Origin of the sequence: Klebsiella sp. P1927, from assembly GCF_018204675.1 — a bacterium.
GTDB lineage: Bacteria > Pseudomonadota > Gammaproteobacteria > Enterobacterales > Enterobacteriaceae > Klebsiella > Klebsiella pneumoniae.
In genome coordinates, this window is record NZ_CP073377.1 from 1,120,322 (window position 1) to 1,176,046 (window position 55,725).

Annotated in this window: 57 protein-coding genes and 6 tRNA genes (2 of these 63 only partly in view); 40 read left to right on the plus strand and 23 right to left on the minus strand. The window is 58.1% G+C overall.

Features of this window, described 5'->3' with window-relative positions; translation table 11 throughout:
- From maeB to eutR, 18 genes are all read left to right on the plus strand, one after another.
- Positions 1-766: the 3' portion of an NADP-dependent oxaloacetate-decarboxylating malate dehydrogenase gene (gene maeB, locus KB892_RS05760; RefSeq protein ID WP_002913731.1), read on the plus strand. The gene continues 1,514 nt to the left of window position 1, outside the view; only the last 766 of its 2,280 coding nucleotides appear in the window; its start codon lies off the left edge, out of view; it ends in the stop codon at positions 764-766.
- Between the two features lie 218 nt (positions 767-984).
- Positions 985-1,320, plus strand: a complete 336-nt coding sequence (gene eutS, locus KB892_RS05765; RefSeq protein ID WP_002913729.1) for an ethanolamine utilization microcompartment protein EutS — start codon at positions 985-987, stop codon at positions 1,318-1,320.
- A 12-nt stretch (positions 1,321-1,332) separates the two neighbouring features.
- On the plus strand, positions 1,333-1,812 hold the full coding sequence (eutP, locus tag KB892_RS05770; RefSeq protein ID WP_002913727.1) for an ethanolamine utilization acetate kinase EutP: 480 nt from the start codon (positions 1,333-1,335) through the stop codon (positions 1,810-1,812).
- Positions 1,790-2,479: an ethanolamine utilization acetate kinase EutQ gene (eutQ, locus tag KB892_RS05775; protein ID WP_002913725.1), complete on the plus strand. Its 690-nt coding sequence runs from the start codon at positions 1,790-1,792 to the stop codon at positions 2,477-2,479. Before eutP ends, eutQ begins: the two co-directional genes overlap by 23 nt.
- Entirely contained in the window at positions 2,476-3,282 is an 807-nt protein-coding gene (gene eutT / locus KB892_RS05780; RefSeq protein ID WP_002913723.1) for an ethanolamine utilization cob(I)yrinic acid a,c-diamide adenosyltransferase EutT, read from the plus strand. Before eutQ ends, eutT begins: the two co-directional genes overlap by 4 nt.
- Entirely contained in the window at positions 3,272-4,288 is a 1,017-nt protein-coding gene (gene pta, locus KB892_RS05785) for a phosphate acetyltransferase (RefSeq protein ID WP_002913722.1), read from the plus strand. The genes eutT and pta overlap by 11 nt, the downstream gene beginning before the upstream one ends.
- A 38-nt stretch (positions 4,289-4,326) precedes the next feature.
- On the plus strand, positions 4,327-4,617 hold the full coding sequence (gene eutM / locus KB892_RS05790) for an ethanolamine utilization microcompartment protein EutM (protein ID WP_000387720.1): 291 nt from the start codon (positions 4,327-4,329) through the stop codon (positions 4,615-4,617).
- Between the two features lie 128 nt (positions 4,618-4,745).
- Entirely contained in the window at positions 4,746-5,033 is a 288-nt protein-coding gene (gene eutN, locus KB892_RS05795; protein WP_002913719.1) for an ethanolamine utilization microcompartment protein EutN, read from the plus strand.
- Between the two features lie 11 nt (positions 5,034-5,044).
- On the plus strand, positions 5,045-6,448 hold the full coding sequence (locus KB892_RS05800; RefSeq protein ID WP_004152003.1) for an aldehyde dehydrogenase family protein: 1,404 nt from the start codon (positions 5,045-5,047) through the stop codon (positions 6,446-6,448).
- Between the two features lie 9 nt (positions 6,449-6,457).
- Positions 6,458-7,297: an ethanolamine utilization protein EutJ gene (eutJ, locus tag KB892_RS05805; RefSeq protein ID WP_002913690.1), complete on the plus strand. Its 840-nt coding sequence runs from the start codon at positions 6,458-6,460 to the stop codon at positions 7,295-7,297.
- Positions 7,287-8,474 (plus strand): ethanolamine utilization ethanol dehydrogenase EutG, encoded by a 1,188-nt coding sequence (gene eutG / locus KB892_RS05810; protein ID WP_002913689.1) that lies wholly within the window; start codon positions 7,287-7,289, stop codon positions 8,472-8,474. The genes eutJ and eutG overlap by 11 nt, the downstream gene beginning before the upstream one ends.
- A 199-nt stretch (positions 8,475-8,673) precedes the next feature.
- Positions 8,674-9,906, plus strand: a complete 1,233-nt coding sequence (gene eutH, locus KB892_RS05815) for an ethanolamine utilization protein EutH (protein ID WP_002913688.1) — start codon at positions 8,674-8,676, stop codon at positions 9,904-9,906.
- On the plus strand, positions 9,903-11,306 hold the full coding sequence (gene eutA / locus KB892_RS05820) for an ethanolamine ammonia-lyase reactivating factor EutA (protein ID WP_004152002.1): 1,404 nt from the start codon (positions 9,903-9,905) through the stop codon (positions 11,304-11,306). Before eutH ends, eutA begins: the two co-directional genes overlap by 4 nt.
- An 11-nt stretch (positions 11,307-11,317) precedes the next feature.
- The gene (eutB, locus tag KB892_RS05825; RefSeq protein ID WP_004152001.1) at positions 11,318-12,679 is read left to right on the plus strand and encodes an ethanolamine ammonia-lyase subunit alpha; all 1,362 of its coding nucleotides are present in this window, start codon (positions 11,318-11,320) and stop codon (positions 12,677-12,679) included.
- Between the two features lie 20 nt (positions 12,680-12,699).
- Positions 12,700-13,599, plus strand: a complete 900-nt coding sequence (gene eutC / locus KB892_RS05830) for an ethanolamine ammonia-lyase subunit EutC (protein WP_002913683.1) — start codon at positions 12,700-12,702, stop codon at positions 13,597-13,599.
- A 9-nt stretch (positions 13,600-13,608) separates the two neighbouring features.
- Positions 13,609-14,268, plus strand: coding sequence for an ethanolamine utilization microcompartment protein EutL (eutL, locus tag KB892_RS05835; RefSeq protein ID WP_004151999.1), 660 nt, complete (start codon positions 13,609-13,611; stop codon positions 14,266-14,268).
- A gap of 11 nt (positions 14,269-14,279) precedes the next feature.
- A complete protein-coding gene (eutK, locus tag KB892_RS05840; protein ID WP_004151997.1) occupies positions 14,280-14,765 on the plus strand; it encodes an ethanolamine utilization microcompartment protein EutK in 486 nt (161 codons plus the stop codon).
- Between the two features lie 45 nt (positions 14,766-14,810).
- The gene (gene eutR, locus KB892_RS05845) at positions 14,811-15,863 is read left to right on the plus strand and encodes an HTH-type transcriptional regulator EutR (protein ID WP_002913642.1); all 1,053 of its coding nucleotides are present in this window, start codon (positions 14,811-14,813) and stop codon (positions 15,861-15,863) included.
- A gap of 43 nt (positions 15,864-15,906) precedes the next feature.
- On the opposite strand, the gene hemF is transcribed toward eutR, so the two are convergent.
- Together hemF and amiA are read right to left on the minus strand one after the other, a co-directional pair.
- Positions 15,907-16,806, minus strand: a complete 900-nt coding sequence (hemF, locus tag KB892_RS05850; RefSeq protein WP_002913641.1) for an oxygen-dependent coproporphyrinogen oxidase — start codon at positions 16,804-16,806, stop codon at positions 15,907-15,909.
- Positions 16,806-17,678 (minus strand): N-acetylmuramoyl-L-alanine amidase AmiA, encoded by an 873-nt coding sequence (amiA, locus tag KB892_RS05855; protein WP_002913639.1) that lies wholly within the window; start codon positions 17,676-17,678, stop codon positions 16,806-16,808. The genes hemF and amiA overlap by 1 nt, the downstream gene beginning before the upstream one ends.
- Positions 17,679-17,889: 211 nt before the next feature.
- Between amiA and KB892_RS05860 the strand changes: the two genes are divergently transcribed.
- From KB892_RS05860 to KB892_RS05875, 4 genes are all read left to right on the plus strand, one after another.
- Positions 17,890-18,315, plus strand: coding sequence for a GNAT family acetyltransferase (locus KB892_RS05860; RefSeq protein WP_002913637.1), 426 nt, complete (start codon positions 17,890-17,892; stop codon positions 18,313-18,315).
- Entirely contained in the window at positions 18,302-18,751 is a 450-nt protein-coding gene (locus tag KB892_RS05865; protein ID WP_002913635.1) for a DUF2919 domain-containing protein, read from the plus strand. Before KB892_RS05860 ends, KB892_RS05865 begins: the two co-directional genes overlap by 14 nt.
- 61 nt (positions 18,752-18,812) lie before the next feature.
- A complete protein-coding gene (locus KB892_RS05870) occupies positions 18,813-19,388 on the plus strand; it encodes an RpoE-regulated lipoprotein (RefSeq protein WP_002913630.1) in 576 nt (191 codons plus the stop codon).
- Positions 19,389-19,482: 94 nt separating this feature from the next.
- Entirely contained in the window at positions 19,483-20,400 is a 918-nt protein-coding gene (locus KB892_RS05875) for a Dyp-type peroxidase (protein ID WP_083049550.1), read from the plus strand.
- A 136-nt stretch (positions 20,401-20,536) separates the two neighbouring features.
- Here the strand turns inward: KB892_RS05875 and KB892_RS31625 are convergent, their stop codons facing one another.
- Positions 20,537-20,746, minus strand: a complete 210-nt coding sequence (locus KB892_RS31625) for an endonuclease domain-containing protein (RefSeq protein WP_338858069.1) — start codon at positions 20,744-20,746, stop codon at positions 20,537-20,539.
- Positions 20,747-21,021: 275 nt separating this feature from the next.
- Here KB892_RS31625 and cysP point away from each other — a divergent pair, with 275 nt between their 5' ends.
- From cysP to cysM, 5 genes are all read left to right on the plus strand, one after another.
- Positions 21,022-22,038, plus strand: a complete 1,017-nt coding sequence (gene cysP / locus KB892_RS05885; protein WP_002913628.1) for a thiosulfate/sulfate ABC transporter substrate-binding protein CysP — start codon at positions 21,022-21,024, stop codon at positions 22,036-22,038.
- The gene (cysT, locus tag KB892_RS05890; RefSeq protein ID WP_002913626.1) at positions 22,038-22,871 is read left to right on the plus strand and encodes a sulfate/thiosulfate ABC transporter permease CysT; all 834 of its coding nucleotides are present in this window, start codon (positions 22,038-22,040) and stop codon (positions 22,869-22,871) included. Before cysP ends, cysT begins: the two co-directional genes overlap by 1 nt.
- Positions 22,871-23,746, plus strand: a complete 876-nt coding sequence (gene cysW, locus KB892_RS05895; RefSeq protein WP_002913625.1) for a sulfate/thiosulfate ABC transporter permease CysW — start codon at positions 22,871-22,873, stop codon at positions 23,744-23,746. The genes cysT and cysW overlap by 1 nt, the downstream gene beginning before the upstream one ends.
- Positions 23,736-24,830 carry a sulfate/thiosulfate ABC transporter ATP-binding protein CysA gene (gene cysA / locus KB892_RS05900; protein WP_002913623.1) on the plus strand — a complete coding sequence of 365 codons (1,095 nt, stop codon included), beginning with the start codon at positions 23,736-23,738 and terminating at the stop codon, positions 24,828-24,830. Before cysW ends, cysA begins: the two co-directional genes overlap by 11 nt.
- A gap of 118 nt (positions 24,831-24,948) precedes the next feature.
- A complete protein-coding gene (gene cysM, locus KB892_RS05905) occupies positions 24,949-25,860 on the plus strand; it encodes a cysteine synthase CysM (protein WP_002913621.1) in 912 nt (303 codons plus the stop codon).
- Here the strand turns inward: cysM and KB892_RS05910 are convergent.
- Positions 25,857-26,252, minus strand: a complete 396-nt coding sequence (locus tag KB892_RS05910; RefSeq protein ID WP_002913619.1) for a YybH family protein — start codon at positions 26,250-26,252, stop codon at positions 25,857-25,859. The two genes, cysM and KB892_RS05910, sit on opposite strands and share 4 nt — an antisense overlap.
- A 140-nt stretch (positions 26,253-26,392) precedes the next feature.
- On the minus strand, positions 26,393-27,691 hold the full coding sequence (ptsJ, locus tag KB892_RS05915) for a MocR-like B6 salvage transcription factor PtsJ (RefSeq protein ID WP_002913617.1): 1,299 nt from the start codon (positions 27,689-27,691) through the stop codon (positions 26,393-26,395).
- 82 nt (positions 27,692-27,773) lie between these two features.
- On the opposite strand from ptsJ, the gene pdxK reads away from it, so the two are divergent.
- Both pdxK and KB892_RS05925 read left to right on the plus strand, forming a co-directional pair.
- The gene (gene pdxK / locus KB892_RS05920; RefSeq protein WP_002913613.1) at positions 27,774-28,640 is read left to right on the plus strand and encodes a pyridoxine/pyridoxal/pyridoxamine kinase; all 867 of its coding nucleotides are present in this window, start codon (positions 27,774-27,776) and stop codon (positions 28,638-28,640) included.
- Positions 28,637-28,876, plus strand: coding sequence for a hypothetical protein (locus tag KB892_RS05925; RefSeq protein ID WP_002913605.1), 240 nt, complete (start codon positions 28,637-28,639; stop codon positions 28,874-28,876). Before pdxK ends, KB892_RS05925 begins: the two co-directional genes overlap by 4 nt.
- 40 nt (positions 28,877-28,916) lie before the next feature.
- Here KB892_RS05925 and crr read toward each other — a convergent pair whose 3' ends face one another.
- From crr to cysZ, 5 genes are all read right to left on the minus strand, one after another.
- Entirely contained in the window at positions 28,917-29,426 is a 510-nt protein-coding gene (gene crr / locus KB892_RS05930; RefSeq protein WP_000522253.1) for a PTS glucose transporter subunit IIA, read from the minus strand.
- A gap of 42 nt (positions 29,427-29,468) precedes the next feature.
- Positions 29,469-31,196, minus strand: a complete 1,728-nt coding sequence (gene ptsI / locus KB892_RS05935; RefSeq protein WP_002913506.1) for a phosphoenolpyruvate-protein phosphotransferase PtsI — start codon at positions 31,194-31,196, stop codon at positions 29,469-29,471.
- Between the two features lie 44 nt (positions 31,197-31,240).
- Positions 31,241-31,498 (minus strand): phosphocarrier protein Hpr, encoded by a 258-nt coding sequence (gene ptsH / locus KB892_RS05940; protein WP_002913505.1) that lies wholly within the window; start codon positions 31,496-31,498, stop codon positions 31,241-31,243.
- 380 nt (positions 31,499-31,878) lie between these two features.
- A complete protein-coding gene (gene cysK, locus KB892_RS05945) occupies positions 31,879-32,850 on the minus strand; it encodes a cysteine synthase A (protein ID WP_002913498.1) in 972 nt (323 codons plus the stop codon).
- 176 nt (positions 32,851-33,026) lie between these two features.
- A complete protein-coding gene (cysZ, locus tag KB892_RS05950) occupies positions 33,027-33,788 on the minus strand; it encodes a sulfate transporter CysZ (protein ID WP_002913495.1) in 762 nt (253 codons plus the stop codon).
- 230 nt (positions 33,789-34,018) lie between these two features.
- Between cysZ and zipA the strand changes: the two genes are divergently transcribed.
- The 3 genes from zipA (at position 34,019) to KB892_RS05965 (ending at position 37,385) form a co-directional block, all read left to right on the plus strand.
- A complete protein-coding gene (gene zipA, locus KB892_RS05955) occupies positions 34,019-35,080 on the plus strand; it encodes a cell division protein ZipA (RefSeq protein ID WP_004151995.1) in 1,062 nt (353 codons plus the stop codon).
- Between the two features lie 69 nt (positions 35,081-35,149).
- On the plus strand, positions 35,150-37,165 hold the full coding sequence (gene ligA / locus KB892_RS05960; protein WP_002913442.1) for an NAD-dependent DNA ligase LigA: 2,016 nt from the start codon (positions 35,150-35,152) through the stop codon (positions 37,163-37,165).
- A gap of 1 nt (position 37,166) precedes the next feature.
- On the plus strand, positions 37,167-37,385 hold the full coding sequence (locus KB892_RS05965; protein WP_002913440.1) for a DUF3820 family protein: 219 nt from the start codon (positions 37,167-37,169) through the stop codon (positions 37,383-37,385).
- Here the strand turns inward: KB892_RS05965 and KB892_RS05970 are convergent.
- Positions 37,382-38,380, minus strand: coding sequence for a bile acid:sodium symporter family protein (locus tag KB892_RS05970; protein WP_002913439.1), 999 nt, complete (start codon positions 38,378-38,380; stop codon positions 37,382-37,384). The genes KB892_RS05965 and KB892_RS05970 overlap by 4 nt on opposite strands.
- An 88-nt stretch (positions 38,381-38,468) precedes the next feature.
- Between KB892_RS05970 and KB892_RS05975 the strand changes: the two genes are divergently transcribed.
- Entirely contained in the window at positions 38,469-39,395 is a 927-nt protein-coding gene (locus KB892_RS05975) for a LysR family transcriptional regulator (protein ID WP_002913438.1), read from the plus strand.
- Between the two features lie 84 nt (positions 39,396-39,479).
- Here KB892_RS05975 and KB892_RS05980 read toward each other — a convergent pair.
- From KB892_RS05980 to KB892_RS05995, 4 genes are all read right to left on the minus strand, one after another.
- Positions 39,480-39,555 (minus strand) — tRNA-Lys (locus tag KB892_RS05980).
- Between the two features lie 4 nt (positions 39,556-39,559).
- A tRNA-Val gene (locus KB892_RS05985) sits at positions 39,560-39,635 on the minus strand.
- A gap of 46 nt (positions 39,636-39,681) precedes the next feature.
- A tRNA-Val gene (locus KB892_RS05990) sits at positions 39,682-39,757 on the minus strand.
- A gap of 45 nt (positions 39,758-39,802) precedes the next feature.
- Positions 39,803-39,878, minus strand: a tRNA-Val gene (locus KB892_RS05995).
- Positions 39,879-40,137: 259 nt separating this feature from the next.
- On the opposite strand from KB892_RS05995, the gene gltX reads away from it, so the two are divergent.
- On the plus strand, positions 40,138-41,556 hold the full coding sequence (gene gltX / locus KB892_RS06000; RefSeq protein ID WP_002913437.1) for a glutamate--tRNA ligase: 1,419 nt from the start codon (positions 40,138-40,140) through the stop codon (positions 41,554-41,556).
- 51 nt (positions 41,557-41,607) lie between these two features.
- Here the strand turns inward: gltX and KB892_RS06005 are convergent, their stop codons facing one another.
- Together KB892_RS06005 and KB892_RS06010 are read right to left on the minus strand one after the other, a co-directional pair.
- Positions 41,608-42,000, minus strand: a complete 393-nt coding sequence (locus tag KB892_RS06005) for a MerR family transcriptional regulator (RefSeq protein WP_002913435.1) — start codon at positions 41,998-42,000, stop codon at positions 41,608-41,610.
- Between the two features lie 3 nt (positions 42,001-42,003).
- The gene (locus tag KB892_RS06010) at positions 42,004-42,357 is read right to left on the minus strand and encodes a MerR family transcriptional regulator (protein ID WP_002913434.1); all 354 of its coding nucleotides are present in this window, start codon (positions 42,355-42,357) and stop codon (positions 42,004-42,006) included.
- A gap of 219 nt (positions 42,358-42,576) precedes the next feature.
- Here KB892_RS06010 and KB892_RS06015 point away from each other — a divergent pair.
- The 3 genes from KB892_RS06015 to KB892_RS06025 all read left to right on the plus strand — a co-directional run bounded on the left by KB892_RS06015 (position 42,577) and on the right by KB892_RS06025 (position 45,150).
- Positions 42,577-42,652, plus strand: a tRNA-Ala gene (locus tag KB892_RS06015).
- 41 nt (positions 42,653-42,693) lie between these two features.
- Positions 42,694-42,769 (plus strand) — tRNA-Ala (locus KB892_RS06020).
- A 209-nt stretch (positions 42,770-42,978) separates the two neighbouring features.
- Positions 42,979-45,150: an EAL domain-containing protein gene (locus tag KB892_RS06025; protein ID WP_004151096.1), complete on the plus strand. Its 2,172-nt coding sequence runs from the start codon at positions 42,979-42,981 to the stop codon at positions 45,148-45,150.
- Between the two features lie 48 nt (positions 45,151-45,198).
- Here KB892_RS06025 and nupC read toward each other — a convergent pair whose 3' ends face one another.
- Entirely contained in the window at positions 45,199-46,401 is a 1,203-nt protein-coding gene (gene nupC / locus KB892_RS06030) for a nucleoside permease NupC (protein WP_002913423.1), read from the minus strand.
- A gap of 346 nt (positions 46,402-46,747) precedes the next feature.
- On the opposite strand from nupC, the gene KB892_RS06035 reads away from it, so the two are divergent.
- Positions 46,748-47,989 (plus strand): Nramp family divalent metal transporter, encoded by a 1,242-nt coding sequence (locus KB892_RS06035; protein WP_002913421.1) that lies wholly within the window; start codon positions 46,748-46,750, stop codon positions 47,987-47,989.
- A gap of 57 nt (positions 47,990-48,046) precedes the next feature.
- Here KB892_RS06035 and KB892_RS06040 read toward each other — a convergent pair whose 3' ends face one another.
- Positions 48,047-48,406, minus strand: a complete 360-nt coding sequence (locus KB892_RS06040; RefSeq protein WP_002913419.1) for a DUF2502 domain-containing protein — start codon at positions 48,404-48,406, stop codon at positions 48,047-48,049.
- A 130-nt stretch (positions 48,407-48,536) separates the two neighbouring features.
- Positions 48,537-49,529: an L-glyceraldehyde 3-phosphate reductase gene (gene mgrA, locus KB892_RS06045; protein ID WP_002913417.1), complete on the minus strand. Its 993-nt coding sequence runs from the start codon at positions 49,527-49,529 to the stop codon at positions 48,537-48,539.
- Between the two features lie 180 nt (positions 49,530-49,709).
- Between mgrA and KB892_RS06050 the strand changes: the two genes are divergently transcribed.
- Positions 49,710-51,371, plus strand: coding sequence for an alpha-keto acid decarboxylase family protein (locus KB892_RS06050; protein WP_004159719.1), 1,662 nt, complete (start codon positions 49,710-49,712; stop codon positions 51,369-51,371).
- Here the strand turns inward: KB892_RS06050 and KB892_RS06055 are convergent.
- A complete protein-coding gene (locus KB892_RS06055; RefSeq protein WP_004154521.1) occupies positions 51,368-52,603 on the minus strand; it encodes an ion channel protein in 1,236 nt (411 codons plus the stop codon). The two genes, KB892_RS06050 and KB892_RS06055, sit on opposite strands and share 4 nt — an antisense overlap.
- Positions 52,604-52,866: 263 nt before the next feature.
- Here KB892_RS06055 and glk point away from each other — a divergent pair, with 263 nt between their 5' ends.
- Positions 52,867-53,832 carry a glucokinase gene (glk, locus tag KB892_RS06060; RefSeq protein WP_002913377.1) on the plus strand — a complete coding sequence of 322 codons (966 nt, stop codon included), beginning with the start codon at positions 52,867-52,869 and terminating at the stop codon, positions 53,830-53,832.
- A gap of 53 nt (positions 53,833-53,885) precedes the next feature.
- Here the strand turns inward: glk and KB892_RS06065 are convergent, their stop codons facing one another.
- Positions 53,886-54,623, minus strand: coding sequence for a LytR/AlgR family response regulator transcription factor (locus KB892_RS06065; RefSeq protein WP_002913374.1), 738 nt, complete (start codon positions 54,621-54,623; stop codon positions 53,886-53,888).
- A gap of 11 nt (positions 54,624-54,634) precedes the next feature.
- Positions 54,635-55,725: the 3' portion of a sensor histidine kinase gene (locus KB892_RS06070; RefSeq protein WP_004149230.1), read on the minus strand. It continues 607 nt past the right edge of the window; only the last 1,091 of its 1,698 coding nucleotides appear in the window; the start codon falls outside the window, past its right edge; its stop codon occupies positions 54,635-54,637.

The window sequence follows — 55,725 nt, forward strand, 5'->3', positions numbered from 1 at the left end:
GCGGTTTAAAGAGTACTGGAGCGAGTACTACCAGCTGATGAAGCGCCGCGGCATTACCCAGGAGCAGGCGCAGCGGGCGGTGATTAGCAACACCACGGTGATTGGCGCCATCATGGTGCATCGCGGTGAAGCGGATGCGATGATCTGCGGGACTATTGGCGAGTACCACGATCACTACCGCGTGGTGCAGCCGCTGTTTGGCTATCGCGACGGCGTCAGCACCGCCGGGGCGATGAATGCGCTGCTGCTGCCGAGCGGCAACACCTTTATCGCCGATACCTATGTCAATCACGATCCGTCGCCGGAAGAGCTGGCGGAGATCACCCTGATGGCGGCGGAAAGCGTGCGACGCTTTGGTATTGAACCGCGCGTGGCGTTGCTGTCGCACTCCAACTTTGGCTCTGCCGACTGTCCGTCAGCCAGCAAAATGCGTAAAACCCTGGAGCTGGTGAAGGCCCGCGCCCCGGAGCTGATGATCGATGGCGAAATGCATGGCGACGCCGCGCTGGTGGAAAGCATCCGCAACGATCGCATGCCGGACAGCCCGCTGAAGGGGGCGGCCAATATTCTGGTGATGCCGAATATGGAAGCCGCCCGGATCAGCTATAACCTGCTGCGCGTCTCCAGTTCGGAAGGGGTGACCGTCGGGCCGGTGCTGATGGGGGTGGCGAAGCCGGTGCATATCCTGACGCCGATCGCCTCCGTACGTCGGATCGTTAATATGGTGGCGCTGGCGGTTGTTGAAGCGCAAACCGAACCGCTGTAATTTTCTATTTCCCCCGTTAACGCGCGGATCCGTTTCCGCGCGCAATATCAGGCAGGCCGGTGAGTAAAAAACGCTGAGCCTGCCTTTTTAATTCCACCGCAATATTATTTTCTCTCCTGAGTGATCCACTTCACCTTTTAACCCCACTTGCCGAAATTTGTTATTTGCCGCGCTGAAATGTCGTCACCATGAGGACAGATTTCAGGGGGCAATCAGTCATGGATAAAGAACGCATTATTCAGGAATTCGTACCAGGCAAACAGGTCACGCTGGCGCATCTGATTGCCCACCCGGGAGCGGAGCTGGCGAAAAAGATCGGCGTACCCGAATCCGGCGCGATCGGCATTATGACGCTGACGCCGGGAGAAACGGCGATGATCGCCGGCGATCTGGCGATGAAGGCCGCCGACGTGCACATCGGTTTTCTCGACCGGTTTAGCGGCGCGCTGGTGATCTACGGCTCGGTCGGCGCGGTGGAGGAGGCGCTTCTGCAGACCATCGGCGGATTAGGCCGCTTATTAAATTATACCTTGTGCGAATTAACGAAAAGTTAATTGAGAGCGACCATGAAGCGTATTGCGATTGTCGGCGCCGTCGGTGCAGGAAAAACCACGTTATTTAATGCCCTGCAAGGGAATTATTCCCTCGCCAGAAAAACGCAGGCGCTGGAATTTAACGATCGTGGCGACATCGATACACCCGGGGAATATTTCAGCCATCCGCGCTGGTATCACGCCTTAATTACCACCTTGCAGGATGTGGACACCCTGATTTATGTCCATGCGGCCAATGATACCGAAAGTCGCCTGCCACCCGGGTTGCTGGATATTGGCAGCCGAAAGCACCTTATCGTGGCGATCAGCAAAACGGATCTGCCGGATGCCAATGTCGCCGCGGTGCGGCAGCTGCTGGACGGGATGGGGTTTCAGGCGCCGGTTTTCGCCCTCAACGGTTGCGATCCGCAAAGCGTTGCGCCGCTGGAAAATTACTTGAGTGAGCTCAGCCAAAAGGAGGAAGGGCCAGGTGAAGAAACTCATTACCGCTAACGATATTCGTGCCGCCCACGCGCGCGGCGAACAGGCGATGTCAGTAGTTCTGCGCGCCAGCATTATCACCCCGGAAGCGCGCGAAGTCGCCGAGCTGCTGGGATTCACTATCACCGAAGACGATGGCGCCGCGCCGGCGGCGACAGCGGCGGACAGCGACAAAACGGAAAGCCAGCGGATCCGGGAAACCATCCTGGCGCAGCTGCCGGAAGGCCAGTTTACCGAAAGCCTGGTGGCGCAGCTGATGGAAAAGGTGATGAAGGAGAAGCAGTCCCTGGAGCAGGAGGCGATGCAGCCGGGATTTGACTCCGTGACCGGCAAAGGCGGCATCAAAGTGATCGACGGCAGCAGCGTGAAGTTTGGCCGCTTCGACGGCGCCCAGCCGCACTGCGTTGGCTTAACGGACCTGGTGACTGACCAGGATGGCAGCAGCATGGCGGCCGGATTTATGCAGTGGGAGAACGCCTTCTTCCCGTGGACGCTGAACTACGACGAAATCGATATGGTGCTGGAGGGCGAGCTGCATGTGCGCCATCAGGGGGAAACGCTGGTCGCCAAAGCGGGGGACGTCATGTTCATCCCGAAAGGCTCCAGCATCGAATTCGGTACCCCGTCGACGGTGCGCTTCCTGTACGTCGCCTGGCCGGCAAACTGGCAATCGCTATGAACGATTTCATTACCGAAGCGTGGCTCAGAGCGAATCATACGCTCAGCGAAGGCGGTGAAATCCATCTTCCTGCCGATGCCCGCCTGACGCCCTCGGCGAGGGAACTGCTGGAAAGTCGGCATCTGCGGGTCAAATTTCTCGACCGCCAGGGGCGCCTGTTTGTCGAGGATGACGAACAGACGCCGCAGCCGGTGCATGTCCTGACCAGCAGCGACCATCCGCCCCAGGCCTGCTGCGAGCTTTGTCACCAGCCGGTGGGCAAAAAGCCGGACACCTTAACTCATCTGACGGCCGATACCCTGGTGGCGAAAAACGATCCGCGGCTGGCCTTCCGCGCGGTGCTGGACAGCACCATCGCCCTGACGGTGTGGCTGCAAATTGAACTGGCGGAGCCCTGGCAGCCGTGGCTGACGGATATCCGTTCGCGGCTGGGCAACATCATGCGCGCCGATGCGCTGGAGGAACCGCTGGCGGCGCAGTCGATAGCCGGATTCAGCGAGGCGCAGCTGCATCGTCTGTCCCATCAGCCGCTGCGTTACCTGGGTCACGATCACCTGGTGCCGGAGGCCCGCCATGGGCGCGATGTCGCGCTGCTTAATTTGCTGCGCGGCAAAGTGCGCGAGGCGGAGGTGACCGCGGCGCAGGTGTTTATTACGCCGCAATTTGCGGTCCAGCGTGCCGATATTCTACAGGCGCTCAACCGCCTCTCCAGCGCGGTCTACGTGATGATGATCCTGGGCGTGACGGACGCGCCGCCGGCGCTCAGCCAACTGCAGCAGCTGGGAGGTGAAGATGATCATTGACCAGTGTCGCAAACTGGCGCTGCGCGCCCCCGCCAGGGTGGTGTTCCCGGATGCGCTGGACGTCCGCGTGTTGAAGGCGGCGCATTATCTGCAGCAGCAGGGCCTGGCGCATCCGATCCTCGTCGCCAGCCCCTTCGCGCTGCGGCAGTTCGCCCTTGGCGAACGTCTGCCGCTGACCGGGGTGCAGGTCATCGATCCGCACAGCAACCTGGCGATGCGCGAGACGTTTGCCGCCGCCTGGCAGGCGCGCGCCGGCGATAAAGCGCCCGCTGACGCGGTCGACAAGCTGGCCGACCCGCTGATGTTCGCCGCGGCGATGGTCAGCGCCGGGCAGGCCGAGGTGTGTATCGCCGGAAATCTCTCGTCAACCGCCAGCGTGCTGCGCGCTGGTCTGCGCCTTATCGGCCTGCAGCCGGGGTGTAAAACGCTCTCTTCGCTGTTTCTGATGCTGCCGCAGTATACCGGACAGCCGCTGGGGTTTGCCGACTGCAGCGTGGTGCCGCAGCCGACCGCGGCGCAGCTGGCGGATATCGCGATTGCCAGCGCTGAGACCTGGCAAGCGATCGCTGGCGAAGCGCCGCGGGTGGCAATGCTGTCCTTCTCGACACACGGCAGCGCCCGGCATCCCTGTGTGGCTAACGTCCAGCAGGCCACGGAGATCGTGCGTCAGCGGGCGCCGCAGCTGATGGTCGATGGCGAGCTGCAGTTTGACGCCGCCTTTGTACCGGACGTCGCTGCGCACAAAGCGCCCGGCAGCCCGCTGCAGGGCCGGGCCAATGTGCTGGTCTTCCCGTCGCTGGAGGCGGGCAACATCGGCTACAAAATCGCCCAGCGGCTGGGCGGATATCGCGCCATCGGGCCGCTGATCCAGGGCCTGGCCGCCCCGCTTCACGACCTCTCGCGAGGCTGTAGCGTAGAGGAAATTATCGAACTGGCGCTGGTGGCGTCGGTACCGCGCCAGACGGACGCAAGCCGGATCCCCGACTCGTCCACGCTGGTTGAATGAATGGTCCCCTTCAGGACCCCTTATGAGAGGAAAACACAATGGAAGCATTAGGAATGATTGAAACCCGGGGCCTGGTTGCACTGATTGAGGCCTCCGACGCCATGGTCAAAGCGGCCCGCGTCAAGCTGGTGGGAGTGAAACAGATCGGCGGGGGCCTGGTGACCGCCATGGTGCGCGGCGATGTCGCGGCGTGCAAAGCCGCGACGGATGCCGGGGCGGCGGCGGCTCAGCGTATCGGTGAGCTGGTCTCTGTACATGTCATCCCGCGCCCGCATGGCGATCTGGAAGAGGTCTTCCCGATTAGCTTCAAGGGCGACAGTAACATCTAACGGGGGAGGGGGTGCCGGAAAGTTCTGGCCGGATAAGACGCCAGCGCGTCGCTATCCGGCCATGAAAAGGCATGAATGCCGGATGGCGTTGCGCTTTTCCGGCCTGCACATCACACGCGGAGACGGACATGAAGCTGGCTGTGGTAACCGGATATGTGGTCTGCACCGTACGCCATGAAGGTCTGGCCCACGACAAACTGCTGATGGTGGAGATGCTCAATGCCCGCGGCGAGCCCGACGGGCAATGCGCGGTCGCCATCGACAGCATCGGCGCGGGATGCGGAGAGTGGGTACTGCTGGTCAGCGGCAGCTCGGCGCGACAGGCGCACGCACACGGCGCCTCTCCGGTCGATCTGTGCGTGATTGGTATCGTGGATGAGGCCGCGGCCGATGGTCAGGTGCTCTTCCATAAGTAGGGTGAAAAATCATGAATCAACAGGACATTGAACAGGTAGTGAAAGCGGTACTGCTGAAAATGAAAGACAGCAGCCAGCCTGCCGGCACCGTTCATGATATGGGCGTTTTTGCCTCACTGGATGACGCTGTCGCGGCGGCAACGGTGGCCCAGCAGGGATTAAAGCGGGTGGCGATGCGTCAGCAGGTGATTCAGGCCATTCGTGAGGCGGGTGAAAAGTATGCCCGTGAACTGGCGGAGCTTGCGGTGACGGAGACCGGCATGGGACGCGTTGAAGATAAGTTTGCCAAAAACGTGGCGCAGGCGCGCGGCACGCCGGGCGTGGAGTGTCTGACTCCGCAGGTGCTCACCGGCGATAACGGCCTGACGCTGATTGAAAATGCGCCCTGGGGCGTGGTGGCCTCGGTGACGCCGTCCACCAATCCGGCGGCGACGGTGATCAACAACGCCATTAGCCTGATAGCCGCCGGCAACAGCGTGGTCTTCGCCCCCCATCCGGCGGCGAAAAAGGTCTCGCAAAGGGCAATTACCCTGCTTAACCAGGCGGTAGTGGCCGCCGGCGGCCCGGCCAACCTGCTGGTGACCGTGGCGAACCCGGATATCGACACCGCCCAGCGGCTGTTTAAGTACCCTGGCATCGGCCTGCTGGTGGTGACCGGCGGCGAAGCGGTGGTCGAGGCGGCGCGCAAACATACCAACAAACGCCTGATCGCCGCCGGGGCCGGCAACCCGCCGGTGGTGGTGGATGAGACCGCCGATCTGCCGCGCGCCGCGCAGGCGATCGTCAAAGGCGCCTCGTTTGATAACAACATTATCTGCGCCGACGAGAAGGTGCTGATCGTGGTCGATAGCGTCGCCGACGAACTGATGCGCCTGATGGAAGGCCAGCAGGCGGTGAAACTCACGGCGGCGCAGGCCGAACAGCTCCAGCCGCTGCTGCTGAAAAATATCGACGAGCGCGGCAAAGGCACGGTCAGCCGCGACTGGGTCGGCCGCGATGCGGGCAAAATCGCCGCGGCGATTGGCCTGCAGGTGCCGGCGCAAACCCGTCTGCTGTTCGTGGAAACCCCCGCCAGCCATCCGTTTGCGGTGACTGAACTGATGATGCCGGTGCTGCCGGTGGTGCGGGTGGCGAACGTCGAGGAGGCCATCGCCCTGGCGGTGCAACTGGAAGGCGGCTGCCACCATACGGCGGCGATGCACTCGCGCAATATCGACAACATGAACCAGATGGCGAACGCCATCGACACCAGCATCTTCGTCAAAAACGGGCCGTGCATCGCCGGGCTTGGGCTGGGTGGCGAGGGCTGGACCACCATGACCATCACCACCCCAACCGGGGAAGGGGTGACCAGCGCGCGGACCTTCGTTCGTCTGCGCCGCTGCGTGCTGGTGGATGCGTTTCGAATCGTATAAGGGATGAACATGGCGCACGACGAACAACGCTGGCTTTCGCCGAGACTGCAAAAAGCCGCTGCCCTGTGTAACCAGGAGCCCGCCGCCAGCGAGTCGCCGCTGTGGCTGGGCATCGATTTGGGCACCTGCGACGTGGTGTCGATGGTGGTTGACCGTGACGGCCAGCCGGTTGCGGTATGCCTTGACTGGGCCGACGTGGTGCGCGACGGCATCGTCTGGGATTTCTTTGGCGCCGTCACCCTCGTGCGCCGACATCTTGCGACTCTCGAGCAGCAGCTGGGCTGCCGCTTCACCCATGCGGCGACCTCGTTTCCGCCCGGCACCGATCCGCGCATTTCGATCAATGTCCTGGAGTCCGCCGGGCTGGAGATCAGTCATGTGCTGGATGAGCCTACCGCGGTGGCCGATCTGCTGCAGCTCGATAACGCCGGGGTGGTGGATATCGGCGGCGGCACCACCGGGATCGCCATCGTTAAACAGGGCAGGGTGACGTATTCGGCGGATGAAGCCACCGGCGGCCACCATATCTCCCTGACTCTGGCCGGGAATCGCGGCATCGGGCTTGAGGAGGCGGAGCAGTACAAGCGCAGCCACGCCGGGGAGATCTGGCCGGTGGTTAAGCCGGTGTACGAGAAGATGGCCGAAATTGTCGCCCGACATATTGCCGGACAAGGGATTGTCGATTTGTGGCTGGCAGGCGGCGCCTGTATGCAGCCGGGTGTGCATGAGCTGTTTCGTCAGCGCTTCCCGGCATTACCGGTGCATTTGCCGCAGCACAGCCTGTTTATGACCCCGCTGGCAATCGCCAACAGCGGGAGGGAAAAAGCGGAGGGGATGTATGCAAGCTGAACTGCAGACGGCGCTGTTCCATGCCTTTGATACGCTGAATCTTCAGCAAATGAAAAGCTTCAACGTTCCGCCGGTGACGCTGCACGGCGTCGGCGCGCTGGCGGCCTGCGGTCCGCAAGCGCAGTCCCGAGGCCTTAGGCATCTGTTTGTCATGGTTGACAGTTTTCTCCATCAGGCGGGAATGACCGCCGGGCTGGAGCGTAGCCTGGCGATGAAAGGGATTGCTATGACTCTCTGGCCCTGTCCCGCCGGCGAACCCTGCGTCACCGATGTCTGCGCCGCCGTCGCCCAGCTGCGGGACGCGCGCTGCGACGGCGTGGTGGCCTTTGGCGGTGGATCGGTACTGGATGCGGCGAAGGCGGTGGCGCTGCTGGTCGCCAATCCTGAGCAGACGCTGGGGGAGATGACGGAGCACAGCGAGTTGCGTCCACGTCTGCCGCTAATCGCGGTGCCGACCACCGCTGGTACCGGGTCTGAAACCACCAATGTGACGGTGATTATCGATGCGGTGAGTGGACGCAAACAGGTGCTGGCGCATGCCTCGCTGATGCCGGATGTGGCGATCCTCGACGCCGCGCTGACCGAGGGCGTCCCGCCGCATATCACGGCAATGACCGGGATTGATGCGCTGACCCACGCCGTCGAGGCCTACAGCGCCCGCCACGCCACGCCGTTTACCGACAGTCTGGCGATGGGGGCGATAGCCATGATCGGCGAGGCGCTGCCGAAAGCGGTGGGCTGCGGTCAGGATCTGGCGGCGCGGGAGAATATGCTGCTGGCTTCCTGCATGGCGGGGATGGCGTTTTCCAGCGCCGGGCTGGGGCTATGCCATGCCATGGCGCATCAGCCGGGGGCGGCGCTGCATATTCCGCACGGTCTGGCCAACGCCATGCTGCTGCCAACGGTGATGGAGTTTAACCGCATGGTACGCCGGGCGCGCTTCAGCCAGATCGGCCGGGCGTTAACCGGCAAGAAAACCGATGACCGCGAGGCTATCGCCGCCGTGCGCGAGCTGATCGCCGAGGTCGGTCTGACGATGCGGCTGACGGAGGCTGGCGCGACGTCCGCGCACTACGACGCCTGGGCGCAAGCGGCGCAGGAGGACATCTGTTTGCGCACCAATCCACGCACCGCCAGCCGGGAGCAGATTATCGAGCTGTACGCGGCGGCGCGATAAATGCCGATTTTCCCGGAGGCGTGTGGCTGTGGCTTTCCCGGCTCGTGCTGCGCTTAGCCGGGCTACAGGATCACAGCCGTCTGCTATGCCGTAGCCCGGGTAAGGCGTTCACGCCGCGGCCCGGGAAAGTCGCCTGAGTGCGGCTAATGTCCCGGTATTCACAGTATCTACAAATCATAAATGACAGGGAGTAAGGGCTATGGGAATTAACGAAATCATCATGTACATCATGATGTTCTTTATGCTGATTGCCGCCGTGGACAGGATCCTGTCGCAGTTCGGCGGCTCGGCGCGCTTTCTCGGCAAACTGGGGAAAAGCATTGAGGGATCCGGCGGTCAGTTTGAAGAAGGGTTTATGGCGATGGGCGCGCTGGGCCTGGCGATGGTCGGGATGACCGCCCTGGCGCCAGTGCTGGCTCATCTGCTTGGTCCGGTGATTATTCCGCTGTATGAGATGCTCGGCGCCAACCCGTCGATGTTCGCCGGCACGCTGCTGGCGTGCGACATGGGCGGTTTCTTCCTCGCTAAAGAACTCGCGGGCGGCGACGTGGCGGCCTGGATGTACTCAGGCCTGATCCTCGGCTCTATGATGGGTCCGACCATTGTGTTCTCCATTCCGGTGGCGCTCGGCATTATCGAACCTGCCGATCGCCGCTGGCTGGCGCTCGGCGTGCTGGCGGGCATTGTCACCATTCCCATCGGCTGTATCGCCGGCGGTCTGGTGGCGATGTATTCCGGGGTGGAGATCAACGGCCAGCCGGTAGAGTTTACCTTCGCGCTGATCCTGATGAATATGATCCCGGTGATCATCGTCGCCGTGCTGGTGGCGCTGGGGCTGAAGTTTATTCCGGAAAAAATGATCAACGGCTTCCAGATCTTCGCCAAATTCCTCGTGGCGCTGATCACCATCGGCCTGGCGGCGGCGGTGATCAAGTTCCTGCTCGGCTGGGAGCTGATCCCGGGGCTCGATCCGATCTTTATGGCGCCTGGCGACCAGCCCGGCGAGGTGATGCGCGCCATCGAAGTCATTGGCTCTATCTCCTGCGTGCTGCTCGGCGCTTACCCGATGGTGCTCCTGCTGACCCGCTGGTTTGAAAAGCCGCTGATGCGCGTTGGTAATCTGTTAAAAATCAACAATATGGCTGCCGGCGGCATGGTCGCTACCCTGGCGAACAATATCCCGATGTTCGGCATGATGAAGCAGATGGATACCCGCGGAAAAGTGATCAACTGCGCCTTCTCGGTGTCAGCGGCGTTCGCCCTCGGCGACCATCTCGGTTTTGCGGCGGCCAATATGAACGCCATGATCTTTCCGATGATTGTCGGCAAGCTGGTCGGCGGCGTTACCGCGATTGGCGTGGCGATGCTGCTGGTGCCAAAAGATGAAAACGTACCGGCGCCTGCCAACAACGAAGCGGAGGCGCACTCGTGAACACGCGCCAGCTGTTGAGCGTCGGTATTGATATCGGCACCACCACCACGCAAGTGATCTTCTCGCGCCTCGAGCTGGTGAACCGCGCGGCGGTTTCCCAGGTGCCGCGCTACGAATTCATCAAACGCGACATTAGCTGGCAAAGCCCGGTCTTCTTTACGCCGGTTGATAAACAGGGAGAACTGAAAGAGGCCGAGCTTGAGGCGCTGATTCTGGCTCAGTACCGGGCCGCAGGGATCGCTCCACAAGCGGTGGATTCCGGGGCGATCATCATCACCGGCGAAAGCGCGAAAACCCGCAATGCCCGCCCGGCGGTGATGGCGCTCTCGCAGTCGCTAGGCGATTTTGTCGTCGCCAGCGCCGGGCCGCATCTGGAGTCGGTCATTGCCGGACACGGCGCCGGGGCGCAGACCCTGTCCCGGCAGCGGATGTGCCGGGTGCTCAATATCGATATTGGCGGCGGTACCTCGAACTATGCCCTGTTTGACGCCGGAAACGTCAGCGCCACCGCCTGCCTCAACGTCGGCGGCCGCCTGCTGGAAACCGACGCTCAGGGGCGCGTGGTCCACGCGCATCCGCCGGGGCAGCGGATTGTCGATGCGCTGTTTGGCGCCGGCACTAACGCCCAGGCGCTGACCGCCGGGCAGCTGGCGCAGGTGGCGCGCCGGATGGCGGCGCTGATCGTCGAGGTGATCGAGGGCACCCTCTCACCGCTGGCGCAGGGGCTGATGCAAACCGAAGTACTGCCTGCGGGTGTTCAGCCGGAGGTGATTACCCTTTCCGGCGGAGTGGGGGAGTGCTACCGCCATCAGCCCGCCGATCCTTTCTGCTTTTCCGATATCGGGCCGCTGCTGGCCACGGCCCTGCACGAGCATCCGCGCCTGCGTGAGATGAACGTGCAGTTCCCGGCGCAAACCGTGCGCGCCACGGTGATTGGCGCCGGGGCGCATACGCTGTCCCTGTCCGGGAGCACCATCTGGCTGGAGGGGGTTCCATTGCCGCTGCGCAATCTGCCGGTGGCTATCCCGCAGGATGCCGCCGATCTGCCGAACGCCTGGCTCCAGGCGCTAACGCAGCTCGATCTGGCCCCCGAGGCGGACGCTTACGTGCTGGCGCTTCCCGCTTCACTTCCGGTGCGCTACGCCACCTTACTGACCGTAATTGACGCCCTGCTGGCGTTTGTCGCCCGCTTTCCCAATCCCCGTCCGCTGCTGCTGGTGGCCGAGCAGGATTTTGGCAAAGCGCTGGGCATGCTGCTGCGGCCACAGCTTCCACACCTTCCGCTGGCGGTCATCGATGAGGTGAGCATCCGGGCGGGAGACTATATCGACATTGGTACGCCTCTTTTTGGCGGATCGGTTGTGCCGGTGACGGTGAAATCACTCGCATTTCCTTCCTGAGGGAACGACTTATGAAACTAAAGACCACATTGTTCGGCAATGTTTATCAGTTTAAGGATGTAAAAGAGGTGCTGGCGAAAGCCAACGAACTGCGTTCGGGGGATGTGCTGGCGGGGGTAGCGGCGGAGAGTTCGCAGCAGCGCGTGGCCGCCAAGCAGGTGCTCTCCGATATGACGGTGGCCGATATCCGTAATAACCCGGTGATCCCGTATGAGGAGGACTGCGTTACGCGCCTGATCCAGGATGACGTGAACGAAACCGCCTATCAGCGGATTAAACACTGGACCATCAGCGACCTGCGGGAATACGTGCTCAACGACGAGGTCACCAGCGACGATATCGCCTTTGTCCGCAAAGGGCTGACCTCCGAGGTGGTGGCTGCGGTGGCCAAGATCTGCTCCAACGCCGATCTGATCTACGGCGGTAAAAAAATGCCGGTGATCAAAAAAGCCAATACCACCATCGGTCTGCCGGGGACCTTTAGCTGCCGCCTGCAGCCGAACGATACCCGCGACGATGTGCAGAGTATTGCCGCGCAAATCTATGAAGGGCTCTCCTTCGGCGCGGGCGACGCGGTGATTGGCGTCAACCCGGTCACTGACGACGTGGAGAACCTGAGCCGGGTGCTGGATACGGTGTACGGGGTGATCGACAAGTTTAACATCCCGACCCAGGGCTGCGTGCTGGCGCACGTCACCACCCAGATTGAAGCCATCCGCCGCGGCGCGCCGGGGGGGCTTATCTTCCAGAGCATCTGCGGCAGTGAAAAAGGGCTTAAAGAGTTCGGCGTCGAGCTGGCGATGCTCGATGAAGCGCGGGCGGTGGGGGCGGAGTTTAACCGCATCGCCGGGGAGAACTGTCTTTACTTTGAAACCGGGCAGGGCTCGGCGCTTTCCGCTGGCGCTAACTTCGGCGCCGACCAGGTGACCATGGAAGCGCGTAACTATGGCCTGGCGCGGCACTACGATCCGTTCCTCGTCAACACCGTGGTGGGCTTTATCGGGCCGGAGTATCTCTATAACGACCGGCAAATCATTCGCGCCGGACTGGAAGACCACTTTATGGGCAAGCTGAGCGGCATCTCAATGGGCTGCGACTGCTGCTATACCAACCATGCCGATGCCGACCAGAACCTCAACGAAAACCTGATGATCCTGCTGGCGACCGCAGGCTGCAACTACATCATGGGCATGCCGCTCGGCGACGACATCATGCTCAACTACCAGACCACCGCCTTCCACGATACCGCGACCGTGCGCCAGCTGCTGGGCCTGCGGCCGTCGCCGGAGTTTGAACGCTGGCTGGAAACGATGGGCATTATGGCAAATGGTCGCCTGACCAAACGGGCGGGCGATCCGTCACTGTTCTTCTGATGACGCGGGGATGACACATCATGGATCAAAAACAGATTGAAGACATTGTACGCAGCGTAATGGCATCAATGGGACAACCACAGTCGCAGCCGCAGGCCCCCGCAGCGTCGACTCCGGCCTGCCATGCCGCCTGCGCCAGCGAAGCGGTGGTGGAAAGCTGCACGCTGGACCTGGGCTCAGCGGAAGCGAAAGCCTGGATTGGGGTACAACATCCGCACCGCGCCGAAGTACTGACTGAACTGAAACGCAGTACCGCGGCGCGCGTTTGCACCGGCCGCGCCGGCCCGCGTCCGCGCACTCAGGCGCTGCTGCGCTTCCTGGCCGATCACTCGCGCTCGAAAGACACGGTGCTCAAAGAGGTGCCGGAAGCGTGGGTGAAAGCGCAGGGGCTGCTGGAAGTGCGTTCCGAGATTAGCGATAAGAACCTCTACCTGACGCGTCCGGATATGGGCCGTCGCCTCAGTCCGGAAGCGATTGATGCGCTGAAGGCGCAGTGCGTGATGGATCCGGATGTGCAGGTGGTGGTGTCCGATGGCCTGTCGACGGATGCCATCACCGCCAACTACGAAGAGATCCTGCCGCCGCTGCTTACCGGCCTGAAACAGGCGGGTCTGAAGGTCGGGACGCCGTTCTTCGTGCGCTATGGCCGCGTCAAGATTGAAGATCAGATCGGCGAGATCCTCGGCGCGAAGGTGGTGATCCTGCTGGTTGGCGAGCGCCCGGGGCTCGGCCAGTCGGAGAGCCTCTCCTGCTACGCGGTGTACTCCCCGCGGGTGGCGACCACCGTCGAGGCCGACCGAACCTGTATCTCCAATATCCACCAGGGCGGCACCCCGCCGGTAGAAGCCGCCGCGGTGATCGTGGATTTAGCCAAACGCATGCTGGAGCAGAAAGCCTCCGGCATCAACATGAGCCGTTAAGGAGGCATCATGCCAGCATTAGATTTGATTCGCCCCTCGGTCACCGCGATGCGCGTGATTGCCTCGGTGAATGACGGTTTCGCGCGCGAGCTTAAATTACCGTCGCATATACGTAGCCTCGGACTCATCACGGCAGATTCTGACGATGTGACGTATATTGCCGCCGACGAAGCGACAAAGCAGGCGATGGTGGAGGTGGTCTATGGCCGCTCCCTCTACGCCGGTGCGGCCCATGGTCCGTCGCCTACCGCCGGCGAAGTACTGATCATGCTTGGCGGCCCGAACCCGGCGGAAGTTCGCGCCGGGCTGGATGCCATGATGGCGCATATTGAAGGTGGGGCGGCATTCCAGTGGGCTAACGACGCGCAAGATACCGCGTTTCTGGCGCACGTGGTGTCGCGTACCGGCTCTTATCTTTCATCGGCCGCTGGCATCGCGTTGGGCGATCCGATCGCTTATCTGGTGGCGCCGCCGCTGGAGGCGACGTTTGGTATCGATGCGGCGATGAAGTCGGCCGACGTTCAGCTGGTGACCTACGTCCCGCCGCCATCGGAAACCAACTATTCGGCCGCCTTTTTGACGGGAAGCCAGGCCGCCTGTAAAGCCGCCTGCAATGCCTTTACCGATGCCGTTCTCGATATTGCCCGTCATCCTGTACAGCGTGTGTAATGGAGGGAGCGATGATCAATGCGCTGGGATTGCTCGAAGTGGAGGGCATGGTCGCGGCTGTAGACGCTGCGGATGCCATGCTTAAGGCGGCCAATGTGCGCCTGCTCAGTCATGAAGTGCTCGACCCGGGCAGGTTAACGCTGGTGGTGGAGGGCGACCTGGCGGCCTGCCGCGCCGCGCTGGATGCTGGGGCCGCCGCTGCCCGGCGGACCGGCTGCGTGATCAGCCGTCGGGAAATTGGCCGCCCGGAAGAGGATACCCAGCGGCTGATCGGCGGTTTTCAGCCACCGCCGCCAGCGCCCATGCCGCCAGCTGACCCGGCTTCATCGGAAGCCTTACTGACGCTGCTGGCTTCAGTTCGTCAGGGCATGACGGCCGGCGAGGTCGCCGCGCATTTTGCCTGGCCGCTGGATAAGGCCCGCCAGGCGCTGGAGCAGCTCTTTTCCGCAGGGACGCTACGAAAACGCAGTAGCCGCTATCGTCTCAAAAATCCATAACCTGTCGGAGGTGCCGGGAGCGGCTTGCCCCCGGCTTTAACGATTATGAAAAAGCGTCGTTCTGCAAATTTGCACCATCTCTGTTGCGAGGCGTTGCCGGAAGACACCAGGCTGACGCCTCAGGTTGAAATTGACAATATTCATCAACGACACACAACCGATGTGTATGAGCACGCCCTGACCATTACCGCCTGGCAACAGATCTACGATCAGCTGCATCCGGGGCAGTTTCGCGGCGAGTTTACCGAAATCCTGCTCGATGAGATCCAGGTCTTCCGCGAATATACCGGGCTGGCGCTGCGCCAGTCCTGCCTGGTCTGGCCGAACTCCTTCTGGTTTGGCATTCCGGCGACCCGGGGTGAACAGGGGTTTATCGGCTCGCAGTGTCTGGGCCGGGCAGAAATCGCCACCCGTCCCGGCGGTACGGAGTTCGAGCTCAGCACGCCGGATGATTACACCATTCTCGGGGTAGTGATTTCGCAGGAGGTGATTGCGCGTCACGCCAGTTTCCTGCACCACCCGGAGCGAGTGCTACATATGCTACGCAACCAGTCAGCGCTGGCGGTCCGCGAGCCGCATAAGGCCGCGCTGTGGGGGTTTGTCCAGCAGGCGCTGGCCACCTTTAGCGAGCATCCGGATACCCTTCATCAGCCGGCCGTGCGTAAGGTCCTGCGGGATAATCTGTTGCTGGCGATGGGCACGATGCTGGAAGAAGCGCAGCCGATGGTAAGTGCAGAGAGCGTCAGCCACCAGAGCTACCGCCGCCTGCTGGCGCAGGCGCGCGAATATGTGCTGGAAAACAGCGCGGAGCCGTTAACCGTTCTCGATCTGTGCCAGCAGCTGTACGTCAGCCGTCGCACCTTGCAGAACGCCTTCCATGCGATACTGGGGATTGGTCCTAACGCCTGGCTCAAACGGATCCGCCTGAACGCTGTGCGTCGGGAGCTGATAAGCCCCTGGTCAGAGCGCGAGACGGTCAAGGAGGCGGCCATGCAGTGGGGATTCTGGCATTTGGGGCAGTTCGCCACCGACTATCAGCAGCTGTTTGCTGAGAAACCGTCGATGACGCTGCACCATCGCCTGCGCCAGTGGGTGTGAGGGAAGAGACTCCGCTACCGGGTGGCCAGCCGCCATCCGGCCGTTACAGCCAGTCGCGCACCTGAATAAACTCGCTCAGCGCCGCCTCGGGGCTGCCGGGCTCGGGCTGATAATCATATTCCCAGCGCACCAGCGGCGGCATCGACATCAGAATCGACTCCGTACGCCCGCCGGTCTGCAGGCCGAACAGGGTGCCGCGGTCCCAGACCAGATTGAACTCGACATAGCGGCCGCGACGGTAGAGTTGAAAGTGGCGCTCGCGTTCGCCGTACGGCGTGGCTTTCCGGCGTTCGACGATAGGTAAATAGGCGTCAGCATAGCCGTTCCCGACCGCCTGCATAAAGGCGAAGCAGTGGTCAAAATCCGGGGTGTTCAGGTCGTCAAAGAACAGACCGCCGATGCCGCGCTGCTCCTGGCGGTGCTTGAGATAGAAGTAATCATCGCACCATTTTTTATAGCGCGGATAGACTTCCTCGCCGAACGGCAGACACAGATCGCGGGCGGTACGATGCCAGTGGACGGCATCCTCTTCAAAGCCGTAGTAAGGGGTTAAATCAAAGCCGCCGCCGAACCACCACACCGGGTCGGCGCCAGGCTTTTCGGCAATAAAGAACCGCACGTTGGCATGGCTGGTGGGCACGTAGGGGTTCAGCGGATGAACCACCAGCGAGACGCCCATGGCTTCAAAACTGCGTCCGGCCAGCTCCGGGCGGTGCGCGGTGGCGGAGGCAGGCATGGCGTCGCCATGGACGTGGGAAAAGTTGACCCCCGCCTGCTCGAACACCCGGCCTTCGCGCAGCACCCGGCTGCGTCCGCCGCCACCGCCTTCCCGCTGCCAGGCATCTTCAATAAACGGCGCGCCATCCACGGCGCTCAGCTGCTGACAGAGGTTGTCCTGGAGCTGGAGCAGAAAAGTTTTTACCTGCGCGGCATCGGGTTTCATTAACGTCTCTTCGAATGGGCTTTCTGGTTATCGAACCAGTGGAAATAGCTGATAATGCCGTTGGCAATCGCGGTGGCGATTTTCTGCCGGAAGGCGGTGGTGCCGAGCAGTTTCTCCTCGTTCGGGTTGGTGATAAACGAGGTTTCCACCAGCACAGACGGTATGGATGGTGACTTCAGCACCACGAACGCCGCCTGCTCGGTATTGCGGCTGTGTAGCTTATGTACCGGCTTGATCTTTTTCAGGATATGCGAGCCCAGCGTCAGGCTGTTTTTGATGGTGTCGGTCTGCACCAGATCGAACAGTACCTGCTGCAGCAGATGGTCTTTATCCGTCGCTTTCTTACCGGCGACCTCATCGGCGCGGTTTTCGCGATCGGAGAGGTATTTCGCCATGGCGCTACTGGCGCCGCGGTTTGACAGGGCGAACACCGAGGCGCCGGCGGCGCTCGGGTTGGTAAAACCATCGGCGTGGATTGACATAAACAGATCGGCGCCGTGCTGATGGGCGATCTCCACGCGGTCGTACAGCGGGATAAAGGTATCCCCGGTGCGGGTCAGGCGGGCGTCGATGCCGTTGCTGCGCAAAATGCTGCGCACGTTCTTAGCGATCGCCAACACCACATGCTTCTCTTTCGAGCCGTTATGGCCGATAGCGCCGGTATCGATGCCGCCGTGGCCCGGATCTAACATTACAATCCGGCGACCCCCGGCCTTTTTGGCGGCGGGTTTGCTATGTCCATTTGACGTTTTCAGTGGCTGTTCTTTTGCGCTGACCTGTGAGGCGACGCCGCTCAGCGTCATCGCAGCCAGCCCGGCTTTCAGCACCTGACGGCGCGAAGCAAGTATTTTTAAAGGTTTAAAAGTGCTCATTCGGCCTGAATTGTAAACAAGTGATGTCCAATGTTATATCGTATCGCGTTTGCCGTTACGACCATTCAAAATAAGAATTGTTTTACTTTTCATTTCAATACATGACAAAGTCATATTATGCCATTTTTTGTCGCTGATTTCGCCTGATATTGGCTATCAGTTATATTCGCGCCATAATCACTGTTTTTAACCGTCAATGGTGGGGAATACCATGGAGATTCGCGTTTTTCGCCAGCAGGATTTCGAAGAGGTTGTGACGCTGTGGGAGCGCTGCGATCTGCTGCGCCCGTGGAACGATCCGGAGATGGATATTGAGCGCAAGCTGAATCACGACGTCAGCCTGTTTCTGGTGGCGGAAGTGAATGGCGAAGTGGTCGGCACGGTGATGGGCGGATATGACGGTCATCGCGGATCGGCCTATTATCTCGGCGTCCATCCGGAATATCGCGGCCGGGGTATCGCGAACGCGCTGCTCAACCGTCTGGAGAAAAAGCTGATTGCCCGCGGCTGCCCGAAAATCAACATTATGGTCCGTGAAGACAACGACGTGGTGCAGGGAATGTACGAGCGGTTGGGCTATGAGTACGCCGATGTCCTGACCCTGGGCAAGCGCCTGATCGAAGATGAAGAATACTGAGTTTATCCCCGCCGATTTTGATGCCCATGGCCGTCTGCGCCTGCCTTTGCTTTTCTGGTGCGTGCTGTTGTTGCAGGCCCGCACGTGGGTGCTGTTTTTGATGGCCGGCGCATCGCGCCAGCAGGGCGACGCGATTCTTAATCTGTTCTATCCCGATCACGAGCGCTTCTGGCTTGGTTTACTGCCAGGCGTGCCGGCGGTGCTGGCCTTTCTGCTTAGCGGCTATCGTCAGCGCCTGCCGCGCCTGTGGCGGGCGATGCGCTGGCTGCTGGTGCTATCGCAAGTGCTGCTGTTGCTGTGGCAGCCGATGCTATGGCTGAGCGGCGAATCTCCCTCCTCGTTGACCATTGCGCTGCTGGTCGCGGATGGCTATGCCCTGTGGTGGCTGTTAACCAGCCGTCGCCTGGGCGCCTGTTTTCACCAGACCACCTTTTAATGGCACTTTTTGCCGATCGTGAACTCCAACATGCGTTGAATGACTCAGAAAGGATTGAGATATGAAATCGCTACGTGTAATGCTCTGTGCGCTTCCGCTGGCGCTGACCGGCTGCTCCACGATGAGCGCAGTCAACTGGTCGGCGGCCTATCCGTGGAACTGGTTTGGCGCTTCCACCGAGGTGACCGAGCAGGGAGTGGGTAAACTGACGGCTTCCACGCCGCTCAATGAACAGGCGATTAGCGATGCGCTGGGCAGCGACTACCGTTTACGCAGCGGAATGAAGACCGATAAGGGCAATATCGTCCACTACTTTGAAGCGCTGAAAAACAACAGCGTGGCGCTGACCATCAATGGCGACAACGGTGCTATCAGCCGGATTGACGTGCGTGATGCGGATATCAAAACCGCCAGCGGCGTGAAAATCGGCACACCGTTTAGCGACCTGTACAGCAAAGCCTTCGGCAACTGCCAGAAAGGCAGCCATGACAACGGGGCGGTCGTCGAGTGTCAGGCCGAGGGGAGCCAGCATATCAGCTATGCCTTCACTGGCCACTGGAGCGGTCCGGACGAGCTGATGCCCTCCGACGATACGCTGAAAAACTGGAAGGTCAGCAAGATTATCTGGCGTCGCTAAATTGATCTGAAGAGACACGACAGCTCTGAAAAACGGTTACAATGGCGCGTTAGCAACGCGACAGCGTTGTGGTTGCATCATTTCAGGAGGAGCGATGTCTCAGGTTCAGAGCGGCATTTTGCCGGAACATTGCCGCGCGGCGATTTGGATTGAAGCCAATCTCAAAGGGGACGTTAACGCCCTGCGCGAAGCGAGCAAAATTTTTGTCGATAACGTGGCCACCTTCCAGGCTAAATTCCCTGACGCCAAACTCGGTGCGGTGGTGGCGTTCGGCAATAACGTCTGGCGTCAGCTGAGCGGCGGCGAAGGGGCGGATGAGTTAAAAGATTTCCCGGTCTATGGCAAAGGGCTGGCGCCGTCCACCCAGTATGACCTGCTGATTCATATTTTATCCGCCCGTCATGAAGTTAACTTCTCGGTGGCGCAGGCCGCGCTGGCCGCCTTTGGCGACGCTATCGACGTGAAAGAAGAGATCCACGGCTTCCGCTGGGTGGAAGAGCGTGACCTCAGCGGCTTCGTCGATGGCACCGAAAACCCGGCGGGGGAAGAAACCCGCCGCGAGGTGGCGGTCATTAAAGACGGCGTGGATGCGGGCGGCAGCTACGTGTTCGTCCAGCGCTGGGAGCATAATCTCAAACAGCTGAACCGCATGAGCGTGCCGGATCAGGAGATGATGATCGGCCGTACAAAAGACGCTAACGAAGAGATCGATGGCGATGAACGTCCGGTCACGTCGCACCTGAGCCGCGTGGACTTAAAAGAAGATGGCAAAGGGTTGAAAATCGTCCGTCAGAGCCTGCCGTACGGCACCGCCAGCGGCACCCATGGCCTCTATTTCTGCGCCTACTGCGCGCGCCTGTATAACATCGAGCAGCAGCTGCTGAGCATGTTTGGCGATACCGACGGTAAACGCGACGCGATGCTGCGCTTCACCAAACCGGTGACCGGCGGGTATTACTTCGCGCCGTCGCTGGAGCGTATCCAGGCGCTGTATTTTTTCCCCTCACCCTAACCCTCTCCCCAAAGGGGAGAGGGGACGGTAAGGTGCGGCTATGGGATCTGCGTGCGGATTCTTTTACTCCCTCTCCCTCAGTCAGAGGGGAGGGGTGAGGGCATCGGCGACTCAGGCGCTTCAAGTATCCCCTCCATCACCGCATCACCATACTCTTCAAACTCAATATTCCAGAAGCGTAAAACTCGCCATCCCTCGCTCTGTTGCCAGAGGGTGCGGCGTCATCGTGTTGGCCGCCGTCCAGTTCAATCGCCAGCCGTATTGCGCAGCAGGCGAAATCGAGAATATAGGGGGCAACGGGGCGCTGGCGGCGAAACGTATCGCTAGCAAAACGGCGGTTGCCCAGTCAGTACCCTGGTCGACGTTCTGCGGGCGTTAAGCTACGTCTGAGCTGACGAGCAAATATCTGTGTGTTTTTCATATAAACACAGTGCACGCCTGGCTGCCGTTTGTCACAATGACCCGTCTAATCTGCGAGCCGCTTTCAGCTAAGCTTTGCCAGTTGCTTATTCCCTTTTCGACTTCCAAATCGCCAAACGGTATATAAAACTGTTACTCCTTTCGTACCCGTTATAAATATGATGATCATCAGAAAATGTTCAACGTTGATAAGGGTGCGCAATGGCCGTTAAATCACTGAAAAAAGGATATCTGGCGCTGGCGGCTTCCATGCTGCTGGTGGCGCAGGCGCAGGCGACGGAGCTGCTGAACAGCTCCTATGATGTCTCCCGCGAGCTGTTTGCCGCCCTTAACCCGCCTTTTGAGCAGCAGTGGGCGAAAGACAATGGCGGGGACAAGCTGACCATCAAGCAGTCGCATGCCGGTTCATCCAAGCAGGCGCTGGCTATTTTGCAGGGCCTGAAGGCGGACGTGGTCACCTACAACCAGGTGACGGACGTGCAGATCCTGCATGACAAAGGCAACCTGATCCCGGCCGACTGGCAAAGCCGTCTGCCGAACAACAGCTCACCGTTCTATTCGACGATGGGTTTCCTGGTGCGTAAAGGCAATCCGAAAAACATTCATGACTGGAACGACCTGGTTCGCTCTGACGTTAAGCTGATCTTCCCGAATCCGAAAACCTCGGGTAACGCCCGATACACCTACCTGGCGGCATGGGGCGCGGCGGATAAAGCTGATGGCGGCGATAAAGCTAAAACCGAACAGTTTATGACTCAGTTTCTCAAGAACGTCGAAGTCTTTGACACCGGCGGGCGCGGAGCGACCACCACCTTCGCCGAGCGCGGCCTCGGCGATGTGCTGATTAGCTTCGAATCGGAAGTGAACAATATTCGCAAGCAGTATGAGGCGCAGGGATTTGAAGTGGTTATCCCGAAAACCAACATTCTGGCGGAGTTCCCGGTAGCCTGGGTCGATAAAAACGTCAAAGCCAATGGCACGGAAAAGGCGGCGAAAGCCTACCTGAACTGGCTCTATACGCCACAGGCGCAAACTATCATTACCGACTACTACTATCGGGTAAACAACCCGAAAGTGATGGATGCTCTGAAGGATAAATTCCCACAGACCGAGCTGTTCCGCGTGGAAGATAAGTTTGGCTCCTGGCCTGAGGTGATGAAAACCCACTTCGCCAGCGGCGGCGAACTGGACAAACTGCTGGCGGCGGGGCGTAAGTAATGTTTGCTGTGTCGTCCAAGCGCGTGCTGCCGGGTTTTACCCTGAGCCTTGGCACCAGCCTGCTGTTTGTCTGTCTGATTTTGTTATTACCGCTCAGCGCGTTGGTGATGCAGCTGGCGCAGATGAGTTGGGCGCAGTACTGGGATGTGATCACCAACCCGCAGGTGGTGGCTGCCTATAAGGTGACGCTGCTGTCGGCGTTTGTGGCCTCGATTTTTAACGGCGTCTTTGGTCTGCTGATGGCCTGGATCCTGACCCGCTATCGTTTTCCGGGCCGCACGCTGCTGGATGCCTTAATGGACCTGCCGTTTGCGCTGCCGACGGCGGTAGCCGGTCTGACCCTGGCCTCGCTGTTTTCGGTGAACGGTATTTACGGGGAATGGCTGGCGAAGTTCGATATTAAAGTCACCTATACCTGGCTCGGCATCGCCGTGGCGATGGCCTTCACCAGCATCCCGTTTGTGGTACGCACCGTGCAGCCGGTGCTGGAAGAGTTGGGGCCCGAGTATGAGGAAGCGGCGGAAACGCTGGGCGCTACGCGCTGGCAGAGTTTCCGCAAGGTGGTGCTGCCGGAGCTGTCGCCGGCGCTGCTGGCGGGCATTGCTCTGTCGTTTACCCGCAGCCTCGGCGAATTCGGCGCGGTGATTTTTATCGCCGGCAACATCGCGTGGAAGACGGAAGTGACGTCGCTGATGATCTTTATTCGTCTGCAGGAGTTTGACTATCCGGCGGCGAGCGCCATCGCCTCGGTGATCCTGGCCGCCTCACTGCTGCTGCTGTTTTCCATCAATACCCTGCAGAGTCGCTTTGGTCGACGCGTGGTAGGTCACTAATGGCGGAAGTTACTCAATTGAAACGCTACGACGCGCCCCGTATCAACTGGGGAAAATGGTTTCTGATTGGCGTCGGGATGCTGGTCTCCGCCTTCATCCTTGTGGTGCCGATGCTCTACATCTTTATCCAGGCCTTCAGCAAAGGATTGATGCCGGTGCTGGAAAACCTGGCGAACCCGGACATGCTGCATGCCATCTGGCTGACGGTGATGATTGCATTGATTACCGTACCGGTGAACCTGGTGTTCGGTACCTTGCTGGCCTGGCTGGTGACACGTTTTACCTTTCCGGGGCGCCAGCTGCTGCTGACGTTGCTGGATATCCCGTTCGCCGTCTCGCCGGTGGTGGCCGGTCTGGTGTATCTGCTGTTTTACGGCTCTAACGGTCCGCTGGGCGGCTGGCTTGACGCGCATAATCTGCAAATCATGTTCGCCTGGCCAGGCATGGTGCTGGCGACCATCTTTGTTACCTGTCCGTTTGTGGTGCGTGAGCTGGTGCCGGTGATGATGAGTCAGGGCAGTCATGAAGATGAGGCCGCGGTGCTGCTGGGCGCGTCCGGTTGGCAGATGTTCCGCCGGGTGACGTTGCCCAATATTCGCTGGGCGCTGCTGTACGGCGTGGTGCTGACCAACGCCCGCGCCATCGGCGAATTTGGCGCGGTGTCGGTGGTTTCCGGCTCGATCCGCGGCGAAACGCTGTCGCTGCCGCTGCAAATTGAACTACTGGAGCAGGATTACAACACCGTCGGCTCGTTTACCGCCGCCGCCCTGCTGACGTTAATGGCTATTCTGACCCTGTTTTTAAAGAGTATGTTGCAATGGCGTCTGGCCAATCAGAAAGAACGCGCGCAACAGGAGGGAAATCATGAGCATTGAGATTGCCAATATTAAGAAATCGTTTGGTCGCACCCAGGTGCTGAATGATATCTCGTTGGATATCCCTTCCGGACAAATGGTTGCGCTGCTGGGGCCCTCGGGCTCCGGAAAAACCACCCTGCTGCGAATTATCGCCGGTCTGGAGCATCAGACCAGCGGTCATATCCGCTTCCACGGTACCGACGTCAGTCGGATGCACGCTCGCGACCGTAAAGTGGGCTTCGTTTTCCAGCACTATGCGCTGTTCCGCCATATGACGGTGTTCGATAACATCGCCTTTGGCCTGACCGTGCTGCCGCGCCGCGAACGCCCCAATGCGGCGGCGATTAAAGCCAAGGTGACCAAACTGCTGGAGATGGTGCAGCTGGCCCATCTGGCGGATCGCTATCCGGCGCAGCTGTCCGGAGGCCAGAAGCAGCGCGTGGCGCTGGCGCGCGCCCTGGCGGTGGAGCCGCAAATTTTGCTGCTGGATGAACCTTTCGGTGCGCTGGATGCGCAGGTGCGTAAAGAGCTGCGCCGCTGGCTGCGTCAGCTGCATGAAGAGCTGAAATTCACCAGCGTGTTCGTCACCCACGATCAGGAAGAGGCGATGGAAGTTGCCGACCGGGTGGTGGTCATGAGCCAGGGCAACATCGAACAGGCCGATGCCCCGGAGCGCGTATGGCGTGAGCCGTCTACCCGTTTCGTGCTGGAGTTTATGGGGGAAGTGAACCGCCTGCAGGGGGTCATCCGCGGTGGACAGTTCCACGTCGGCGCCCACCGCTGGCCGTTAGGCTATACCCCGGCATACCAGGGGCCAGTGGACCTGTTCCTGCGCCCGTGGGAAGTGGACATCAGCCGGCGGACCAGCCTGGATTCGCCGCTGCCGGTGCAGGTCCTGGAGGCCAGTCCGAAAGGGCACTACACCCAATTAGTCGTCCAGCCTCTGGGGTGGTATGACGAACCGCTGAGCGTGGTGTTAACGGGCGACGAGGCGCCGTCCCGCGGCGAACGGCTGTTCGTCGGGCTGCAAAACGCGCGTTTGTACAACGGTACCGAGCGTATCGAGCCGCGCGGCGAGCTTGCTCTGGCGGAGTCGGCCTGATAGCTTAAATCCATGTGCTTTTGCCGGGTGAGGCTCTGCTTACCCGGTCTGGAATTATGACGCGTCTGCCAGGCCGGGTAAGCGAAGCGCCGCCCGGCTTTTTTATTGAGTAAAAATCGTGAATACACTCGAACAAACCATCGGCAATACCCCTCTGGTCAAACTTCAGCGTCTGGGACCGGACAACGGCAGCGAAGTCTGGGTCAAACTCGAAGGCAATAATCCGGCCGGCTCGGTGAAAGATCGCGCCGCGCTGTCAATGATCGTTGAAGCGGAAAAGCGCGGCGAAATTCAGCCCGGAGACGTGCTGATCGAAGCGACCAGCGGCAACACCGGTATTGCGCTGGCGATGATCGCCGCGCTGAAAGGCTACCGGATGAAGCTGCTGATGCCCGACAACATGAGCCAGGAGCGTCGGGCCGCGATGCGCGCTTACGGCGCCGAGCTTATCCTGGTCAGCAAAGAGCAAGGGATGGAGGGTGCCCGCGACCTGGCTCTGGAGATGGCCCAGCGCGGCGAAGGCAAACTGCTCGATCAGTTTAACAACCCGGATAACCCCTACGCCCACTACACCACCACCGGCCCGGAAATCTGGCAGCAGACCGCGGGGCGTATCACCCACTTTGTCTCCAGTATGGGGACCACTGGCACCATTACCGGCGTGTCACGTTTTCTGCGTGAACAGAGTAGACCGGTGACCATTGTTGGCCTGCAGCCGGAGGAGGGGAGCAGTATTCCCGGGATCCGCCGCTGGCCGGCAGAGTATATGCCGGGGATCTTTAACGCTTCGCTGGTGGATACGGTGCTGGATATTCATCAGCAGGATGCTGAGAACACCATGCGTCAGCTGGCGGTGCGGGAAGGCATTTTCTGCGGCGTCAGTTCGGGCGGCGCGGTAGCGGGCGCGTTACGCATAGCCCGCGAAAATCCTGGCGCGGTGGTGGTGGCGATTGTCTGCGATCGCGGCGATCGTTACCTTTCCACCGGCGTCTTCGGCGAAGAACACTTTAGCCAGGGGGCGGGCATTTAATCATCAAGCAGGTCGGTGCCGTAGGAGTTATCGACGGTGCACAGCCAGCGTTCGCCCTGCTTCTGAAAGACATAGGTGGCGCGTCGCGTAACCTGGGATATCCCGTCCGCCGTCGGGATATCCAGCCGGGTCTCCATAATCACCAGCGCATTGCCGCCGCCTTCAATAACCTCCATTTTCCCCTGAGTCACCACCAGTCGGTGCTGGAAATAGTCGGCAATGGCGATAAAGGCTTTGCGGATATTCTCTTTCCCTCTGACCACCATGCCCGGTTTGACGACCAGCGCGGCGTCTTCTGCGTAATAACTCATCAGGGTATCGTAATCTTCCTGCGAGATAGCGCGATCGCAGGCTTCAATGACTGCTTTCAGTGCCAGGTCAGGGTGACGCATCTCTGGTGCTCCTTGTTGTGAGCGATTTGTCCGCCTCGGCGATCAGGGCATGCAGGTAAGACTAGCCTGCTGTCGTTTATTTTTCATTAATTTGTCGGCAGCTGCCATCACTCCCCGATACGTTCGGTGGACTGCCTGCGTCAGGGGGCGTCTAAGGCCTGCGCAATATCGGCCGCCAGGCGGGAAATCTCAGCGTCACTCAGACGGCCCAGCGACAGGCGTAGCCCGTGGGAGGGCGTACGGATGCCAAACACCTCTCCCTCCCGGACCAGCCAGCCGGCGCGGGCCAGGCGTAAGGCGTAGGGCTGGCTCGCCGCTGGCAGCGGCAGCCAGAAATTGAGGCCATCCCCTGGCGTAGCATGGCTGAAGCCGTGCCGGGCCAGCGCCGCCGCCAGTTTCTCATTCTGCTGGCGATAGTGACGACGAGTCTCCGTCATCGAGGCGATAAACGCCTCGTCGGTCAGGCAGGCCAGCGTCAGGTCCTGCAGCAGATGGCTGACCCACTGGCTGCCGGCGTTAAGCCGCAGGCGCAGCGCCGCTGAAGTAGCGGCATCGCTGGCGATAAAGGCCAGCCGCAGGTCTGGTCCGAGGGTTTTTGACATCGAGCGCACCAGCGCCCAGCGTTGGGTGCTTGCAGGAAGAGGGGAGTGCCATGGCGTGGCCGACAGCAGGGCAAAATGGTCATCAACAATCGCCAGTACCTGCGGATAGCGGGCTAGCACCTCCCGCAGGGCATGCGCCCGGGTTTCCGTCAGGCTACAGCCGGTAGGATTATGCGCGCGCGGGGTTAAGATCACCGCCCGTGCGCCGTTGCGTAACGCCTCCTCCAGGCCGTCAGGATCCATCCCTTCGGCATCCACCGCCACCGGGCAGGGGGTAAAACCGGCGTAACGCACCATATTGATGCTGCTGAGAAAACAGGGATCTTCCACCACAACGCCGTCGCCGGGGAGCAGCAGAGCGCACAGCAGGCGCTCCAGGGCGTCTATCGCCCCGCTGGCGAGATTCACCGCAAAGGGAACGGCTATCTCTCTGGCAAACCACGCCTCGGCCCATTGGCCAAGCCGCGGCTCGATGGGCGCATCGCCATACAGGCGGGGCGTGCGGGCAATCTGGCCCAGATAGCGGGGTAAATCAGGCAGTCTGGCCGGATCCGGATTGCCGCTGGAGATATCGTTCAGCGGGGTCGTTGGGTCACCTCCCTCCAGCGCCGGCAGTGTGTCCCGCGCTTTAATGGCTGTACCGTTGCGTCCCTGACTGACGGCCAGCCCGGAGGTCACCAGCCGTTTATAGGCGGCGGCGACAGTGTTGCGATTCACTGCAAGCTGGCTGGCGAGTTCACGTACCGGCGGCAGAACCTCTCCGGGCTGCAACCCGCCGCTCTGCACCAGATGGCGGATGTTATCGAAGATTTCGCTGGCGGTTTTTCCGGCTAACATTATTGACCTATGACAAAATGGAATTTAGCATAGGACGAATCATAATCAGTGCGTGACCCGCTGTCCAGCGGGGGGAGAAAAGATGGGCCAGCAGGATGATATACAATCAGTGCTCTTTCACGACAAAAGCCGGGCGTCGGAAGTGGATATCGTCGCCGTGCAGTCGCAGGTAGTCTATGGCAGCGTCGGCAACGGCATCGCGGTTCCGGCGATTAAACAGCATGGTCTGCGCGTGCTGGCGGTGCCGACGGTGCTGTTCAGTAATACGCCCCATTATGAGACGTTCTATGGCGGCATTATTCCGGAAGAGTGGTTTGTCGGGTATCTGCAGGCGCTGGAGGAGCGCGACGCGCTGCGCGAACTGCGTGCGGTCACCACCGGCTATATGGGCAGCGCAGTGCAAATCGAACGCCTGGCGCAGTGGCTGACGCGCGTACGGGCCCGCCATCCCGGGTTGTGCATTCTGGTGGATCCGGTCATCGGCGATGTCGACAGCGGCATCTATGTCAAGGCTGAGATCCCGGACGCCTATCGTCAGCACCTGCTGCCGCTGGCGCAAGGGATCACCCCCAATCTGTTCGAACTGGAGACGCTGAGCGGCCAGCGCTGTCGCGATCGGCAGGAGGCGGTCGCCGCGGCGCGAAGCCTGCTGTCGGACACCCTCAAATGGGTGGTGATCACCAGCGCGCCGGGAGAGGCCGATTCGACGATCAATGTGCTGGTGGTGACGGCCGATGCAGTGGAAGTGGTGGTTCACCCGCGGGTGGAGACAGACTTAAAAGGAACCGGCGATCTGTTCTGCGCGGAGCTGGTGAGCGGGTTGCTTTCCGGACTGGCGCTGGGGGCAGCGACGCAGGCTGCTGCCCAGCGCGTGCTGGAGGTGATGAACTGGACTGCCGCCCAGGGGTGTGACGAATTGATCCTACCGCCGCTGGAGCAAAGCAGATGAAAAGCTATCGGTTAGTGATCCGCCAGCAGGGACGCATTGTTGGTCATTTTGATACGACAGGTGAGGCGGCGCTGGAGGATGCCTGCGTGGCGCGGTCGCTGTTCGGCCTGGCCGGTGGATATCAGTGCGAACTGCTGGTCGCTGACAGCGAGCGGCGAATTCTGGAGAGCACCCCGGAGGGATTGCGCGTCTTGTCCCGCGAGAAGTGCTATCGACCGGTAACTTGCGCGGTATAAAAAAATGGCGCCTTTCGGCGCCATTTTTATGCAGCAAGCATTACTTCTTGATGCGGATTACCGGGGTTTCACCCACGGTCACGCTACCGGACAGTTTGATCAGCTCTTTGATCTCGTCCATGTTGGAGATAACCACCGGCGTCAGAGTCGACTTGGCTTTCTCTTCCAGCAGCGGCAGATCAAATTCGATAACCGGATCGCCGACTTTCACGCGCTGACCTTCTTCCGCGATACGCTTGAAGCCTTCGCCTTTCAGTTCAACGGTATCAATACCGAAGTGAACGAACAGCTCGATGCCGCTATCAGATTCAATAGAGAACGCGTGGTTGGTTTCGAAAATTTTACCAATGGTACCGTCTACCGGCGCGACCATTTTGTTGCCAGTCGGTTTGATGGCAATCCCATCGCCCACAATTTTTTCCGCAAAAACCACATCCGGCACGTCTTCAATGTTGACGATCTCACCGGAGAGGGGAGCAACAATCTCAATAGTTCCGGTGTCTTTCTTGTCATCAGAAACCAGAGATTTCAATTTATCAAACAAACCCATGATCTTCTCCTAAGCAGTAATTTGGGCCGCGCATCTCGTGGATTAGCAGATTGTTTTTTCTTCAATGAACTTGTTAACCAGCGTCATTAACTCGTCCGTTGTCGGTTGAGCAAGAGCCTGCTCTGCTAATACTTTCGCATCTTCGAAGTTCGTATTACGAATAATCTTCTTGATGCGCGGGATGGAAATGGCGCTCATAGAGAATTCGTCCAGCCCCATACCCAGCAACAGAAGTGTAGCACGTTCATCGCCCGCAAGCTCACCGCACATGCCAGTCCATTTACCTTCAGCGTGAGAAGCATCAATAACTTGCTTAATCAGATTCAGTACAGACGGTGACATCGGCTGGTAAAGATGTGAAATCATATCATTACCACGGTCAACTGCCAGAGTATATTGCGTTAAATCATTGGTGCCGATACTAAAGAAATCAACTTCTTTGGCCAGATGACGAGCAATAGTCGCCGCAGCCGGTGTTTCCACCATCACGCCGATCTCAATGGATTCGTCAAATGCTTTACCTTCGTCACGCAGTTCCTGTTTGTAGATTTCGATCTCTTTCTTCAGCGCACGCACTTCTTCAACAGAGATGATCATCGGGAACATAATGCGCAGCTTACCGAAAGCGGAGGCACGCAGGATGGCGCGAACCTGGTCGCGCAGGATCTCTTTACGATCCATCGCAATACGCACGGCACGCCAGCCGAGGAACGGGTTCTCTTCTTTCGGGAAGTTCATGTACGGCAGCTCTTTGTCGCCGCCGATATCCATGGTACGGACGATAACGGCCTGAGAGCCACAGGCCTCAGCCACCGCTTTATAAGCCGCAAACTGTTCTTCTTCAGTTGGCAGCGCGTCACGGTCCATGAACAGGAATTCGGTACGATACAGGCCTACGCCTTCGGCGCCGTTGCGCTCAGCACCTTCGACATCGCGAACGGTACCAATGTTGGCGCAGACTTCAACCTGATGGCCGTCGAGGGTAATCGCCGGCAGATCTTTCAGTTTCGCCAGTTCGGCTTTTTCTTCCGCAACCTGAGCCTGCAGACTACGCAGCGCTTCAATTTGCTCGTTAGACGGGTTGATAAGAACCTGGTTGTTCACCGCGTCGAGAATCAGATAGTCGCCGTTCTTCACCTGCGCCGTGATGCTGCCGGTGCCCACGATGGCCGGCAATTCCAGGGAACGCGCCATGATAGAGGTGTGGGAGGTACGACCGCCCGCATCGGTGATGAAACCCAGCACTTTTTTCAGGTTCAGCTGTGCGGTTTCAGACGGGGTCAGATCGGCGGCGACGAGGATGACTTCATCCTGAATCGCACTCAGATCGATGATTGCCAGACCAAGGATGTTGCGCAGCAGGCGCTTACCGATATCACGTACGTCAGCCGCACGTTCTTTCAGGTATTCATCATCCAGCTCTTCCAGGGCAGTGGCCTGACCGTCGATAACTTCATTGGCTGCCGCGTCGGCAGTCATGTGCTTATCTTTAATCAGGGCTATGATTTCCTGCTCAAGCTCCTCATCTTCCAGCAGCATAATATGCCCTTCGAAGATGGCTTCTTTTTCTTCACCGAAAGTTTCACCAGCTTTGGTTTTGATGACCTCCAGCTGGGCGGAGGCCTTGGCGCGGCCGCTCAGGAAACGTTCGACTTCCTGATCAACCTTATCGGCAGAAATTTTCTTCCGGTCGATGACAATTTCATCTTCCTTCAGCAGCAATGCTTTGCCGAAGGCGATACCCGGGGATGCTAAAATGCCTGAAATCATAACCCTACCTTACTTGTGACTGATATGAAAAAGAACCCGTGAACTTACTCGAGTTCAGCCATCAGTTTAACCAGATGCTCAACAGCTTTCTGCTCATCTTCGCCTTCAGCGGAGAGGGTCACTACGGTGCCCTGGGTCAGGCCCAGAGTCTGCAGTTTGAACAGGCTTTTGGCGCTGGCGCTTTTGCCGTTGGAGGTTACAGTGATCTCAGAAGTGAAGCCTTTAGCTTCTTTAACAAACTGAGCAGCAGGGCGGGTGTGCAGACCGTTCGGAGCGGTAATGGTAACTTCTTGCTGGAACATTATATTTCCCCAACTTATAGGTTTAGTGTTGTGGACCTAAAGTCTAGTCTAACGACTCGACTTTAGCCTGTATTGTTAGCGCCGGCGTTACGTTTCCGGCCTTGGCGTCGGCAGCGCCTGGCGCTGCGAAGACCTGCGGGCCATTGACGTCTAGCACGTCATTAAACATTATGCCGCGAAAGGAAGACTTGAACCAAATCATAAAATCGATTCAGCTGGCGGAAATCCTCTTCTGAATAATTTCGCGCATCAAAATAAATGTGCTGGTTAAATACCAGACCCTACGAGGTGAATCAATGCCAGGAGGGGTAAAACTTTGACGTGTGCCACAAAAAAGCACCCGAAAAGGTGCTTTTTTACACATTATTTACAAGCTGGCACTACTGTTGCAGCTCTTTCTCAGTGAAGAGATCGGCGAACAGCGCGGTGCTTAAATAACGCTCACCTGAGGAAGGCAGGATAACCACAATATTCTTATTGGTAAAGGCCTCATCTTCCTGCAGCTTCAGCGCGGCGGCAACGGCGGCCCCGGAAGAGATACCCGCCAGGATGCCTTCTTCTTCCATCAGGCGGCGCGCCGTGGAGATAGCTTCCTCGTTGGTAATGCCGATCACTTTGTCGACCAGCTTCAGATCCAGGTTGCCAGGAATGAAGCCGGCGCCGATACCCTGAATTTTGTGCGGACCCGGCTTGAGTTCTTCCCCCGCCAGCGCCTGGGCGATCACCGGGGAATCGGTCGGTTCAACGGCGACGGTGATCAGATCTTTTTTACCTTTGGTGTTTTTGATATAGCGGCTGACGCCGGTCAGCGTTCCGCCGGTACCTACGCCGGAGATAAACACATCCACCTGACCATCGGTATCTTCCCAGATTTCCGGGCCGGTAGTCTTCTCGTGGATTTCCGGGTTAGCCGGGTTGCTGAACTGCTGCAGCAGCAGGAATTGTTCCGGGTTGCTGGCGACAATCTCTTCCGCTTTCTGGATAGCGCCTTTCATGCCTTTGGCGCCTTCGGTCAGCACCAGGTTGGCGCCCAGGGCTTTCAGCAGCTTACGACGCTCGATGCTCATGGTTTCCGGCATGGTTAGCGTCAGTTTGTAGCCGCGGGCCGCCGCCACGTAGGCGAGGGCGATACCGGTGTTGCCGCTGGTCGGCTCGACCAGTTCCACGCCAGGTTTCAGAACGCCGCGCTTTTCAGCATCCCAGATCATATTGGCGCCGATACGGCATTTTACGCTAAAGCTCGGGTTACGAGATTCTACCTTTGCCAGGATACGGCCATTACCGATGCGGTTCAGTCGTACCAGCGGCGTATGACCGATAGTCAGGGAGTTGTCTTCAAAAATCTTACTCATGGCCCGTCCTTAACTGTATGAAATTTGGGGGTACGGCATCAGCATACCCGCTTAAAGAATATGCGGAAGTAAGGATTTAGCATATCTATATGCGGAAGGGAAATAATGATAAGCAAGAAGGAATAAGCGCGATATAAGGGAGCGGCCTTTGCCGCCCCCAAGTGAAGGTGTTACCGCTATTTCCAGCTGGCGTGTCTATCGCGATAGCAATCGACCCACATGGCGGTGGCGCCGCAGATAGCCACCGGAAGGATCACCAGGTTTAACACCGGGATCATTGTGAACAGGCTGGTGAGCGCCCCAAACTGCATATTCATCACTTTGCGACTGCGCAGCGATTCGCGCATGGTTTTGAAGGGAACCTTGTGATTATCAAAGGGATAATCACAGTATTGAATCGCCAGCATCCATGCGCTGAACAGGAACCAGAGTACCGGGGCTACCGTCTGCCCAACGCCGGGAATAAAGTAGAGCAGCAACAGCACGATGGCGCGCGGCAGATACCAGGCCAGCTTCTGCCACTCACGCTTCATAATCCGCGGAATATCTTTCATGATGCCAAAGACGCCGACGTCCGGCGGGGTAGCGCCGGTCAGGCGCGCTTCCAGCTGTTCCGCCAGCAGGCCGCTGAACGGCGCGGCTATCCAGTTGGCGATCGTCGAAAAGAAGTAGCCAAACACCAGCAGGATTGAGAGCACTACCACCGGCCACAGCAGGTAGTTTAGCCACTGCAGCCAGTCCGGCACATGGCTCATCAGCGAGGGGATCCAGCTGCCGAGACGGGTAAACAGCCACCAGAAGGCAGCGCCCATCAGCAGCACGTTAACCAGTAAAGGCAGGAAGACATAACGCCGTATGCCCGGCAGCCCGATGAGTTTCCAGCCCTGCGAAAAATAATAAACGCCGCTGCGCGGGGTCGGTGCGGATGATGAAACCATAGCCAGGCATTGCTCCTTTTTTAACATCCGGTGTGAATGCTCGCTTATTTTATCGGGTCGTCAGACAATAACCAGTTAGGAAATGTTCGAAAAAACAGCAAAAAGCACGATTTAGTTCATCTTTATGTGGTGAAAGCGACCGACGCACTTGCACTTGAGGTAATCGGCAAATACTCTTAGTGAGTAAATGTTTGCCGTGGTGGCAAGGTGTTAGAACAACAGAGAATATAATGATGCAGGATTTGCGTCTGATATTAATCATTGTTGGCGCGATCGCCATAATCGCTTTACTGGTACATGGTTTCTGGACCAGCCGTAAAGAACGTTCTTCGATGTTTCGCGATCGCCCACTGAAACGTATGAAGTCGCGCGACGATGAGTCGGAAAACGACGACTTTGATGATAATGTTGAAGGCGTAGGAGAAGTCCGCGTTCATCCGGTGACTCACGCCCCGCACGGCGCGCATGGGGAGCATGAAGCCCCTCGTCAGTCGCCGCAGCACCAGTACCAGCCGCCTTACGAGCGCCAGATGCAGCAGCCTGCGCGTCCTGAAGAACCGGTTCGCCAGCCGCCGCAGCCGCCGCGCCAGGCCCCGGTTCCACCGCAGCAACAGCCTGCGCCGCATGCGGCTCCGCAGCCTGGCTGGCAACAGCCGCAACCTGCGCAGCCGCCCGTACAACCGCAACACCAGCCGCAGCCTGTTGTGCAGCAGCCTGTCGCGCCGCAACCGGTGACGCCGACCGTCGCTCAGCCGCAGCCAGCCGCCCCGCAGCAGCCTGCGCCACAGCCTGTTGCCGCGTCGCAGCCCGCCGTCGCGGAACCGCAGCCGGTAGAGCCGCAGCAGCCCGCCGCGCCGCAGCCGAAAGAGCGCAAAGAGACGGTCATTGTGATGAACGTCGCCGCGCATCATGGCGCCCAGCTTAACGGTGAAGTGCTGATCAACAGTATCCAGCAGGCCGGCTTTAAGTTTGGTGAAATGAATATTTTCCACCGCCACCTAAGTCCGGACGGCAGCGGTCCGGTGTTGTTCAGTCTGGCCAACATGGTGAAACCGGGAACCTTCAATCCGGACAGCATGGCGGATATGATGACCCCTGGGGTGACTATCTTTATGCAGGTCCCTTCCTACGGCGATGAACTGCAGAACTTCAAGCTGATGCTGCAGTCTGCGCAGTATATCGCTGACGAAGTGGGCGGCGTGGTGCTTGACGATCAGCGTCGCATGATGACGCCGCAAAAACTGCGTGAATACCAGGATCGTATTCGCGAAGTGAAAGACGCGAACGCCTGACGTTCCGCGTTAACTCAATCCTTTCTCAACCCCCGCCTGTCGGGGGTTTTTTATCATTGATGGTGTGATATGGAACCAATCGAACAACAACTGACTGAACTGCGAACCACGCTTCGCCATCATGAATATCTGTACCACGTTATGGACGCGCCGGAAGTGCCGGATGCGGAATATGACCGCCTGATGCGCAAGCTGCGCGAGCTGGAGAGCCAGCACCCGGAGCTGATTACCCCGGATTCGCCAACTCAGAGGGTGGGGGCGGCGCCACTCACCGCCTTTAGCCAGATCCGCCATGAAGTGCCGATGCTGTCGCTGGATAACGTGTTTGACGAAGAGAGCTTTCTCGCCTTCAACAAGCGGGTACAGGATCGCCTGAAAAGCACAGATCATCTTACCTACTGCTGCGAGCTTAAGCTCGACGGCCTCGCGGTGAGCATTCTCTACGAAAACGGCGTGTTGGTGCAGGCGGCAACCCGCGGCGACGGCACCACTGGCGAAGATATTACCTCTAACGTGCGAACTATTCGCGCCATCCCCCTCAAGCTGCATGGCGAGAATATTCCTGCACGCCTTGAGGTACGTGGGGAAGTGTTCCTCCCGCAGGCCGGGTTTGAAAAAATCAATGAGGAAGCTCGCCGCACCGGCGGGAAAGTGTTTGCTAACCCGCGTAATGCGGCAGCGGGTTCGCTGCGCCAGCTCGATCCGCGCATCACTGCGAAGCGACCGCTTACTTTCTTCTGCTACGGCGTGGGCGTGCTGGAGGGCGGCGAGCTGCCGGCCAGCCACTCGGCTCGGTTGCTGCAGTTCAAAGCATGGGGGCTGCCGGTGAGCGATCGCGTCACCCTGTGCCACACCCCCGAGGAAGTGCTTACTTACTATCGTAAAGTCGAGGAAGAGCGTCCCCACCTGGGCTTTGACATTGATGGCGTGGTGATCAAAGTCGATTCGCTGGCGCTGCAGGAACAGCTGGGTTTCGTCGCCCGCGCGCCGCGCTGGGCCGTGGCCTTTAAGTTCCCGGCACAGGAGCAGATGACCTTCGTCCGGGACGTGGAGTTCCAGGTGGGCCGCACCGGGGCGATTACGCCGGTGGCGCGTCTGGAGCCGGTCCATGTTGCCGGCGTGTTGGTGAGCAATGCCACCCTGCATAATGCCGATGAAATTGAACGCTTAGGCTTGAAAATCGGCGACAAGGTGGTGATTCGCCGGGCAGGCGATGTGATCCCGCAGGTGGTTAACGTGGTGCTTTCCGAGCGTCCGGCGGATGCCCGGGATGTCGTCTTCCCGACCCACTGTCCTGTATGTCAGTCAGACGTTGAACGGGTGGAAGGCGAGGCGGTAGCCCGCTGTACGGGCGGCCTGATCTGCGGCGCGCAGCGCAAAGAGTCGCTCAAGCACTTCGTCTCCCGTCGCGCGCTCGACGTTGACGGCATGGGCGACAAGATCATCGACCAGCTGGTGGAGAAAGAGTACGTCCATACCCCGGCGGATCTGTTCCGGCTGACGGCGGGGAAACTGACCGGGCTGGATCGGATGGGGCCGAAGTCCGCGCAAAACGTAGTCAACGCCCTCGAGAAAGCCAAAGAGACGACCTTCGCACGTTTCCTCTACGCCTTAGGTATTCGCGAGGTAGGAGAAGCGACGGCGGCGGGCCTGGCGGCGCATTTCGGCACTCTCGAAGCCCTTGAGCAGGCTACCATTGAGGAGCTACAGAAAGTCCCTGATGTCGGCATCGTCGTCGCTACCCATACCTTCAACTTCTTTGCCGAAGAGAGCAACCGCGATGTCATTGCGCAACTGCTGGCGGAGGGGGTTCGCTGGCCTGCGCCGGTGGTGGTGAAGGCGGAAGAGATTGATAGCCCGTTTGCAGGCAAAACCGTGGTCCTTACCGGCAGCCTCAGCCAGCTGTCGCGCGATGACGCCAAAGCGCGTCTGGTGGCGCTGGGGGCGAAGGTGGCAGGCAGCGTGTCGAAGAAAACCGACCTGGTGATTGCCGGCGAAGCGGCGGGGTCTAAGCTGGCGAAAGCGCAGGAGCTGGGCATCGAGGTGATTGACGAGGCCGAAATGATGCGTCTGCTGGGAGAATAACGTGGATAAAGCGCAGCTGGTCGAGATAGCCAATACCGAAATGCCGTTCGGTAAATACAAGGGACGTCGCTTAATCGATGTCCCGGAAGAGTATTTATTGTGGTTCGCGCGTAAGGATCAATTCCCTGCCGGGCATCTTGGCGAGCTGATGGCGTTGACCCTGCTGATTAAAACTGAGGGGCTGAGCGATCTGGTCCAGCCCCTGAAGAAAGCGCGTTAGGCTTTGGCCGCGTTGGCCTTTTCCTCAGCGAGACGCGCATCGGTTTGCTGCTTGTAGCGCCGCGCCAGCACCGCGCAGACCATCAGCTGGATTTGGTGGAAGATCATCAACGGCAGCACCATGATGCCGAGGATGGAGGTCGGGAAGAGAATATTGGCCATCGGAATGCCGTTGGCCAGGCTCTTTTTCGAACCGCAGAAGACGATGGTAATCTCATCGGCTTTGTTAAAGCCGCAGCGGCGGGCGACAAAGACGTTGACCGCGATGACGATGGCCAGCAGCACCAGGCTGACCACCACGATAAACAGCAGCGATCCCAGACCGACTTTATGCCAGATGCCATTCACCACCGCCTCGCTAAAGGCGGAGTAAACCACCAGCAGAATCGAGGTCTGGTCGGTCTTACCAATCCACTTCTTATGCTTCGCCACCCAGTCGCCAATCCACGGCCGCGATAAGTGACCGAGCACGAAAGGCAGCAGCAGCTGCAGCATAATTTTACCGACCTGCTCCAGACTGCCGCCTGCGCCGTGAAGGTTCATCAGGACCCCCACCAGTAGCGGGGAAACAAAGATCCCCAGCAGGCTGGAGGCCGAGGCTGAGCAAACCGCAGCCGCGACGTTGCCCCCGGCCAGCGAAGTAAAGGCGATAGCGGATTGCACGGTGGCCGGCAGAATGCACAGATAGATAAAGCCGCTGTAGAGCATCGGATCGACATTCACCGGCGCCCACCAGGCAAACAGAACCCCGAGTAGCGGGAAGAGAATAAAGGTGCTGCACATCACCCAGAGATGCAAACGCCAGTGGCTGCCGCCGGCGATAATCGCCTCCCGGGAGAGTTTAGCGCCATGCATAAAGAACAGTAGCGCGATGGCGGCGGTGGTCAGATGTTCAAAGAAGGGGACGAAAGCGCCACGGGCCGGGAAGAATGAGGCCAGCAGGACAACGGTGATTAGCGTGGCCGTAAACGGATCGAGAATACGGAAAAGTTTCATAAACGCTCCTGAAAAGAGATGCGCTATTGTGCTTTTTTTCATTTGAGAAATAAAATTGATTTATTGCATCTATTCATGAATAAAAAAGATGAATTACTCTCTGCGTCAGTTAAAAGTATTTGTCACCGTCGCCCGGGCCAGAAGCTTCAGCCGGGCAGGGGAGATGATTGGCTTAAGTCAGTCGGCCGTCAGCCATAGCGTCAAGGAGCTGGAGCATCAGACCGGCGTCCGTCTGCTCGACCGTACTACTCGCGAAGTGGTGCTCACCGAGGCGGGTCAGCAGCTGGCGGGCAGGCTGGAACGTTTGCTCGATGAGTTGACGATTACCCTGCGCGACGCCGGGCGGGTAGGCCAGCAGCTGAGCGGCACCGTCAAGGTCGCCGCCAGTCAGACGATTTCCGCCCACCTTATTCCGCAGTGTATTGCTCACAGCAATCGTCGTTATCCCGATATCGATTTTGTGCTGCACGATCGGCCCCAGCAGTGGGTGCTGGAGAGTATCCGCCAGGGGGAAGTGGATTTTGGCATCGTGATTGATCCGGGCCCGGCGGCAGACCTTCAGTGTGAAGTGGTTCTGGCGGAACCATTTTTGCTGCTCTGTCGGGAGGATCATCCTTTTGCCAGCCTGACAGAAGTTCCGTGGCAGGCGCTGCAGGATGAAAGGCTAATCCTGCAGGATTATGCGTCCGGCAGCCGCCCGCTGATCGATGCGGCCCTCAGCAGGCTGGCTATCCGGGCGAACATCGTCCAGGAGATTGGCCACCCGGCAACGCTGTTTCCGATGGTAGAATCGGGAATTGGCATCAGCGTTCTGCCGGCGCTGGCGCTACCGTTACCGCAGGGGAGCCATCTGACGGTGAAACGGCTGACTCCGGTGATGGAGCGGCAGCTGATGCTGGCATGCAGGAAAAATCGCTCGCTGTCGACCGCCGCTCAGGCGTTATGGGAAATTGTGCGTGAAGAAGGGGAGAATTTAACCGCCGCCAGGGTTGAAGATCCGCTATATCAGCGCTGACAGGGGAGATTGCTGCGGAGGGACTCGTGGCAGGGCCATGTTCCGCGCATAGCAAAAAGGCGCCTTTAGGGCGCCTTTTTACATTGGTGGGTCGTGCAGGATTCGAACCTGCGACCAATTGATTAAAAGTCAACTGCTCTACCAACTGAGCTAACGACCCGAAGTGGTGGGTGATGACGGGATCGAACCGCCGACCCCCTCCTTGTAAGGGAGGTGCTCTCCCAGCTGAGCTAATCACCCACTTCGGTACTTCACATTTTGACAGAAAATCCAGCTGGCGAGAAAGTGGTGGGTGATGACGGGATCGAACCGCCGACCCCCTCCTTGTAAGGGAGGTGCTCTCCCAGCTGAGCTAATCACCCACTTCTCAATTTTCTGTTCTACACGGCGGAGACTACGTTAAGTAGTGGTGGGTGATGACGGGATCGAACCGCCGACCCCCTCCTTGTAAGGGAGGTGCTCTCCCAGCTGAGCTAATCACCCCCGCTGTGTGGAGTCGCATTATAGGGAGAGTTGAAAATGAGTCAACGCCTTTTCTAAAGAATTCGTTCGTTCGTCGTAAAATTAAACAAAGCGATCGCGAAACCGGCGCCATAGCATGATTTATAAACAAAAATGGCAAACCGTGACGTTCCGATGGGAACAACATTGAGGAATCAGCCCACGGTGTTAGAATATTGACCCATAATTTCCACCGGACATTGCCGGCTATCGGCATCTTTATTAAACGTAAGGCCAATTCATGAAAATCAAAACTCGCTTCGCGCCAAGCCCAACCGGCTATCTGCACGTTGGCGGTGCGCGTACTGCTCTCTATTCCTGGCTTTTTGCCCGTAACCACGGCGGTGAGTTTGTGCTGCGTATTGAAGACACCGATCTCGAACGCTCCACCCCGGAAGCAATTGAAGCCATCATGGATGGCATGAACTGGCTGAATCTGCAATGGGACGAAGGCCCCTATTTCCAGACCAAACGTTTCGATCGTTATAACAACGTAATCGATGAGATGCTGGAAGCCGGTACCGCTTACAAATGCTATTGCTCGAAAGAACGTCTGGAAGCGCTGCGCGAAGAGCAGATGGCGAAGGGTGAGAAGCCGCGTTACGATGGCCGCTGCCGCCATAGCCACGAGCACCATGCTGACGATGAGCCGTGCGTCGTGCGTTTCGCCAACCCGCAGGAAGGTTCGGTTATTTTTGACGATCAGATCCGCGGACCTATCGAGTTCAGCAACCAGGAACTGGACGATCTGATCATTCGCCGTACCGATGGTTCCCCGACCTATAACTTCTGCGTGGTGGTAGATGACTGGGATATGGCGATCACTCACGTGATCCGCGGCGAAGATCATATCAACAACACGCCGCGCCAGATCAACATCCTCAAAGCGCTGAATGCGCCGGTGCCTGTTTATGCGCACGTGTCGATGATCAACGGCGATGACGGTAAAAAACTTTCCAAGCGCCACGGCGCAGTGAGCGTGATGCAGTATCGCGACGACGGCTACCTGCCGGAAGCGCTACTCAACTATCTGGTGCGCCTGGGCTGGTCTCATGGCGATCAGGAGATTTTCACTCGCGAAGAGATGATTGAGTTCTTCTCGCTGGGCGCGGTGAGCAAATCCGCCAGTGCCTTTAACACCGATAAACTGCTGTGGTTAAACCATCACTATATCAATACCCTGCCGGCGGAGTATGTGGCAACGCATCTGCAGTGGCATATCGAGCAGGAAAATATCGACACTCGCAACGGCCCGCAGCTGGCTGAGCTGGTGAAACTGCTGGGCGAGCGTTGCAAGACGCTGAAAGAGATGGCCCAGAGCTGCCGCTACTTCTATGAAGAGTTCGCTGAATTCGATGCCGACGCCGCGAAAAAACATCTGCGTCCAGTGGCGCGTCAGCCGCTGGAAGTGGTTCGCGATAAGCTGGCGGCGATTAGCGACTGGACGGCGGAAAACGTCCATCACGCGATTCAGGCAACTGCTGATGAGCTGGAGGTGGGGATGGGTAAAGTCGGTATGCCGCTGCGCGTGGCGGTTACCGGGGCAGGGCAATCTCCTGCGCTAGACGTTACTGTCCATGCTATCGGTAAATCCCGTAGCGTAGATCGTATCAATAAAGCGCTGGCTTTTATCGCTGAACGCGAAGGCCCGGCGTCCTGACGGCGACGCAGCTGAAACAACGGCAGGTTACCCTGCCGTTTTTTTTGTCTGTTATTCCGGACTGGCGATGCCGAGGCGGGCAAGAAAACCGCTAATCCCTTCCCGGGCCAGCAGATCGCGGAGCTGCAGCTGTTCTGCCGGAGTCATCAGCTGTAGGGTTTCCGTGATTTGCCGCCAGATCGCGTCTGCCTCATTGACCAGGTATGCACCTGGCGATTCCGCGAGATGATTGTCGGTAAGCAGATGGCGTCTGGCAGGGATGTTGGTCAGAAACTCGCGTACCGGTTGGTCGATAACCACCAGTCGCGCTCGCCCCCCTTTAACGCCGGGTATTGCTTCGGTGCGCCATTGTTTCTCGCGAACCCAGCGATTGATCGTTTGTCTGGCCAGCCCCAGGCAGTCGGCAAGCTCTGCGGGCGTCATTTTATCTTTCAGTTTCATCATGGTTTACCGATCGCGGATCCCTAACCGAAGCAGTAACCCGGTGATCCCCTCGCGCAGCAACAAAGACATAAGCTGCTTCTGCTCGCTGGGGGTGAGTTCTTTACTGAGGGTCAGCAGCAGCGATTCCAGATCGCTATCATGGGGAGAATAGATGCCGGGCGTCTCCGCCACCCGCTGGGCGCTGCGGATAAACTCCCTGACTTGCTCATTGACATGGACCAGGCGCGCTTTGCCGCCCTGGACGCCAGGTCGCGGAGAGGTTTGCCAGCCTTCTTTCCGCACCCACTTATTGATAGTTTGCCGACTGTAGCCGGTTAGATGGGCAATTTCTTCAGGTGTCATTCGTTCCTTGAGCATACTATTTCCTGAGTAAATGTATGGGAATTAGCTGCCCATGTTATAGCATCCTTTTACGTGAAAAGGTGACCTGTTTAACTTCTGACTGCGATAAGGCTCGCAATGTCAGCAAGTTGCCTGCTTTTTCAGCGATTGAATCGGGAAGGATAATTTTGCCGTTGACACCTGAGCGAGGAATTCATATTATGCCGCCCGTCAACACGACACGCTTTACGTTACGGGGCTATAGCTCAGCTGGGAGAGCGCTTGCATGGCATGCAAGAGGTCAGCGGTTCGATCCCGCTTAGCTCCACCAAATTCTGCACCCAGCGGATTTGGTTCGTAAAGAAGTCCTGTGGGGCTATAGCTCAGCTGGGAGAGCGCTTGCATGGCATGCAAGAGGTCAGCGGTTCGATCCCGCTTAGCTCCACCAAAATTCAGAACCCTCGCTTCGGCGGGGGTTTTTGTTTTTAGCGGGTTTCATGTAAAGCACTTTCTGGTTACGTCAGTTAATCTCCAGCAATTAAAATCGAAAGTAATTTCAGACTTTTTCCTGATAATTCGCCTTGCCTGCCCTAAATAAGCAACATAACATTTCCCCCATTAAACGTGATGAGGTTTCTGGAGTTTTAATTAACAATAATGCTTGATAAAATTAACATTAATATCAAAAAAACTCTATTGGCCTTTATCATTTGTTTAGTCGCTATTCCGCTGGCTCGTTTTATTTCACCGCAAACGATAATTGACGGCAACCTTATTTATATTGCCTGGCTGCCAATCAGCGTGATGTTTTCTGTTATTTTTATCTTTGGCCGCTATGCAATTGCGCCATTAATTCTCGCGTTTGCCATCACCAATAGTTTTCTCATTAAATTAACGCTGCCGCAGGCGTTTATCTTACTTTTTTGTCAACTGTTCGCCGTGTTTGTCTCCTGCGCTATTCTGCGACTGTTGGTGGGGAAGCGCTGGCGCTGCGGTCCAACGGCAAAACATATGGGGGCGCGGATCTTCTGGGGCGGCTTCTTCGCGCCGGTGCTCCTGAAAATCACCATGTATCTCGCCGGACAATATTTTGCGTTTCCATTAGCTATTACCAGTTACTTTGGTAGTATGCCGTTGATTTATACTGTAATAGATATCCAAAGTTTAATCAGTGCGGCATTAATTTTTACGACGTTTCTTTATTATCCAATGCGGATGATTATCAGTCCGCGCTACGCCCGACGTTTCTGGCAGCAGGAATGTTTACCGTGGCTGGCACCGCAATATCGCTCCTTTACCCTATATTGGTTTATCGCGTTGGCGGTGATATTAACGCTATTGTGTGCGCCGTATCAGTCTGAATTTATTGCCGGTTATTTAGTTCCGGTTATTTTTATTGTCTACTTTATCGGTATCAGTCGAATAGGCCATGCGCTATTGCGTATTTCATGGTCTGTCTCGGCCTTTTTGCTGGTGGTATATAACAAAAACTTTCTCCAGGGGGTGCAAAGCGAGTATTCACTCTCCTTTGTGCTGTCGGTTCTGATCTCCTTTACTATCTGTTTGTTTTATATGGCCGACATCTATGCCCGCAGCGACCGCAACAAACGCCGCTGGCGTAGCCAGGCGGAAGAGGATCCGCTGACCGGCTTGCCTAACCTGCGCGCGCTGGAGAGCCATTTACAGAGCTGTCCTCAGCAGGCTATCTGCAGCCTGCGTATTGATAATCTCGACTTTCTCAGTCGGCATTATGGTCTGATGATGGGGGTGGACTGTAAACGGCAGATTATTCGGGCGCTGCAACCGCTGCTGGGAGCGGCGGATAAAGTCTTCCAGGTACCGGGCAGCGAACTGATCCTCGTGCTTGATGGACCGGAGCCGTCGTCCCGCTTGAACCATATGGTCGCGGTCCTCAACCACAAAAAGTTCAGCTGGCACAATCAGCCGCTGGATTTGGAGTTTGGCGCGGCCTGGGGCCGCGATGACGGTCAGGGTGAGGGACTTTACCAGATGCTGGGCCAGCTAAGCTGGCTTTCCGAACAGGCGGGCAGTGAACGTCGGGTGCTGGCGCTGGACGAGGAGCAGGATCTGGTGGTGGATCAAACTACCGAGCAGGTGCGCCTCCTTATGCGCGTCAAGCAAGTGCTCAAAGATCGCGCGCTGATGCTCTATGCGCAACCGATTCAGAATCCGGAGGGGGAGGGTTATCATGAGATCCTCACGCGCATGCGCTGTGGCGATAGCGTCATTATGCCCGACCGATTCATTCCGCTGATTGTGCAGTTTAACCTCAGCCAACGTTTTGACATGCTGGTGCTGGAGACCTTGTTCAGTATGCTCCATAAGCATCCCGGCCAGCGATTCTCGGTCAACCTGCTGCCTGCAACTCTGATGCAAAAGAACAGCGCAGGGCAGATTATCGCGCTGTTTCAACGCTATAGCGTCTCGCCAGAACTTATAACTATTGAGGTGACCGAAGAGCAGGCCTTCTCTAATGCGGACACCAGTCGGCAAAATCTTGAAGCGTTGCGCGCGTTTGGCTGCGCCATCGCTATTGATGACTTTGGCACCGGCTATGCGAACTATGAACGTCTGAAACATCTACAGGCCGATATCATTAAGATTGACGGCTGCTTCGTCCGCGACATCCTCACGGACCCGCTGGACGCCATCATGGTGAAATCGATTGTCGAGATGGCGCGGGCGAAACAGATGAGCGTGGTGGCGGAATATGTCGAAAGCGAACCGCAAAAAGCGCGCTTGCTGGAGCTGGGCGTGAATTATCTGCAGGGTTATCTGATCGGTAAACCACAGCCGCTGGGTGAATGACGGGCAAAAAAAAGCCGGGCATTGCCCGGCTCAGATGACTGACGTCTGTTACAGAACCAGCGCCGCAATCGAGGCGGACAACACGCTAACCAGCGTGGAGCCGTACACCAGCTTCAGACCGAAGCGAGAAACTACGTTGCCCTGTTCTTCGTTCAGACCTTTGATCGCCCCGGCAATAATACCGATAGATGAGAAATTGGCGAAGGAGACCAGGAAGATAGAGATAATGCCTTCCGCGCGCGGGGAGAGCGTCGAGGCAATTTTCTGCAGATCCATCATGGCGACGAATTCATTGGAGACCAGTTTGGTAGCCATAATACTGCCCACCTGCAGCGCTTCGCTTGCCGGCACACCCATCACCCAGGCGACCGGGTAGAAGATATAGCCGAGGATACCCTGGAAGGAAATGCTATAGCCGAACCAACCGGTCACGGTGGCGAACAGGGCATTCAGCGCCGAGATCAGCGCGATGAAGCCGATCAACATCGCCGCCACGATAATCGCGACTTTAAAACCTGCCAGAATATACTCGCCCAGCATCTCGAAGAAGCTCTGACCTTCGTGCAGATTCGACATCTGCAGATTTTCTTCGCTCTCTTCCACGCGGTAAGGGTTAATTAATGACAGAACGATAAAGGTGCTGAACATGTTGAGCACCAGCGCCGCAACGACATACTTTGGCTGCAGCATGGTCATGTAAGCGCCTACGATGGACATGGACACGGTGGACATCGCCGTCGCCGCCATGGTGTACATGCGGTTGCGCGACATTTTGCCGAGAATATCTTTATACGCGATAAAGTTTTCCGACTGGCCGAGGATCAACGAGCTCACGGCGTTGAAGGACTCCAGCTTGCCCATGCCGTTAACTTTCGACAGGACGGTACCGATCGCGCGAATGACAATCGGCAGGATACGAATATGCTGCAAAATGCCGATCAAAGCCGAAATGAAGACGATAGGGCACAAAACTTTGAGGAAGAAGAAGGCCAGGCCTTTATCGTTCATGCCGCCGAACACGAAGTTTGTCCCTTCGTTGGCAAACCCGAGGAGTTTTTCAAACATCTCGGAAAATCCTTTCACAAAACCCAGACCAATATCGGAGTTGAGGAAGAACCAGGCCAGCAGGACTTCAATGACAAGCAGTTGAACAACATAACGAATACGGATCTTTTGGCGGTCATGGCTGACCAACAGGGCCAGTATAGCCACCACAACGATCGCGAGGACAAAATGCAAGACGCGGTCCATAGTTGCTCCAAATATGAGGCAGGTTAAATTTCCGTGCACATTCTATGCAACGGCTTTAAAGAAAACGAGATCAATTGCACACTATTGCAAGGAACTGTGACCAATGGCAAAAATAGTGATCCAACATCCACTTTTGTTATGTTACGTAAAGGTTTTAAAAGTTGCATTCTTGTACTACTCTTAATAGCGGGCTGGATCTCGTTTTCTGACGCCCGTATTCGATTTCCGGCCAGCTATTGTTCCCTTCTATCACAGCAATCATTATCTCCATTCTAAATGAACTTGATAATCATTCGCATTTTGATAGCATGAAACATAGCAAAGGCTATATTTCCAGAGGCAGAAGATGACTAGCAGTCGCGTTGAGAATAGCAGTAGTCGCGCCGCGCGCAAGGTGAAGCTCGCCTTAATGGGCCCGGCTTTCGTCGCTGCCATTGGCTATATCGATCCGGGTAATTTCGCCACTAACATTCAGGCCGGCGCCAGCTTTGGCTACCAGCTGCTGTGGGTCGTGGTGTGGGCTAACCTGATGGCGATGCTGATCCAGGTGCTTTCTGCCAAACTGGGCATTGCCACCGGCAAAAACCTGGCCGAGCAGATCCGCGACCATTACCCGCGTCCTGTTGTCTGGTTTTACTGGGTACAGGCGGAAATTATCGCTATGGCCACCGATCTGGCTGAATTTATCGGCGCCGCAATTGGCTTTAAGCTGGTGCTCGGCGTGTCGCTTCTGCAGGGGGCGGTGCTGACCGGGGTGGCGACTTTTCTGATCCTGATGCTGCAGCGGCGCGGGCAAAAACCACTGGAGAAGGTGATCGGTGGATTGTTGCTGTTTGTCGCCGTGGCCTATGTCGTGGAGTTGATCTTTTCCCAGCCCGCGCTGGCTCCTCTGACGAAAGGGCTGGTGATCCCCACGCTGCCCAACGGGGAGGCGGTATTCTTAGCCGCCGGGGTACTGGGGGCGACAATCATGCCGCACGTCATTTACTTACACTCATCGCTGACTCAGCATCTGCATGGCGGAACGCGAAAAGAACGCTATAACGCGACCCGCTGGGATGTGGCGATCGCCATGACCATTGCCGGGTTCGTCAATCTGGCGATGATGGCGACCGCTGCGGCGGCATTCCACTTTAATGGCCATACCGGCGTCGCCGATCTCGATCAGGCCTACATGACGCTGGAGCCGCTGCTGAGCCACGCGGCGGCGACCATCTTTGGCCTCAGCCTGATTGCCGCCGGTTTATCGTCGACCGTGGTGGGCACTTTGGCAGGTCAGGTCGTTATGCAGGGGTTTATCCGCTTTCATATTCCGCTGTGGTTTCGCCGGGCGATCACCATGCTGCCGTCGTTTGTCGTCATTCTGCTGGGGCTGGATCCTACGCGCATCCTGGTAATGAGTCAGGTGTTGCTCAGCTTTGGCATTGCGCTTGCCCTGGTGCCGCTGCTGATATTTACCAGCAATGCGAAGCTGATGGGGGACCTGGTGAATACCCGTTGGGTGAGAGGCATCGGCTGGGCGATAGTCGCTATTGTGGTGAGCCTGAACGGCTGGTTAATAGTGGGGTCGCTGCTCGGGGTGGATTAATTGATTCCTGATGCTGAATAAAGTAAAGGGGAGCCGATGGGCTCCCCTTTTCGTTTGTTAGTGATGGCCATGTCCATGACCGTGACCGCGCCCACCCGGGCCGCGTCCCCAGCCGCCGCGGTGGTCATCGCGGTCGTTCCAGCCAGCACGATAGCCGCGCTCCCAGGCTTTATCTCTGCCTTTGTACCAGCCTTTGTGCCAGCCGTTGTCATGACGATGCCAACGGTTATCACGCCATTCATAGTGACGACGCCAGTAATCACGGTCGCGCCAGCTGCCACCGTCCCAGTAGTTACCGTAATTGTCACGATCGCCTATTTGTAATTTTACCGACGGCAGCAGGGTGATTTCACCAGCGTTAGCGACCAGTGGCCCTGCGGCCAGCAGTACTGCTGCCAGAATCAGTGACCTGAACATACTCTTCTCCTTCACGATCGGGGCCGTAAGCGGCCTGTTAACCTGATATTACGGGCCGGTAAAGACCCGCCGCATCGGACGAACTCCGAAAGCGCAGGAAAGAGCACTTTTTGCTAAAGTAACATTTGCTTTACAGCGCAAGGATGGCGTCGATGGCCGCGCACTCCTCGGTGGTGAAATGGCGATTCTGCAGCATGCCGACGGCATCATCCAGTTGCGCGGTTTTGCTGGCGCCGATCAGCACCGAGGTGACTTTCTCTTCGCGCAACACCCAGGCCAGCGCCATCTGCGACAGCTTCTGCCCACGCGCTTCCGCCTGCCTGTTAAGCTGACGAATTTTTTCTAATCGGGCAGGAGTCAGTTGTTCCGGCTGCAGAAAACGACTGCTGCTGGCGGCGCGCGAGTCGGCCGGAATGCCGTTGAGATAGCGGTCGGTAAGTTGCCCGCCGGCCAGCGGTGAAAACGCTATGCTTCCAATCCCTTCCGTCTGCAGAAAATCCAGCAGTCCTTCTTCCACGCCGCGTTCGAACATCGAGTAGCGAGGCTGGTGAATGATGCAGGGGGTGCCGAGGTCGTTAAGGATCTTCACCGCCTCCCGCGCCTGGGCCAGAGGATAGTTGGAGATCCCGACATATAGCGCTTTACCCTGATGAACCAGATGATCGAGCGCACGCATCGTTTCCATCAGCGGCGTCTGTGGATCAGGCCGGTGATGGTAAAAAATATCGACGTATTCCAGCCCCATGCGTTTAAGGCTCTGGTTAAGACTGGCTACCAGATATTTTCGCGATCCCCAGTCGCCGTAAGGGCCGTCCCACATCGTGTAGCCTGCTTTAGTGGAGATGATTAACTCATCGCGATAAGGCAGGAGCGACTCTTTCAGGATGCGGCCAAAGTTGCTTTCCGCCGAGCCCGGCGGCGGCCCATAGTTGTTGGCCAAATCGAAATGGGTTATACCGAGGTCAAAAGCGTGCAGGAGCATCTGCCGGCTGGTTTCCACTCGCGTTTCATCGCCAAAGTTATGCCACAGGCCAAGGGAAATAGCCGGTAGCTGCAGACCGCTGCGGCCGCAGCGACGGTACTCCATCGTTTGATATCGCGTGGTGCTTGCCTGGTAAACCATTCTTCCTCCGCCGACAAAACAGGATGTGTATACGTTTACACTAAACAATGTTCTGCGTGGAGTACACTGCTTTTTCTGCGTAATTATTGCTTTACACTGCCATTATCAGCTCCCATCTGGACAGGCGGATCGCTTATTCAATACTCAAATTACACCTGCACCAAAATGAGGATAATGGATATGCAACCGACCTACACTATTGGGGATTATCTGCTGGATCGCCTTGTCGACTGCGGTATTGACCGCTTGTTCGGCGTGCCGGGAGATTACAACTTACAGTTTCTCGATCGCGTCATCGCGCACAGCGCCTTGGGGTGGGTCGGCTGCGCCAACGAGCTGAATGCGGCATATGCCGCTGACGGCTATGCGCGCATCAAAGGGGCCGGTGCGCTGCTGACCACCTACGGCGTCGGCGAATTGAGCGCGCTGAACGGCATTGCGGGTAGCTATGCGGAACATATTCCGGTATTGCATATTGTCGGTGCGCCCTCTACCGGCGCCCAGCAGCGCGGCGAACTGCTGCACCATACCCTCGGCGATGGCGATTTTCGCCATTTCGCCCGCATGAGCGAGCAGATCACCTGTAGCCAGGCGCTGCTGACCGCCGGCAACGCCTGCCATGAAATCGACCGTGTGCTGCGCGATATGTTGACGCATCATCGCCCCGGCTATTTGATGCTGCCAGCCGATGTCGCCAGAGCGGCAGCGATTGCCCCAGCCCAGCGCTTGCTGGTGGAGCCCGCTCCGGCGGATGAAAACCAGCTTGCCGGGTTCTGCGAACATGCCAGCCGCCTGCTGCGGGGCAGCCGACGCATTTCCCTGCTGGCGGACTTCCTGGCGCAACGTTATGGCCTGCAGAAGACGCTCCGGGAGTGGGTGGCGAAAACGCCTGTCGCCCATGCGACGATGCTCATGGGCAAGGGATTGTTCGATGAGCAGCAGAGCGGGTTTGTCGGCACCTACAGCGGGATTGCCAGCGCGCCGCAGACCCGGGAGGCGATTGAAAACGCCGACACCATCATCTGCATTGGCACGCGCTTCACCGACACCATCACCGCAGGATTTACCCAACATCTGGCGCGGGAAAAGACTATTGAGATCCAGCCCTTCGCCGTCAGGGTGGGCGATCACTGGTTCAGCGGGGTGCCGATGGATAAGGCTTTGGCCGCGCTGATGACGCTTTCCGCCCCGCTGGCGGCGGAGTGGGCTACGCCTCAGGTCGTGGCGCCGGAGGCTGAGGAGGGCGCTGAAGGCGAGTTGACCCAGAAAAATTTCTGGGCGACGGTGCAGGGCGCCCTGCGTCCGGGGGATATTATTCTCGCCGATCAGGGGACGGCCGCCTTTGGCATTGCGGCGCTGAAGCTGCCCTCTGAAGCATCGCTGATCGTCCAGCCGCTGTGGGGCTCGATTGGTTTTACTCTCCCGGCCGCCTATGGCGCACAAACCGCGGCGGCGGAGCGGCGGGTGGTGCTAATTGTCGGCGATGGCGCGGCCCAACTGACCATTCAGGAGATGGGCTCCATGCTGCGTGATAAGCAAAAGCCGCTTATTCTGCTGCTGAATAACGAAGGGTATACCGTGGAACGGGCGATTCATGGTCCAGAGCAGCGCTACAATGACATCGCTCTGTGGGACTGGCAGCGGCTGCCGGAAGCCTTCGCCCCTGACGTTGCTTCGCGCTGCCGGCGGGTCACTCAGACGTCTGAACTGCGGGAGGCGATGACGGAGAGCATCACCTCCGATACCCTCACCCTGGTAGAAGTGATGCTGCCGAAAATGGATATCCCCGATTTCCTGCGCGCGGTGACGCAGGCCCTTGAGGAGCGAAACAGCCGCGTTTAATCGGTATGCCGTTTGGCAATCATCAACGGTCTCCCGGCCAGCAGCAGCCAGGCCGGGAGCATCACCATACACAACAGCGGCAGCAAAGTCGTATCCGGGACCACCACGGCGGCCATAAACAGGCTCAACCAGCCGTCGCGAGTGACGACCAGCACCATGCCGAGGATCGCGCAGGAAACGGTGATTGCCGCCGGCACTGCGTCAACATGAGCATGCAGCATCAGCCCCAGCGCTACCCCGACGAACACCGCCGGGAAAATTCGCCCGCCGCGAAAGCCGCTGGCTGAGGCAAGAACCAGGGCCGCCAGTTTGACCAGCGCGATAAGCAGAAAATCCGCGGCGGTTAGCGTCTGGCTGAAGGCCAGCTGCTGCATCTCATCCAGCCCTTTAAAGAGCGTTAAGGGCCCGCCTATCGTCCCCACGATCCCCAGCAGCAGCCCGCCGATACCGAGGGTCAGGATTGGATTTTTCAACCGATGCATCAGGGCATGCAGTCGCGGCAGACACCAGACGGCCACCATGCCGACGGCGATAGCGATCAGGGCGACGATAATGCCGCTGAGAATATCAACGAAGCGCATCTGACCATAGTGCGGGATCGGCAGCGAAAAATGGGGATGGAAAAACAGACCCGTCGTCAACGCGCCGGCGGCGGCGGCGAGGAGGGGAGCAAAGAGGCGATCCCACAGTGGCGTATCGTTGCTGCTATTGAGGGTTTGCGAAAAAATCAGCGCGGCGGCAACCGGGGTACCGAAGAGGGCGCCGATGGTGCCTGAGGCCGCGAGGATGGTCCAGTCCAGCGAGCTGACGCGCGGAAACAGTCGGGAGCCGACAGCGACAGCCAGCGCGATATTCACCACCATAATCGGATGCTCCGGGCCGAGGCTGACGCCGCCGGCGAGGCCGAGGATCAGCGCGGCCAGGAGTCCGGGCAGCGCGCCGGTGGCAATGGGAGCGCCGATTAACGACTCGGTCGCTGGATCCGGCCCGGCGTGCCCGGGGCTGTAACGAATGACCAGACCCACCGCGATGCCTGTCGCCGTCAGCATGGCGATGATCCACAGCGGGCTGTCGGCGCTCACCCCCAACTGCGCGGGCAGATTGCTCCACAGCACGCGCTGCAGCAGCGCGGCAACCTTCATCGCCACGATCAGGATCAGGCTGCAGGCGATGCCTATCAGGATGGCCGGCACCGACAGGATCAGCATTGTTCTGGCGCGAGGATGGAGCATGGAAATGTCCTTGTAAAAGTGCTGGAGCACTACTTTGCCTTCGTCAGCGGAGACCGTCGATGCAAATGGTGCTGAAACGATAAAGTTAAGGTGACATCTGATATCCGGCGCGTCCTTTACAGGCTACCTTGCATAGATTACAAACTAAATGTGACCTGTGTCGCTAAACAAGGGGCGTCTGCGCGTTGGACGTTGTTGTTAAGCCGCCATGAATTTACAGTGTGCCAAAAGATTTATTTTGACTTTAGCGGAGCCGTAACGGAATGACAAAATTTGCTTTAGTAGGAGATGTCGGGGGGACCAACGCCCGCCTGGCGCTATGTGATCTGGCGAGTGGAGAGATCTCTCGCGCAAAGACCTATTCCGGGCTCGATTACCCCAGTCTGGAGGCAGTGGTGCGCGTCTACCTCGAGGAGCACCAGGTAACGGTCAACGAAGGTTGTATCGCCATCGCATGCCCGATTACCGGCGACTGGGTGGCGATGACCAACCATACCTGGGCTTTCTCTATCGCCGAAATGAAGCGCAACCTCGGCTTTGCCCATCTGGAGATAATTAACGATTTTACCGCTGTTTCAATGGCCATTCCGATGCTGAAAGCTGAGCACCTTATTCAGTTTGGCGGCAGTGCGCCGGTAGCGGGCAAACCGATCGCCGTTTATGGCGCCGGGACCGGGCTCGGCGTGGCGCATCTGGTCCACGTTGATAAGCGTTGGGTCAGCCTGCCGGGCGAAGGCGGTCATGTTGATTTTGCCCCGAACAGCGAAGAAGAAGGGATCATTCTGGAAGAGCTACGCGCCGAGCTGGGGCATGTTTCCGCAGAACGCGTGCTCTCAGGTCCCGGGCTGGTCAACCTGTATCGCGCGATTGTCAAATCGGACGGCCGACTGCCGGAGAACCTGCAGCCGCGTGAGGTGACCGAGCGAGCGCTGGCGGACAGCTGCACCGACTGTCGTCGGGCGCTGTCGCTGTTCTGCGTCATTATGGGACGCTTCGGCGGTAACCTGGCGCTGACCCTCGGGACGTTTGGCGGGGTGTATATCGCCGGCGGCATCGTGCCGCGCTTCCTGGAGTTCTTTAAAGCCTCTGGTTTCCGCGGCGGTTTTGAAGACAAAGGCCGTTTTAAAGCTTATGTTCAGGATATCCCGGTTTACCTGATTGTGCATGATAACCCAGGCCTGCTGGGCTCCGGTGCGCATCTGCGTCAGACGCTGGGCCAGGTGCTTTAAGCATTCTTCTCCCGGGCTACCGTCGTAGCCCGGATGGCGGTGCTTTCCGCTCTCTACAGATTCATCAGCTGGCGAAACTCTTTCACTTTACTGCGACTGACCGGAACCTGAAACTCCAGGTCACGCAGGCGCAGCACATAGGTGTTGTTGAACCACGGCTCAATTTCCCGAATTTTGCTGAGATTTACGCAATACGAGCGGTGGCAGCGGAAGAAATGCGCGGTGGGCAGTTTGCTGCAGAATTCAGTAATGTTCATCGGCATGACGAATGACTCCCGGCGGGTATAGACGAATGTCATCTTTTCATGTGCCTCGGCATAATAAATATCATGAATACTGGTGACGATGATCCGCTCATCTTTGATCAGATTGATGGTGTCGTTTTCCCGTGGCGCTGCGCTGGCTAATCCTGAAGCAGCGTTATTTTGCTGCTGCCAGGCGGTGGTCAGCTTTTGCAGCATATTGATGATGCGCGACTCCTGGTAAGGTTTCAGGATGTAGTCAAAGGCTTCCAGCTCAAAGGCTTCCACCGCATGTTCTTTCCACGCGGTGATAAAGACGATAAAAGGTTTATGGGCAAACTGGCTGATGTTTTGCGCCAGCAGAACCCCGTCGAGCGACGGAATATTGATATCGAGAAAGATGGCGTCGACCTTGTTGTGCTGGAGAAATTTCAGCACGTCCAGGCCGTCGTCAAAGCTGCCGACGATCTCCATCTGGCTATGGGTGTTAATAAGCCAGGAGAGCTCCTGCTGGGCCAGAAACTCATCCTCCACAATGATAACTTTCATCTTTTCTCCGCTCATGACAACAGCGACTCCGTCAGCGCCTGCGGCGTAGAGTTATTGGGGACATAAAAGGCGATTTCGGTTCCCGGCGTCAGATTGCGGATATGCAAACCCTCGCCGTAGAGAAGTTTCACCCGATGATGCACATTGAGCAGGCCGATTTTGTTACCCGGCATCTCATCGGCTTCCACGCGGGCGACCACGGCGGGATCGATACCGTTGCCCGTATCGCGAACGCTGATGCGTACCCGATTGCCGCACTCGTTAATGCCGATCGTCACCACGCCTTTGCCTTTACAGGGTTGAATACCGTGAACGATGGCATTTTCCACCAGCGGCTGGATAAGCAGGCTCGGGATCACGCAGCTGACGTCGTCGTCAATATCGTAGATGACCGTCAGCTTGTCGCCGAATCGCGCCTGTTCAATAGCGATATAATCTTTGATCTGATACAGCTCTCGTTTGATATCAATCTGCTCATCGTCTTTTAATTCGATGTTATAGCGCAGGTAGCGCGACAGATTAAAAATGAGCTGGCGCGCGGTGTCCGGATTAAGGCGAATCGAGGAGGAGATCGCGTTCAGCGCATTAAATAAAAAATGCGGGTTAATTTTGCTTTGCAGGGCGCGCAGCTCCGCTTTGTTGGCCATCTCCCGCAACTGTTCGGCGCGGGAGACTTCCAGCTGGGTGGAGATTATTTGCGACAGGCCAATCGCCATCTCCTGCAGCGTCGAAGTGATGCGATGGGCGTGGCAGTAATAGATTTTTAGCGTGCCGGTCACCACCCCTTTTTCCCACAGCGGGATCACCATCAAGGAGTGGATCTCCGGGGTACGGTGGGCTTCGTCATTGTTTTTTATGATGATTTTCCCATAACGAATCGCCTGCCGGGTGGTGGGGCTAATCATATCGTCGTGGCGTTGATAGTTGGCTTCACCGACGCCCACGTAGGCCAGCACGTGCTCGGTATTGGTGATCGCCACCGCGTCGGCGGTAATGTCGCGGCGGATAATCTCGCAAACCTGGCGCAGAGAATCGCTGTTAACGTGTCGAAACAGCGGCAGGGTTTTGTTGGCGATATCGAGCGCCAGTTTCGCCTGCCGCG

Bases quoted from the DNA above. Each gene is read 5' to 3' on its own strand.
- eutS (WP_002913729.1), top strand. From the start codon at position 985: ATGGATAAAGAACGCATTATTCAGGAATTCGTACCAGGCAAACAGGTC.
- eutP (WP_002913727.1), top strand. From the start codon at position 1,333: ATGAAGCGTATTGCGATTGTCGGCGCCGTCGGTGCAGGAAAAACCACG.
- eutT (WP_002913723.1), top strand. From the start codon at position 2,476: ATGAACGATTTCATTACCGAAGCGTGGCTCAGAGCGAATCATACGCTC.
- pta (WP_002913722.1), top strand. From the start codon at position 3,272: ATGATCATTGACCAGTGTCGCAAACTGGCGCTGCGCGCCCCCGCCAGG.
- eutM (WP_000387720.1), top strand. From the start codon at position 4,327: ATGGAAGCATTAGGAATGATTGAAACCCGGGGCCTGGTTGCACTGATT.
- eutN (WP_002913719.1), top strand. From the start codon at position 4,746: ATGAAGCTGGCTGTGGTAACCGGATATGTGGTCTGCACCGTACGCCAT.
- KB892_RS05800 (WP_004152003.1), top strand. From the start codon at position 5,045: ATGAATCAACAGGACATTGAACAGGTAGTGAAAGCGGTACTGCTGAAA.
- eutJ (WP_002913690.1), top strand. From the start codon at position 6,458: ATGGCGCACGACGAACAACGCTGGCTTTCGCCGAGACTGCAAAAAGCC.
- eutG (WP_002913689.1), top strand. From the start codon at position 7,287: ATGCAAGCTGAACTGCAGACGGCGCTGTTCCATGCCTTTGATACGCTG.
- eutH (WP_002913688.1), top strand. From the start codon at position 8,674: ATGGGAATTAACGAAATCATCATGTACATCATGATGTTCTTTATGCTG.
- eutB (WP_004152001.1), top strand. From the start codon at position 11,318: ATGAAACTAAAGACCACATTGTTCGGCAATGTTTATCAGTTTAAGGAT.
- eutC (WP_002913683.1), top strand. From the start codon at position 12,700: ATGGATCAAAAACAGATTGAAGACATTGTACGCAGCGTAATGGCATCA.
- eutL (WP_004151999.1), top strand. From the start codon at position 13,609: ATGCCAGCATTAGATTTGATTCGCCCCTCGGTCACCGCGATGCGCGTG.
- eutK (WP_004151997.1), top strand. From the start codon at position 14,280: ATGATCAATGCGCTGGGATTGCTCGAAGTGGAGGGCATGGTCGCGGCT.
- eutR (WP_002913642.1), top strand. From the start codon at position 14,811: ATGAAAAAGCGTCGTTCTGCAAATTTGCACCATCTCTGTTGCGAGGCG.
- hemF (WP_002913641.1), bottom strand. From the start codon at position 16,806: ATGAAACCCGATGCCGCGCAGGTAAAAACTTTTCTGCTCCAGCTCCAG.
- amiA (WP_002913639.1), bottom strand. From the start codon at position 17,678: ATGAGCACTTTTAAACCTTTAAAAATACTTGCTTCGCGCCGTCAGGTG.
- KB892_RS05860 (WP_002913637.1), top strand. From the start codon at position 17,890: ATGGAGATTCGCGTTTTTCGCCAGCAGGATTTCGAAGAGGTTGTGACG.
- KB892_RS05865 (WP_002913635.1), top strand. From the start codon at position 18,302: ATGAAGAATACTGAGTTTATCCCCGCCGATTTTGATGCCCATGGCCGT.
- KB892_RS05870 (WP_002913630.1), top strand. From the start codon at position 18,813: ATGAAATCGCTACGTGTAATGCTCTGTGCGCTTCCGCTGGCGCTGACC.
- KB892_RS05875 (WP_083049550.1), top strand. From the start codon at position 19,483: ATGTCTCAGGTTCAGAGCGGCATTTTGCCGGAACATTGCCGCGCGGCG.
- cysP (WP_002913628.1), top strand. From the start codon at position 21,022: ATGGCCGTTAAATCACTGAAAAAAGGATATCTGGCGCTGGCGGCTTCC.
- cysT (WP_002913626.1), top strand. From the start codon at position 22,038: ATGTTTGCTGTGTCGTCCAAGCGCGTGCTGCCGGGTTTTACCCTGAGC.
- cysW (WP_002913625.1), top strand. From the start codon at position 22,871: ATGGCGGAAGTTACTCAATTGAAACGCTACGACGCGCCCCGTATCAAC.
- cysA (WP_002913623.1), top strand. From the start codon at position 23,736: ATGAGCATTGAGATTGCCAATATTAAGAAATCGTTTGGTCGCACCCAG.
- KB892_RS05910 (WP_002913619.1), bottom strand. From the start codon at position 26,252: ATGCGTCACCCTGACCTGGCACTGAAAGCAGTCATTGAAGCCTGCGAT.
- ptsJ (WP_002913617.1), bottom strand. From the start codon at position 27,691: ATGTTAGCCGGAAAAACCGCCAGCGAAATCTTCGATAACATCCGCCAT.
- pdxK (WP_002913613.1), top strand. From the start codon at position 27,774: ATGGGCCAGCAGGATGATATACAATCAGTGCTCTTTCACGACAAAAGC.
- KB892_RS05925 (WP_002913605.1), top strand. From the start codon at position 28,637: ATGAAAAGCTATCGGTTAGTGATCCGCCAGCAGGGACGCATTGTTGGT.
- crr (WP_000522253.1), bottom strand. From the start codon at position 29,426: ATGGGTTTGTTTGATAAATTGAAATCTCTGGTTTCTGATGACAAGAAA.
- ptsI (WP_002913506.1), bottom strand. From the start codon at position 31,196: ATGATTTCAGGCATTTTAGCATCCCCGGGTATCGCCTTCGGCAAAGCA.
- ptsH (WP_002913505.1), bottom strand. From the start codon at position 31,498: ATGTTCCAGCAAGAAGTTACCATTACCGCTCCGAACGGTCTGCACACC.
- cysK (WP_002913498.1), bottom strand. From the start codon at position 32,850: ATGAGTAAGATTTTTGAAGACAACTCCCTGACTATCGGTCATACGCCG.
- cysZ (WP_002913495.1), bottom strand. From the start codon at position 33,788: ATGGTTTCATCATCCGCACCGACCCCGCGCAGCGGCGTTTATTATTTT.
- zipA (WP_004151995.1), top strand. From the start codon at position 34,019: ATGATGCAGGATTTGCGTCTGATATTAATCATTGTTGGCGCGATCGCC.
- ligA (WP_002913442.1), top strand. From the start codon at position 35,150: ATGGAACCAATCGAACAACAACTGACTGAACTGCGAACCACGCTTCGC.
- KB892_RS05970 (WP_002913439.1), bottom strand. From the start codon at position 38,380: ATGAAACTTTTCCGTATTCTCGATCCGTTTACGGCCACGCTAATCACC.
- KB892_RS05975 (WP_002913438.1), top strand. From the start codon at position 38,469: ATGAATTACTCTCTGCGTCAGTTAAAAGTATTTGTCACCGTCGCCCGG.
- gltX (WP_002913437.1), top strand. From the start codon at position 40,138: ATGAAAATCAAAACTCGCTTCGCGCCAAGCCCAACCGGCTATCTGCAC.
- KB892_RS06005 (WP_002913435.1), bottom strand. From the start codon at position 42,000: ATGATGAAACTGAAAGATAAAATGACGCCCGCAGAGCTTGCCGACTGC.
- KB892_RS06010 (WP_002913434.1), bottom strand. From the start codon at position 42,357: ATGCTCAAGGAACGAATGACACCTGAAGAAATTGCCCATCTAACCGGC.
- KB892_RS06025 (WP_004151096.1), top strand. From the start codon at position 42,979: ATGCTTGATAAAATTAACATTAATATCAAAAAAACTCTATTGGCCTTT.
- nupC (WP_002913423.1), bottom strand. From the start codon at position 46,401: ATGGACCGCGTCTTGCATTTTGTCCTCGCGATCGTTGTGGTGGCTATA.
- KB892_RS06035 (WP_002913421.1), top strand. From the start codon at position 46,748: ATGACTAGCAGTCGCGTTGAGAATAGCAGTAGTCGCGCCGCGCGCAAG.
- KB892_RS06040 (WP_002913419.1), bottom strand. From the start codon at position 48,406: ATGTTCAGGTCACTGATTCTGGCAGCAGTACTGCTGGCCGCAGGGCCA.
- mgrA (WP_002913417.1), bottom strand. From the start codon at position 49,529: ATGGTTTACCAGGCAAGCACCACGCGATATCAAACGATGGAGTACCGT.
- KB892_RS06050 (WP_004159719.1), top strand. From the start codon at position 49,710: ATGCAACCGACCTACACTATTGGGGATTATCTGCTGGATCGCCTTGTC.
- KB892_RS06055 (WP_004154521.1), bottom strand. From the start codon at position 52,603: ATGCTCCATCCTCGCGCCAGAACAATGCTGATCCTGTCGGTGCCGGCC.
- glk (WP_002913377.1), top strand. From the start codon at position 52,867: ATGACAAAATTTGCTTTAGTAGGAGATGTCGGGGGGACCAACGCCCGC.
- KB892_RS06065 (WP_002913374.1), bottom strand. From the start codon at position 54,623: ATGAAAGTTATCATTGTGGAGGATGAGTTTCTGGCCCAGCAGGAGCTC.